Consider the following 57,671-nt stretch of genomic DNA (forward strand, 5'->3'; position numbering starts at 1 on the left):
GATATATTTTGGCACTTAGAAAAGCGATTTAAGTAAGTTTGGATATAGAATTTATCTTTCCTAAGATAAATTGTTTTATCAAAAAATCTTAACTGAAAAAAACGAAGCAACCTCTTCCTTATTCAATTTTAATTCTATAGGCCCCTCTGCATAGGAGTTGATTTCATATTGATTGTAATAGAGTACCACCTCTTTATCTGTAAACCCTATAGTCGAAGGTAAGCTGTAAGTATCATTTTCAAAAAAGAACCCTGTGCTATTAATCGATTCATCTTCTGGGATTTTATATTGTGTTCTAAAGATTTTTTCTGCATAATCTTCAAACTCATCATAATTCTTAAATAATGCTCTATTCGAAAATTGCTTTCCTGTTTTTGTGTCAATGTTTAGATAAGAAACTGTACTATTTCCATGAGCACCACCCGTAAATATATAAGAATCCATTAGGACAGAGAGTAAATTTTGACATCGAAAACTAAGCTCACAATCAATAGTAGCTTCATAAGGGATAATTTCTTCAGGGAATTCTTTACTAATATTTTGATACGAACTATTAAATTGAGAGATCGCTTCTTTCAGAGTTGGTTCTGATGTGTTTTCACCAATATTCAAAATAGAACAAGCAGCATTTTCTATTTCTTTATTAATGGTGACGGCAATGGGATTGTCATCAACGATTTTTAGTAAATTGATCTCTAAAGAAACACAATCGACATTTTTGCAATCGAGAAGAGTATCTACAGTAAAATTTTGTTTTTCAAAAGTGAAAGATTCTGTATTGTCACAGCTATATAATCCTAAAAAAATTATGAGCAAAAGAATGAATTTTGACTTCGTGTTAGTTTTTGTGTTAATCATCTACTAAAGGTATTCGACGAAATATGATTAGAACGAATTAAATCATACATTTGTCCCGTTTTTCAACATAAAACGACCAAGTTAATTTATTCTTGTTAAAAACTAATAAATAGATGAAATTTAACACTAAAACAATTCACGGAGGACAGAAACACGATCCGGCTTATGGTGCCGTTATGCCTCCGATATATCAGACATCTACATACGCTCAAACCACTCCGGGAGGACATAAAGGTTTTGAATATAGCAGAACGCATAATCCAACAAGAAAAGCATTAGAAGATTCTTTTGCCAGTATCGAAAATGGAAAATTTGGACTTGCTTTTGGATCGGGGCTTGCTGCCATAGATGCAGTAATCAAATTATTGAAACCTGGTGATGAGGTTATTTCTACTAATGATTTATACGGAGGAACCTATCGTTTGTTTACTAAAATCTTTGAAGATTTTGGAATCAAGTTTCACTTTATAGGGATGGAAAATGCAGATAAAGTAGAAGATTATGTAAATGAAAATACCAAATTAATATGGGTTGAAACACCTACCAACCCTATGATGAATATTATTGATATTAAAGCCATAGCTGCAATATCAAAAAAACATAATCTTTTATTGGCTGTAGATAACACTTTTGCTACTCCATATTTGCAAAGGCCTTTGGATCTTGGAGCCGATATTGTAATGCATAGTGCTACCAAATATTTAGGAGGGCATAGTGATGTGGTTATGGGAGCATTAATCGTAAAAGACGAAAAACTGGCAGAGCGACTTTACTTTATTCAGAACGCAAGTGGTGCTGTTTGTGGGCCACAAGATAGTTTTTTGGTGTTAAGAGGAATCAAGACCTTACATATACGTATGCAACGACATTGTGAAAATGGTGAAGCCATTGCAAAATATTTGAAGAACCATCCTAAAATAGAAAAAGTATACTGGCCAGGTTTTGAAGATCACCCTAATCATGAAGTTGCCAAAACACAGATGGATGGTTTTGGAGGTATGATTTCTTTTGTTACTAAAGGAAGTGATTATGATAGTGCAATTAAGATCGTAGAGAATCTAAAATTTTTCACTTTAGCAGAATCTCTTGGGGGAGTAGAAAGCCTTGCAGGACATCCTGCAAGTATGACACATGCTTCAATACCAAAAGAAGAACGAGAGAAAACAGGAGTAGTCGATTCTTTAATTAGATTAAGTGTCGGAATAGAAGATGTTAATGATCTCATTGCAGATCTCGAACAAGCTATTGGATAGCCTAATTATTAAATTAAAAAAATAAACTTGTTTTTTTAGGAATATCATATATTTGGCGTGATATTTCAACCTATAGATAAGAATCTATTAATTCAATTAACATATGCAAGCAAAGATAGATGCATTCATGGAAGAGGTAAGGGCTCGTAACGCACACGAACCTGAGTTTTTACAAGCGGTACAGGAAGTTGCCGAAACTGTAATCCCTTACATCGCTACAAAAGAAATTTATAATGGGAAAAACATCCTGTTAAGAATGGTTGAGCCAGAGAGAGCGATCATGTTTCGTGTACCTTGGGTAGATGATAAAGGAGAAATTCATGTGAATAGAGGGTATCGTATTCAAATGAATTCTGCAATAGGACCATATAAAGGAGGGTTACGTTTTCACCCTTCTGTAAACATAAGTATTCTGAAATTCTTGGCTTTTGAACAAGTTTTCAAAAATAGTTTAACTACACTTCCTATGGGAGGTGGTAAAGGAGGATCTGATTTTGATCCTAAAGGAAAATCTGACGATGAAATTATGCGTTTTTGCCATAGTTTTATGAGCGAGCTTTTTAGACATATTGGTCCTGATACAGATGTTCCTGCGGGAGATATAGGAGTAGGAGGTCGCGAAATAGGATTCCTATTCGGGATGTATCGTAAAATGCGTAATGAATTTACTGGTGTTCTTACCGGAAAAGGACTTACATGGGGAGGATCTCTAATTCGTCCTGAAGCTACAGGATATGGAACGGTTTATTTTGCAAAAAATATGCTAGGAACCCAAGGAGATTCTTTTGAAGGAAAAACGGTAACAGTTTCTGGTTCTGGAAATGTTGCGCAATACGCTGCAGAAAAAGCAACGCAACTAGGAGCGAAAGTAGTAACGCTATCAGATTCTTCTGGATACATTTATGATAAAGACGGAATTGATGCAGAAAAACTAGCTTTTGTGATGGAACTTAAGAATATAAAAAGAGGACGTATCAACGAGTATGTCGATAAATATCCTTCTGCAGAGTTTCATAAAGGGCAAACCCCATGGGGAGTAAAATGTGATATCGCCTTACCGTGTGCTACTCAAAATGAATTAAATGGAGATGATGCACAAACGTTAATTGCTAATGGTTGTGTTTGTGTTAGTGAAGGTGCTAATATGCCAAGTACACCAGAAGCAATTACTGCTTTTCATAAAGCTAAAATTTTCTTTGCCCCAGGTAAAGCTTCTAACGCAGGAGGTGTAGCAACATCTGGATTAGAAATGACACAAAACTCATTGCGTTATAACTGGACTCGCGAAGAAGTAGATAATAAGCTAAAACAAATTATGGAAGATATCCATTCTGCTTGCCTAGAATACGGTAATGATGGTAATGGATATGTAGATTATGTAAAAGGAGCTAATATTGCCGGTTTTGTAAAAGTAGCTGATGCTATGCTAGCGCAAGGCGTTATATAAATAAAATTTATTTTATAAATAAAAGCCGTTTAGAGATTTCTCTAAACGGCTTTGTTGTTGATTAAAAGAATATTCAACCCCGATTATGCATTTGGTTTCCTAAAATTATGATATCCATGAATCAAGTGTAAGGATGATATCATTTTGTTATGTATTTTTATAGTTAAATTGGTTCTTATGAAGCATGCAGGTCTTTTCTTTTTTTTGGTGCTATTAATCTCATGTAGAGTTACACATACGATTTATGATTATGATGAACAACAGGATTTTTCAATATATAAGACCTACGCTTTTTATCCTGAGATGAATTCTGGGCTTAATGATTTGGATCAAAAACGATTATTGATGGTAACAGAAACCGTTATGAAAAGTAAAGGGTTTACCAAATCTGAAACTCCGGATATTCATATGAATTTTAAAGCGATTATGAATAAAACACCTTCACGTAATAGTATTGGTGTGGGGGTTGGTAGTGGCAGCGGTGGTGTTAGTATCGGTGTAGGAGGATCTATTCCTATTGGTGGACCAGAAACTTTTCTTGAACTTACTATTGATTTTGTCGATGTAAAAAAAGATGAATTGGTATGGCAGGCGATTGCCGAGAGGAGGTTTTATCCTAATGCCTCTCCAGATGTACGTACCAATTTCTTTCAAAAAATTATTGAAAAATCCCTAATTAAGTATCCACCTAAGAACAAAGAATAAGATTGCTTTTTTATTTATTTTCGATTTATAATGATAATCAACTCACCAGCAATAGTAATACATTCCTTACGATATAGTGAAGCAGACCTGATTGTTTCATTGTTTACAAAAACGAGTGGGTTACGCTCTTATTTACTAAAAGGAGTTTTAAAATCTAAACGAGGAAAAATCAAAGCATCTTTATTTCAACCACTTACTTTATTAGAAATACAAGCTTTTCATAAAGATAAAGGCTCTTTAGAGAGAATTAAAGAAGCCAAAATAAAAACAATTTATAAATCGTTACATACAGATTTTGTAAAAGGGACATTGGTGTTTTTTATTTCTGAGGTACTTAAGAATTCTATACAAGAAGAAGAAACGAATACAGATCTATTCGAATATATTGAAACCGCTTTAATGTGGCTAGATACACATGATACTATTGGTAATTTTCATATTACATTTTTAACCAAGCTTACCCAGTATCTTGGCTTTTATCCAGATATCCCTCATGTAGAATCAGACTATTTTAATATGCAGGAAGGCGTTTTTCAGTCTATTAGTAGTAATATATATTGTGTAAGCGGAGATCAGGTAAAATTATTTAAACAATTTTTAGGCACAACATTTGAGGCAAGTATGGATATTAAACTATCAAAGAATACACGAAGTGATATTCTGGCTATGCTATTAGTATATTTTGAACTACATTTGCACGGTTTTAAGAAGCCGAAATCACTTTCAGTTTTAAACGAAATTTTTAATTAAGATAATGCGGTTATTTATAATTCTTTTATTGGCTATATTTTTTGCATTGCCTGGTAATGCTCAAAAAATTACAATATTTAGTACAGTAAATAATCAACCTATTCCTAATGTAGCTATTTACAATAAGATTAAATCTAAGAGTGCGATAACTAATTTTGATGGAGTAGCTGATATTTCTGCATTTTCTGATACCGAAATCTTGTATTTTACTCATATCTCGCATTTAGGGATAAATATGGTAAAATCTAAAATACCAAAATCACTTTCTATATATTTAAAACCAGATGAAAACCAGCTTTCGGAAGTCGTTATTTCGGTATCAAAATGGGAGCAGGAACAAAAAGAAGTTACACAAAAAATTGTAAGTATTTCTTCTAATGATATTGAATTGTCTATGCCACAAACATCTGCAGATCTTTTACAAAGCAGTGGTCAGGTCTTTATTCAAAAAAGCCAGTTAGGAGGAGGAAGCCCTATTATTAGAGGTTTTTCTACCAATCGATTACTGCTCACGGTAGATGGAGTGAGAATGAATACAGCAATATTTAGAGGAGGAAATGTGCAAAATGTAATATCGGTTGACCCTTTTACTGTTGATAGAACAGAAGTAATATTAGGGCCAGGCTCTGTTGTATATGGAAGTGATGCAGTAGGAGGAGTAATGAATTTTTATACAGCACAACCTAAGTTTGCTGTAAACAGTAAGAATAAACTAAGTGGTAATGCACTTATCAGATATGCTAGCGCCAGTAATGAAAAAACAGGACATGTTGATTTTAATATCGGATTAGAGAAGTGGGCATTTTTAACCAGTGTAAGCTACACAGATTTTGATGATTTAAAAATGGGAAGTCATGGTCCCGATGATTATTTGAGAAATGAATATGTAGAAACCATAAACGGAGAAGATATTGTTATACAAAACACCGATCCTGAAAAACAAGTGTTTACAGGGTATGATCAGATCAATTTGTTGCAGAAAATTCGTTTTATGCCTAACGAGAAATGGGATTTTAATGCCAATCTTATCTATACAGAAACATCTGATTATCCGCGTTATGATCGCTTGATTAGAAAGAGGGATGGAAATTTAAGATCTGCCGAGTGGTTTTATGGACCACAACTCTGGTTTATGGGTAACCTACAAGTATCACATAAATCAAAAAGCAAACTGTATGATAAAATGAAAATCACTGCAGCATATCAATATTTTGAAGAAAGTAGAAATGATCGCAATTTTGGTAGTGATATTTTAGAAAGAACCCAGGAACAGGTAGATGCTTACTCATTAAACTGGGATTTTGAAAGAAAATTTAGTGATAAGACTACTCTGTATTATGGATTAGAGTATGTATTAAATCAAGTATATTCTGATGGGTCTGAACGTAATACTACTACTAATGTTATTGAAGACGCACCCTCTAGATATCCTGATGGATCTACATGGCAATCGATAGCAGCATACCTTAGCATAAAACATAAGTTAAGCGAAAAACTAAGATTTCAAGGAGGATTACGATATAATAGAATCATCCTATATTCAGAATTTGATGACAAGTTTTTTGATTTTCCATTTACCGAAGCAAATATCGATACCGAAGCCTTGACGGGCACTGCGGGATTAAGTTGGTTTCCTAATGATATGATACAATGGAAATTGAATTTATCTACAGCTTTTAGAGCACCTAATATTGATGATGTTGGTAAGATTTTTGATTCAGAACCAGGTTCTGTTGTAGTGCCTAATCCAGATATAAAATCTGAATATGCATATAATGGTGAAATAGGAGTAAAGCTAAATCTTGATAAAAACTTATCTGTAGATTTGTCAACGTATTATACATATCTTGAAGATGCATTAATACGAAGAGACTATAATTTAAATGGGCAAACAGAAATCCAATTTGGAGGAGAATTAAGTAATGTACAAGCTATTCAAAATGCAGCAAATGCTAGAGTATACGGATTTGAAGCTGGATTAGAATATAGGTTTTTTGAAAATTTTAAACTAATATCTAAGTATACTTTTGTTGGAGGAGAAGAAGAATCTGATGATGGTACTACTGCTCCTTCAAGACACGTTTCTCCTCAGTTTGGAACTACTCAGGTAAGTTATATGTTACCTAAATTTACAATTGATGCTTTTGCAGTGTATAATGGAGAGTTTAGTTATGAAGACCTGGCTCCTTCTCAACAGAACAATGACTTCTTGTATGCCAAAGATCAAGATGGGAACCCATATTCTCCATCCTGGTATACGTTTAATCTTAGAACACAATATCAAGTAACAAAAAATATAAAAGGTATATTATCGATAGAAAATATTACCGATCAACGATACCGTCCTTATTCTTCTGGTATTGTTGGTGCAGGAAGAAATTTTATTCTATCTGTAAAATATACGCTTTAACATCATAGAATAAGGATCTGAAGAATACATTATTTATATTCGATATCGATGGGACACTTACAGATAGTGTGCCTATGTATTTGATTTCGGTTACAAACTCGTTATTGGCACTAGGGATTTCTAATATAGATACCGATTATGATAGGTATAAACATCATACAGATAGTTATGCATTGAGATATAATTATGAGCGCAATTTTAAGAAAACCTTTCCCAAAGAACTATTAGATGATTTTGAAATCGATTTGGTTAATCAAATGGGAATGTTTGATCCCGTAAAAGAAATTGATGGTGCCAAATCACTAATTCGGTTTTTTAAAGATAGTAATATTCCTTTTTGTTTTGCTACAGGTGCATTACCTAAACCAGCAATGATCAAATTAGATCAATGTGATATCTGGTATGATGAAAAACTATTAGCAACTTCAAAAACGCACGAGTCGAGAGAAGGTTTTGTTTTAGAAGCTATAGAAAGATCAAAGATGTATTATGATAAAGAAAATTTTGACCGTATCGTATCAATAGGAGATGGTGTTTGGGATTTAAAAACGGCCCAAAATTTATCTCTTGATTTTGTAGGTATAGGAGATAAGAACAGGGCAAAACTTCTGGAAAACGGAGCTAAACATTGCTTTTCTACCCTGTCAGCTTTCAAAAAATCACTGATTTAATTTTTAGGAGCTCTTAGTTTTTGCATTAAGGCAGTATCAAATCCTTCTTTAAGCTTAGTGATTTCGGCTACATTTTTGTTAGGGATAGCAATAGATAATACATAATGCTTTACTTTCCAGCCATTAGCTGTTTTTTGAATGACACCGCTACCACGACAAATCCCCATTTGAGTATCTAATAGCTCATCAAACCAAGCAATATCACTTTCCTTTTGCGCAAAAATATTTCTTTCAAGAGTAGAAAAACTCCAGGCTTTTCCTTTATCAAAATAGGGTTTAGCAAAGGCTTTAAATTCGCTGTTATTCCAATTTTCTGTAGGGTCGGTTCCTATAAAAATAGCATCTTCGGTCATAAGACCAAAATAAGCTTCAAAATTGGCATCAGCTGCAGCTTTGTGCCATTGCTCAAGAGCAGTATTAATTTCAGTATTTTGTTGTGCAAAACAAAAACTATAGACGAATAGTAGTAAAAATAGAATTGACTTTTGCATACGTTTAATGTTTAATTAGTTCTCTTGGTCTTCAAGTTCTCTTAAAAGTTCTTTTTCAATATTTTCTGGAATTGCTAATGACAATTCATTTAATTGTATGATCAAACTATTATAAGCTTTAATCAATCTTGTATTAGCTTCCATAACCATATCCGAATCTTTATTTTTCTTTTCAGAAAGTAATTTTAGTAAACCTGTTTCGGTAGATAGAACACTAATTCGAGAGTTAATAGTGTTTATGTTTAAATCTTCAGAAAGGTTTTCTTTAAATGTACTTACTAGAAAATCTATACTATCAACATGTTTGTTTACGTAGAAAGCATTCTCATTGCGTAGTACAGTTATAAAACTTCTGAGGTTTTGAAAATCTTCAAAAATTTCAAGACTTCTTTCAGCTTCCGGAGAAAGTTTCAGAAGGTTTAATTTAATTTTTTCTTTAGAAAGACTATCAAGCTTAGCAACGGGAGCTTTTCCTTGTATATTGGTGGTCTTTTCACTTTGACATCCAAAACAAAGTAATGTAATTCCTAAAAAGAAAAATAGTCGCATTGTATGTTTTTTAATAAGAACTCAAAAATAAGATATTTATGTCAAAATGATAGTAAAGTGATCGCCAAATAGAATAGATATTAAAATTTGTATACCTGTTTAGACCTCTTATGTATTTTATTTCTTGAGTATCGTAAACCTTACTGTATTAGTATTTTTTTAATCTTTTTTTCACATCAGAATATCCATATACAAAAGGAATAGTAAATTTTTATTATCAATTATCTTCAATAGTCTAACGAATTCTAATTAGATCCTTATGAATTCTAAATAGAGCTAAATTTTAAAAGCTACACAAGTTACTTTTGCGATGATTTTTTTTATTTAAACTAACACAAACACAAATCACTTACCTAAACCTCATGATCATGAAAAACTTAAACTTTAATGAGAGGATGTTTTCTGGCATATTTAGAAAGACGTATATAATAGTCTTTTTATTGATTCTTTCTTTTTCTTCTTTTGCACAAGATAAGAAAGAAGTTGTTATAGGAACTGTAAACAGCTTCTCAGAATCAGTATTTTCGAATAAGTCAGGAAATAGCAACTTTACTATTAAACTATCCGATAAAGAATCATACAATCTTAAGATTAATGTTAAAAAGAATACTGCAGACGGATATTTTGTTACCGGTAATGTTTTGATTAATAGTGCTAAATCTACTGCTACAACAGAGCCTGTTTTTAGTTTTACTAAAAACGACGGAAAAATATTTGGAGAGATTATTTTTTATGATCGGAAAAAAGCATTTAAGATCTCTACCAATGATCATGGAGAAGTACTAGCGAGTAATCAAAATATTCATAGTATACTATGCGTAGATTTCGAACAAGAAAAAGCTGCTGTTAATGATGATTCTGGTGTAATTATCCCACAAAAAGCACAAATACAATTAGAGAGTCTCCCTGGAGCATCTCATGTTATCTATCTTGATTTTGATGGAGAAGTAGTGTCTGGGACTCGTTGGGCTGGAGGTAGAACTATTAATGCTCAACCTGCAGGATTTAGTGATGAAAAAATTCTTGCGGTTTGGAGGATTATGGTAGATGATTTTAATCCTTTTAATATAAACGTGACTACCAGAAGAGATGTATTTGATGCTACTCCAAAAAACCAAAGAATGATGGCGATATTTACGCCTACAAATGATGCCGCTCCCGGGTCAGGAGGAGTAGCGTATCTAAATTCTTTTAGTTGGAATTCTGACGATCCATGTTGGGTGTATAACCTAGGAACGAGAACAGCTGGAGAAACAGGGTCTCATGAGGTAGGGCATACTCTGGGATTAGGACACGATGGAACAAGATCTGGAACCACATATTATTCAGGACATGGGCAATGGAGTCCAATTATGGGTTGGAGTGCTAATAAAACATTAGGTCATTGGAGTAAAGGAGAATATAATAATGCCAATAATACTGAAAATGATTTAGCAATTATTTCAAATTCTAGAAATGGTTTCGGGTATAAAAAAGATGATCATGGAAATACTATAAATAATGCTACAGAATTAGTATCTGATACTAATGGAAATGTATCTAAAGCAGATAACGAAGGAATCATTGAGAGAACATCGGATAAAGATGTATTCTCTTTTCAAACTTCTGGAGGAGAGGTGAGTTTTTCTTTTGATCCAAATCCATACCATCCAAATTTAAATATTAAAGCAAGGTTATTAAATAGTAATGGAGAAGAAGTTACATTCTCTGATCCGCAGGGCCTAAGAGCATCTATAAATACTACTTTACAAAGTGGTAAATATTATATCGAAATAGATGGAGTAGGAGAAGGAAACCTATCTACAGGTTATTCTGATTATTCTTCTTTAGGATTGTTTTCAATTTCTGGAAAGTACCCTAAAGAAAGTGTTACAGATACCGAAGCTCCCAGTATTCCAACAAATTTATCGGCTTCAAATGTCGAGGAAACCACATTGTCTTTATCATGGGTAGCTTCTACAGATAATGTTGGAGTAACAGGGTATGATGTATATCAGGGAGATGTTAAGATTACCAGTGTTAGTGGTACCTCTTATAATGTTACCGGGTTGACTGCAAATACCACATATGAGTTTAGAGTAAAGGCCAAAGATGCTGCGGGAAACACTTCTGGATTTAGCAATAGAGTATCGGTTACTACAAAAGAAACTACGGATACCGAAGCTCCCAGTGTTCCAACAAACTTATCGGCTTCAAATGTCGAGGAAACCACATTGTCTTTATCATGGGTAGCTTCTACAGATAATGTTGGAGTAACAGGGTATGATGTATATCAGGGAGATGTGAAAATTACCAGTGTTAGTGGTATTTCTTATAATGTTACCGGGTTGACTGCAAATACCACATATGAGTTTAGAGTAAAGGCTAAAGATGCTGCGGGAAATACTTCTGGATTTAGCAACACAGTATCGGTTACTACAAAAGAAACTACGGATACCGAAGCTCCCAGTGTTCCAACAAACTTATCGGCTTCAAATGTCGAGGAAACCACATTGTCTTTATCATGGGTAGCTTCTACAGATAATGTTGGAGTAACAGGGTATGATGTATATCAGGGAGATGTGAAAATTACCAGTGTTAGTGGTATTTCTTATAATGTTACCGGGTTGACTGCAAATACCACATATGAGTTTAGAGTAAAGGCTAAAGATGCTGCGGGAAATACTTCTGGATTTAGCAACACAGTATCGGTTACTACAAAAGAAACTACGGATACCGAAGCTCCCAGTGTTCCAACAAACTTATCGGCTTCAAATGTCGAGGAAACCACATTGTCTTTATCATGGGTGGCTTCTACAGATAATGTTGGAGTAACAGGGTATGATGTATATCAGGGAGATGTGAAAATTACCAGTGTTAGTGGTATTTCTTATAATGTTACTGGGTTGACTGCAAATACCACATATGAGTTTAGAGTAAAGGCTAAAGATGCTGCAGGAAACACTTCTGGGTTTAGCAATACAGTATCGGTTACTACAAAAGAAGGAAGTACAACAGATATCTGTGAAGGAGTACAGGCATGGGTGTCTGGAGTAAGTTATGCTGTTGGAGATCGAGTAATTTACAGGAGTTATGTTTATGAAAGAACTGCCAACGGATGGATAAGGCTCGGGAGATGTGATGCTAATCTTTGTGAAGGAGTAGATGCTTGGGTATCCGGAGTACGTTATAATATAGGAGATCGAGTAGTATATAGAGGTAATCTATGGGAACGTGGTGCAAGAAGATGGAGATTTGTTTCGTCTTGTAGTGAACAAGCGAACAAATTTGAATCAGTTGCTCCGCCACAAAAGATGAGTGTGTATCCTAATCCGATAAGCGGAAATGTACTAAATATTGTTTTCAATCCTTCTCAAGAAGCAACCTATAGTATTTATAATTTATTAGGAAAAATAGTGTCTAGTGGTTATTTTAAGTCTTCTGTACAGATAGATCATTTGCAAACAGGAACATATATCCTCAAAGTTACTTCTGATAAAACACAGCATGTTACTCGATTTGTAAAAGAATAGAGAAAGATGAAAAACTGAAAAAAATAGACTTTTATACTTAGATTAGTCTACAGAATTTAAAAACAGCTATAGTTAAATGGTCGCTATAGCTGTTTTTTTGAATTCATTTTTCAACTTTTGTATTGTGTGGTATATTATATAAGGTTGTGATTAATTTATTTTCTGTAATAAAGGGTTAAATGCTTTTGAAGCAACAATTACGTTATCTCCCACAGCTATTGCTTTAATATCATCTTCTTCAGCAACTATTTTCACAAAATTTGAGCCTATCAAAATAGTAACAATATAAATTATATCTTCTTTTTCAATTTGAATTATTTCTCCCGAAAACTGAAATTTTCCACTTACTTGTTTCGTAGTAAATACTTCAATAGGTTTTCCTTGTCTACTTATTTTTCCATTTTCAATACTAAATACAGTATCAGACATTTTTATGACTTCACCTATCTCATGGCTTATTAGTATAGTAGTTAAATTAAATTGTTTATGTACTTTAAGAATATAGTCTTGTAGTTTTGTACGCATTTTTATATCTAGTGCAGAAAGAGGCTCATCCAGTATTAAGATTTCTGGTGTTCTTACCAATGCTCTTGCTAAGGCTACTCTTTGTTTTTGTCCTCCTGAAAGATTTATGGGTTTTCGATCTTGTAGATCACCTAATTCGATAATATCTATGAGTTCATTAACAATTTCCTTGTTTTGGCCTTTCTCTAATGCAAAAAGGAGATTTTCTTTTACAGTCATATTAGGAAACAAAGCATAATCCTGAAACACAAACCCAATTTTTCGTTGTTGAGGTTTTAGGCAAATTCCCTTTTTGGTATCAAGCCATGTTTTTTGATTCACAGTAATTAGCCCTGCATCTGTTTGTAGTAATCCGGCAATCATTCTAAGTATAGAAGTTTTACCCGCTCCGGATTCTCCATATAATGTAACTAATTGACCTGGCTCGATATTGATGTTAACATCAAGTTGCATTGCTCCATTTGCTGCCGTTAATTCTTTTTGCAAAGCTATATGTATCATTTCCAGAATCGTTTTAAATATCCACCATTAACCAGATATACCAGTAATAAGATGCTAAATGTAATTGCAAATAATATAAGCGAATACCAATTTGCTACATCATAATTAAGAGCCTCTACTTCATCATAAATAGCAATAGAGGCCACTTTTGTTTTTCCTGGCATATTACCACCGATCATTAATACAACGCCAAATTCACCAATGGTATGAGCAAAAGCTAATACAACTCCCGTGAGTAATGATGGTTTTATATTGGGAAGTAATACTTTGAAAAGAGTTGTGATTTTAGACTTTCCTAATACGTAGGATGCTTCTGTTATTGATGAAGGTAAATTCGAAAATCCAGCTTGAATGGGGTGCACCATGAATGGTAAACTATAAATAACCGATGCAAGAACAAGTCCTTTGAATGAAAAAATAAGTTGTATCCCAAGATATTCGTTTAACCAACTTCCAAAAGCATTTGCAGGACTAAAAGCAACTAGCATATAAAACCCTAAAACGGTTGGGGGTAAAACCAAAGGCATACTTACCAGAGTTTCTATGAATGGTTTTACTCTAGATTTTGTATGAGCAAGCCAATAGGATAGGGGGACAGAAATAACCAATAACAAAAGCGTGGTAACTAATGCCAGTTTAAACGTTAATACTAAAGGTTGCCAATCCATCATTCTGATAACATTATTTCGGTGGTTTTAATCAGGGCTGTGATTTTTTCACCAATTTCTAATTGTAATTGATCCGCAGCATCAGAAGTAATGATAGCAGTTAGATGCCCAACGGTAGAATCAATAGTTAACGTACTTAATAATGTTCCTTTTTTTATATTAATAATCTCTCCGATAGCTTTATTCTGTATACTTAAAGAGTGCTCTATTCCTTTTCCAACAATTACCTCTGTTTCTTTAAAAATCATTTTAATATGATTTCCTTGTTTTAAATAGGAAGCCGTATCGGGGGTTTCAATTATAATAGTATTAAAACTAATAGTTCCAACATGAACAGTTACCAATGATAAACTACCATTAGTTTTTATAGACGTTATTTCTCCCTGTAGGACATTCATAGATCAATTTTCTTTTGTTGAATAACCAAAATTTTCGAGAATTTTTCTTGCGTCTGCAGAAGATAAAAAGGTATAGAACTTTTCTGCATCCTCATGATTCTTTTGGTTAAGAATAACAACTCCTTGAGCGATTTCAGAGTAATCAGTGTCTTCGAGATCAATCCAATTGCCTTTATTACTCATTTCTAGAGATAAAACTACGGATTTTGAAGTAAAACCAATTTCTGCCGATTTTGAAATAATAAACTGATTGGTTTGTAAGATGCTTTCTCCGTATACCAGTTTGTCTTTTACGTTTTCATAAAGGTTATGTCGTTTTAAAATCTCTATTGTAGCTAGGCCATAAGGAGCCATTTTAGGATTTGCAAGTGCAATATGGTGTATCTTCGAATTCTTAAGAATTTCTAGAGATGGATTAATAGTATCAATCATTGACCACATAACCAATTTTCCGTAGCCATATGTTTTTGGTGCTTTGGTAGCAAAACCTGTATCAAATAATTCTTTGGGATATTTCATATCGGCAGAAACAAAAATATCAAAAGGAGCACCTTCTTTAATTTGCGCAGTTAATTTTCCCGATGAGCTTATAATAAGATCACAAGTAATACCTGTTTGATTTGTAAAAGTCTTGGATAGCTCTTTTATTGCAAATTGCATATTTGCAGCGACAGCAATAGTTAATTTTCTCTCTTCTTTTTGCTGGCAAGCTGTTATCAAATATATGAGAAGTATGAATATTGCTTTTTTCATTTTTTGTAATTGTTCTCCTGTATTACTTTTTTTGTAAAGATAACAACTCAAAAAGCAACCACGTATAGAGATGGAGTACAATAGATAACTTTTTTATCTAAAAACAATTTTTAATGACACGAACCAAGATGTGATGGTATTTTATTCTTCTAAAAAACGATCAAATGTAAATTTGGCTGTGAAGTGATTATTCGTGTATATAGCTGTAAACTCAATATTATTGAGGTTGACTAAGTGGATAAGTAGGATCCAAAAGTTTAAACCCTAAATCGCTAAAGTGACGACTTCCGTTAACAAGAACAACAACACCGATTTGATCTTCAAGGTTAAATCCCGCAAAACTCACAAAACCATTAGTACCTCCTTTATGGTAATGAATCGTTTTTCCTGATTCTTTTCTTTTTAAAATAGACCAACCCAATCCCATTATTTTATCACCATCAGAAAACCGTTCTTTATGTGTTAACTTTAGGGCTTTATCCAAATTTGAAGGATACATGCCAAGTTGAGCTTCGAGAAACCGTACCATATCCTTTGTTGTTACTTTTAACCCTCCCATAGCAGGAAATTTGCCTAAATCTACTTCATCAATTTGTTTCCCGTTTCTATACCCGCTAACTAACCTATTTCTTTTTTTATCAGGAACAACAAAATGGGTGTCTTTCATATTAAGAACAGTTGTAATTCTATCGTTAATTAAGGATTCGTAACTTGTTTTCATTTTGGTCTCAATAGCATGTTCAAGAACTAGATATGCGAGATTAGAATAAAGGTAAGAACTTGTTTTAGAATCAATCTTATAACTTGATAAGAACTCGTTTAAGTCATCTACAGAATAATCTTTATATCGGTTACTGTCACTTGTAGTCGTATTAGATGGATTACGAGGAAGTCCAGATGTATGAGTTACCAAGTTTTCTAAAGAGATTTTTCTAGTGCTATTAGCCAATACCTTTTTAAAAACTGGAAGATAGATTTCGATTGGATCATGGATATTGATTTCTTTTTTTAATTCTAAATCAGCAAGAAGTGCGGTTGTAAATGGTTTGGTTATAGATGCAATTTCAAAAAATGAATTTTCATCTGGGGTATTAGTATCTGATAATGACATTTGGCCAAAACCATAGTAATGGGTTCCGGTTTTGTCTACAATGCCAATTACAGTACCTAGATGATAACCGTTATCAATTCTTTTTTGAGTCTGTACCCTAATGTTTTTTGGTAACTTTTGTGCATTAGTTGATGCACAACTTATAAAGATAATACCTGAAATAAACGATACTAAATATTTTAATTTGATCATTATAATTTCCTTTTTTAGAAAGTTTAAAAGACAAGTTTATGCTAATGGTTGGACATAAAATAGAATGAAATTTGCCTTATTGTGCCTACTATAGTTTTTAACATGATTGTGATTAGACAAACTGTAAAAATAAAGCTGTTATCCTTTTATAGTTTCGTTGTATACATTTGGGTTAAATTTCTCCATATAAATTTCGGGTTTAGGAAGTTTTGTAAATCCGTACTTTTCGTAAAGCCATTTGGCAGTACTTGTTAACAAAATCCAACGTCTTAAATTTTGTAAATTAGGATGTCCCATGATGGTTTCCATTAGCCATTTACTTAATCCTAATTTTCTATACTCTTTGAGGATAAAAATATCTCCTAAATAAGCAATAGTTGCATAGTCAGATATCACTCTTGCAAATCCAATCTGCTTTTCATTATGATATAATCCAAAATTAAGAGAATTCTCTATTGATACTTTTACTACATCATATGAAATACCATCACTCCATCCTGATTCATTTGTTAGAAAATTATATATCAATAAAACATCTAACTTGTTCTTATCTGTTGAGATGCTATAGTTTTCCTTAGATACTTCCATATTTTTAGTTGATAGAATCCATTGCTTTTGAGGATACAAAGTACCAAAATTAAACAGAAAATAGCGATTTAAGTGTTAGTTTAAACCGCTATTGTTAGTGTATCATTATCAAAATGAATTTACCATTTCATTTCACCTTTTGCGACTTTGGCACCTAATTGAAGTGCAATACCTAAGCCTGCATTGGGATACAGTTTTTGCATGGCAGCAATAAGCTCTTCAGAGTTTTTTGATTTTACTTCTTCTTTCTGATAAGCAATCAAATAATTTTTAGAATAGGTAATAGCATTACGATTTAGATTACTGTTGTCTAAGGCATGAGCAGAAACAACAATTTCTGGGTTAAGGTGTTCCATTTCTTCTAAAACCGATAACCAGGCAACACGTTTTTCTGTAGTGCTCGCATCTGCTATCCATAGATGTAAATTGTCATATACATTCACACCTCCTACAATTGCTTTTAGAGATGGGATCCAGACAAATGTTCTTTCTGGAGTAGGGCCATTAAGACCTTTTATTTCAATAGAATGCCCTTCGAGATCTATCGTATTTCCCTCTAATACTTGTGGGAAAACAACTTTTTTTGTTCCATTACTCCCTAGTTTTGGTCCCCAAATCTGTAACTTTTTCTCATACGTTTTTTTGATGTGAGATAGCGTATGTTTACTGGTATAAATAGTTGCATCTGGGAAGGAATTTTTAAATACTTCTAACCCAAAATAATAATCAGGATCTCCATGACTTATATAAATGGTTGTAAGGTTTTTACCACTTTTTAGGATTTCTGCAACTACGTTATGTGCATCAGAAAGTGTGAATTGCGCATCGATAAGAACTGCGTCTTTTTCTCCATAAATTAGAACAGAAGCGATGTGAAAACTGTTTTCGTCTGCCCGATATACTTTGTATTCTAGGTTTTGTGCTGTACTACTCATTGTTATTGAAATTAATAGTATTGTTATTAAAAAATTGATTTTGTTCATTTTAATGTTCTTTTAAATGATGGTACAAAGTTGCATGCATCCATTGTTAAAAACATTGAACTAGTTCAATAACTATAAGTATCTTGATTATTTTTTTGAAGCGACCTTCCTTCTAATTTTACTTACAAATTCATGTGAAATTCCTAAATAGGCGGCAATCTGTAAATTGGTAAGTTTTTGTGCTATTTTTGGATAGGTCTTCATAAAATGCAGATAGCGTTCATCTGCTGTATAACAATGATTTCGTATCAACCTTCTTTGTAAAGAAACCAAGGTTTTTTGTGTCATTATACGAAATAGCTTTTCTACTTTAGGCATTTGTTGATACAGTTGTTCTTTGTCTTTTTTATTGATCAGAAGAACTTCGCTATCTTCTAAGGATTGAATAGATAAAAGAGCAGGGGCTTGATTTGTAAAACTATCTATATCGGTTACCCACCAATCTTCGACAGCAAAATATAAAACATTTTCATGGCCATCATTATCTATAGTATACACACGAAAACAACCTTTGGTTACAAAACCTTCAAATCGACATACATCACCTTGTCTAAGTAAATATTCTTTTTTAGAAATTGTCTTAGGATAAAAGAAAGAACCATAGGTTTCAAATTCTGCATCAGAAAATTGAATGTGCTTATCTATATTTTCTTTAAGAAGAGTATATGGCATTTTTTATTTCTTATTTTCTGGTAATGTCTTAAATAAATTATTTTTAATACTGCCGGTTAAATAAGATACAAACTAATTTTTAAACCCGGTAGTAAACAGGTTTCTTGCCCCTTTTATACCACATTTTTGATACGCATGATACGTTTGAGCTGCTCTCTCTTCAATTTGTTTGCCTGTTTCATCTTTGATCCAACCATCGATTGCAGATTTTAATGTATATGCTTCTGGAGCCATTAAATGTGTGGTCCACAAAATTGGATTTGCTTTTGCTCGGGATATTTCTTTTGAAAAGTAATTTTGACTATAACATGCTAAAACGATAACATCTCTTTTTTTAATCACTTCTTTCTTGTATGAAATATCTACGTTAAATTCCATTAAACCATCATGGCCGATATATGAAAGCAAATCGGCATCTCCGCCAAATCTTAATGTTTCTGAGTCTACATCAATCGAAATAGGGTTTTGAGAATTAGATGCCTCTAGGAAATCTTCAATACAGGTTTGGATTTTTGCACCGTCATATGCATCGGCTAATAAATAGATTTTTTTGGTGCTATGTTTAAATAAAACTCTATCTAATACTATTGTATTGTCCGTTTCAAAATCTTTTATCAACTTCCAGTCCTTTGCTTTAAACTTAAAGAAAGATTTTACCCCATAACCGGCGCCCCAGTATAAATTATGTTTCGCATCTTTTCCGTTTCCCAATTTTGCTGGTACAGGAACAATTCCTTGATTCTCATTATCACACAAAGCTACATATACATGAATGGTTTTTGTCTGACTATACCCTTTATGGCATAGAAACGAGATCAATATCAAGAGGAATATTTTATTCATGATTGCTGATATTTGTTTTTTATTCATTGAATTTACAAACAAATTTCTTGTGAGTATTTATAAAACCTTGGTTTTTGTAAAAGCTATGAGCATTTTCTCTCTTAATATTTGAAGTAACTTCTAGCTGAATAATTTCTTTTTCTCTGGCGATCTTTTTGAGTTGATTTATTAATTTATGTCCAATTCCTAAACCACGACAGCTTTCTGTTACAAACATTTCCTGAATTTCGCCAACCAATCCATTATGATGAAGCAAATTTTGAACATGACAACTTAAAAAGCCGGAAATTTCATTTTCAACTACGGCTATAAGATATATGTTATGGTGATTCTTTATGTTTTCGAAAAAAATCTGTTCTTGTTTTTCTTTTTCGAAGGTTTGATTTTCTAATATTTCGATAAAATGATGAATAGACAAGAAATCAGAATCTTTGGCTTTTCTTATTTGTATTTTGCTTTTATGCATATGTTGTATAATGATCAATGGTTTTTTTATCCATGCTCTGTTTTTGTTATTAAGGTATTTTATTTTAAATGTAAAATATAAATTCTACTTTTTAAAACGTGCGATTATTTTCAATTCATTATAAGTTTATTACTATGATTGATATTTATTTAGAGTTTTTAATGAGGACATTATTAATCATAAAATCATTAAATTTTTTTGGTTCTTCAAAAGGAGGGAAATGTGCAGATTTATAAAAAGTAATGAATGTTTTTTTTGGAGCTTTTAAAACATCAAAATACTCTTTTGCTATATCATAATTGGTAAGATAATCATGCTTGCCTTGTAAAAAATAAACAGGAACCTTTAATTCTTCTATAGTTTTTGTTAGATCGGTTTTGAAAACTGTTTCAAATAAATTAAAAACGGGAGATTGTATGATTGCTTCAATATCGGTTCCGTTAGTTATAGCATTATATTTATCGCTTATGGTATATTCTTTATTATACAATATAGGTGTAACGAATACATCTAAAACGCTATTTTCTTTATAGAGACTACCGTATTTTGATACATACATTCGACTTTTTAATAGATCTTTATCAATAGGTCTGTTGGTAAACCCACCAATTTTTTTTAAACGATTAATAGCAATTGTATCTTGGTCTTCTGTTACTTTTTTTAGAGCGAATCGATATGCTACTTGTTCGTTTTTATCTACATTCCCGATTTGACCCGTTCCTATGTATGCATGGTAATCGTTAGGATATTTATAAACTGTACTTATACCTAATAATGATCCCCAGGAATGCCCCAATAAGAATATCTTATCTTTTTTAAATCGTTTTTTTAAATATTTTGTAACCTCATTAGTATCTTCAATAAATCTGTCGAGAGTAAAAGTACTTGTAGGGATATTAGAGATTGTGGATTTGCCCGAGCCTCTTTGATCCCAATATACAACGGTGTAATGTTCCTCTAGGTCGCTATTATGTTTTCTAAACATTGGTGTTTCTGTAGCACCAGGTCCCCCATGAAGAACTAATAATATTGGATTGGCTATGTTTTTGCCTCTAATTAATACAAATTGTTCTATACCACCAATGGGAATATGTTTCATTTCGGCAATACTGCTTTTAATACTATCACCTTGTTCATCTTTAAATATGGGAGTTGATCCAGGACTTATTATTAATAAGAATATAAATAATCCTATTAGTAATACTACTAATATAATGCCTGTTACTTTTAGTGTTTTTTTAAATAGGTTCATATTCGGTTTAAATTTCTAATAATATTTGTTCTATGTTTTGTTCTGGAAATACGGATTGCCAAAATAGCAAACCTTCATACTTTGAAATTAGAATTATGGCATCGTTTTCGGGATTTTTCGATTTATTTTTTTTAAACCCTGTTTCCAGCACTTTTCTAAGTTCGGCGTAAAAGTTTCGTACATATTCTTTAAATGTTGGATGAATTTCGAAAGCTTCAAAAAACAGAATAAAATGTCGAGAGACTCCTTTTGGAGTTATTTTAATAGTTTTGGGAATAAATGAACTAAAGAAATCTTTTAAAATAATATTCATCTCTGTTAAATTCATGTCTTTCATAGCATCCAGATCTACTTGTTTAAAATAAAACAGGAAATATTTGTCAATTACCTCTATGTATAATTTTTCTTTATTTTCAAAATGATGATAAACAGCGCCTTTAGAAAGTTTAGAAGACTCCACTAAGTTTGCCATTGATGTACTGCTATATCCTTTATCTAAGAATAATTTAAAAGCAGTTTCTATAAGATGAGATCTAGTATCCATGAAATTAATTTTATACACAGACCAACCGGTCGGTTTGTAAATATATAAAAAATAATACTACATAACAATTTTCATAAATCAATTTAGCTTTGTTCGCTACAATACGTATTGTTTGATGTATCTTTTTATTAGCTATACATCATTCTTATGGATGTCAAAGTTTTTTGAAAAAGGGAGAGATCTGATGTGGCTTTGGATACAATTAAGCTCCCTTGTATTAAAATTAAGGTTTGCTCTGCTTTATTTTTTGCGTCACTTTCTGATAAACCAAATGCAATTCCTAAAGTACTAAAACCTGTAATCCATTGAGTCATAATTTGATTTAATTGTTTTCCAAATAATTCGAGATTCGAATCCATGGTTAATGCTCTTAAAATACATGTCTTTTCGCCTCCACCATAAAGAAGGTCTATGTTTATGAGTGCTTTTTCAAGTCTCTCAACTGGTTTTATCTTGGTGTCAGACAGAAGAGAAAGAATGTTGTCAGCGGCCCATTTTTCTACATAATCCAGAACAACAGAAGTAATTTCCTTTTTCCCATTAGGGAAACGATGATATAAACTTGCTTTCTGTAGTCCCGATGAGCCAGCCAGATCATTAAGACTTGAGCCGTCATAGCCTTTAGAGCGAATAACAGACATTAAGCCTTCTAATAAATCCTGATCATTTACTTTTTGTGGTCTCATAGGGCAAATGTACAAATAAAAAATATTTTACCAAACGTTCGGTAATGTGTGTTTGATTGCAATATAAAACTATATTATTTTATGTCGAAATCTTTTGTTCTATCACTTTTAGAAATATTTTTAGTTATTTTTCAAGTTTTCAAAATCCGTGTTGTCAATTATTATTTCTACCAATTCTTCTAGTTGATCATCCTCTTTGATGTAAATTTTTAAGACCCAATTTGATTCATATCATTTAGTTCCTGATTTCTTTTTTGCATGCTGTAAATTTTCTTTAAATAGTTTTACGCTATGATGATTTGTTTTTTCTCCTAATTCAATTGCTTTTGAATAAGAAGTAATTGCTTCATTATAACTTTCACACACTAAAAAACCTTCACCCAAGCTATCCCATACATTTGGTGAATTAGGATATCGTTTTGTATTTTCTTTAAAAAACTCAATTGCTAATTCACAATTATCATCAAGAAATTTATAACCAAGTCTATTTATAGAATTCTCAGTAGGGTTATAATTTTTTAAAAAAGACTGTTTTATACTATCTGCAATTCTCTGGTTCCCATTTTGATAATAGAGATACATAATATGTCCAACAGAAGTTTCTGATGGTAACACTTTATAGCCACATAACTCAGATAGTTTTTCAAAATAACTATTCAATGCTTTAATACCTCCATTTTTTTTAAATTCATCTAAGGAACTTCTGTCTGGGTACCCTTTCATTTTATAAACATCTTCAAGACCATGCGCTGTTAGATATAATTGATGTATTATCTCTCTGTCTTTAATTGGACTTACATTCGAGAGAAATATAATTGTTGTGCCATCATCAAATATGTTTATTGACGAGCGATGACCATGAAGAGCGCCACCATGAGTATACATTTTTATCTTGGTGTTTCTTTCTATCAGATCATCCCAATTGCGAATCCAGCCATAACAATAGCCATGCTTATTTGGGGTTAACATTTTCTTGGTATAGGCAGCAGATAATAATTTGTTTGTCCTAATTGCTTCGCTCCAAATAAATAAATCATCAACTGTAGAGTGTATCCCTCCGGTAGCATATATATTAGACTGATCTCTAAACGGTACATTATTAAAGTTTCCTCCATATTTCATAAAAATCATACGAAAAGTTTCATCTTCAATAAAAGAATAGCCTTTTGCAGTTTCATTTTTTATAAATTCATTAGTTTCATATCCGGTGTTTTTTAGGCCTAGAGGTTTTGTTATTTTTGTTTCAAGTAATTCTGAAAAGGATTTTTTTGAAACTTCTTCCAAAATAGCTCCTAAGAGCATATATCCTAAACTACTATAATAAAATGTTGTTCCCGGTTCATAGGCTAGTTTTACTTTTCCTACTAGTATTGCCAATTCCCTGGGGGTGTAAGCAGTAGATATAAAAGCATCTTGAGTTATTCCGGTTCTTAGGATACCTTCATAATGTGGTAATCCAGAAGTATGCGATAACAATTGATGAATTGTTATCTTATTTCCTAATTCTTTTGGAAAATAAGATAAATGTGTTGACACAGAATCTTCTAATTTTATAGTACCTTCTTCGACCAGTTGCATTACTAACATCGCTGTAAACTGTTTGGTTACTGATCCAATTGGAAATTTGGTGTCTACAATGTTTGGTATATTTTGTTCTCGATCTTTTAGCCCATAAGCTTTTTTAAAGGTTATTTTTCCTTTTTTCGCAACCAGAATAACTCCATTAAAAGGACTACTAATTTTTTTTCTTCCATTTTCAGTATACTCCTGCATTAGTGCATCCAATGATTTTGGAGAATTACTACATGAATTAAAAAAGAAGATTATAATTACTATAAATAATAGTATACGAATTGGTTTTTGTGATGATTGATGAATCATATTTGTTTCATTTTGATTATTCGAAACAAATGTATGGGCGCGAAAGAGGATGTATTATGTCAGAACTATGACATTCTTATGCCATTTATTGCTAACTATAAGAAATTAGGTATAAATGACATGGTAAGAATGTTTTTATTATTTAACTGAATGGTGTTTTTAGCGATGATAAAAACGTTAATTGCTAAACAGAATAAGTAAACGATTAGAGCGATGTAGAGTCCGTTTCCAGCATTTCCTGTGATAAGGTTATTAAGGAAAACGACTAAAAAGAAGGAGGATACGGTAGCTACTGTCCAAATGATTTGAAAACTAATTATTTTACCTCCAAGGTGCTTTAAATCTTTTAATGTTCCGTTTAGTTTCCAGATCATAAGTGGAATTATGATATTACCTAATGGGATAATTAATGTCGCTAGAATAGATAAATTCATTTTTTTAAGAATAGATATTTCGTTGGCTAAATTCTGTATGTTGGGTTTTCTAATAGTTAAATTAGAAATATCTATATCTAGTTTTTTTGCTAGCGTTTGTAGAGTAAAAAGACGTGGTGTAACAGAACCTTTTTCAATTCGCTGTATGGTTCTTAGAGAAATATTTGACATTTCGGCTAATGCTTCTTGAGATAAACCTTTGGCCAAACGAGCTTCTTTAACTTTTTCTTTTACAGTTATTGTATCCATGGTGTTGTTTTAAGTCTTCTTATGTTCTTATATCAAAAACATAGGTTTTGAAGTGACTTTTTTTAATTCTAAGCAGTTTAATTTAAGGCTTATCTGATGTTCGTTCAAATATTTTTTGTTCTTTTTTCTCAATAAAATTCTGATTTAGATAAAACCCATGAGCAGATTGTCTTTTTACGTTACATCTTACCCTAATAGTTTTATAATCATTAACGTGATTTTCTAGATGCCCGATCAAAGTACTAGCGATTCTATTCCTTCTGTATTCTTTTCTAACGATAAGCCCTCCGATTTCCAAAAAAGGGGAAGATGTTAATCTAATCGAAATAAACCCATGTATATATCCAATAACTATCGTATTTAAGACAGCGACAAATGCAAAATGATCGTTATTAGAATTTATTGAGGTGATCTGTTTTAAAATTAGAGATTCATCAATTTGATAGCCAAGTTGTACAGAAAGTTCAGCTATTGAAAATGCATCAGATTTTTGTAGTTCCCTTATTTTAATTTCTTCAGACATATTGTTTATAAAAACGGTTATTTTTTTTGAAGAAACTCTCCAAGTCTATCAAAAACAGAACCCCAACCATTCATGATACCCATTTTTGTTTGTTGCTCACAATATTCTTCTGTTGGATGTATCACATTAAAAGTAAAATTAGTTTTATCTCCATTTTCCTCAAATAAAGCTTGTATTTCAACCCCTTCTGTCATGGGTTTGAAGTTTGCAGAAGAGCATATTTTTTCTAGTTCAACAATCTCTAAATACACCCCATCAGAAATGAATTCGTTTCCGTCTGGCATTTGCATAGCGTATTTCCACTTACCACCAACCCTAAAGTCATGTTCAATTACTTTTGTGTTCATTCCTTTTGGCCCCCACCATTGAGCAATATGTTCGGAGTGAGTCCAGGCTTCCCAAACCAATTTTATAGGCGCATTAAAAGTTCTTTTTAAAGTTACGGTTCGATTGTTTGCTTCACTTTGATTACTCATTTTTTTTATTTTTTGTTTGTAATTTGGTTAAATAATTTTCGAAAGAATCGAGTCTGTCTTCCCACAGATTTCGATATTGTTCTATCCATAAGAAAGCGGGGATAAGGTTTTTAGGTTGGATATGGCAAAATCGCTCCCTACCTTGTTTGTTAATAGTTATTATTCCACATTCCTTCAGGATTTTTAAATGTTTTGAAATTGCAGGACGGCTAACATCAAATTTTTGGGCTACCGTATTTACGGTTAATGTTTCGTCTGCCAGTAACTCTATAATTTCTCTTCTAACAGGGTCTGCTATTGCTTGAAAGACATCTCTTCTCATAATTTTAAGTAACCGATTGGTTACAAATATATATGTAATCATTCGGTTACGCAATCTTTTTGTAAAAAATTGTAGTTAATCAATAGAATTTGCTACGAGAAGGAGGTAGTCAAAACCATAAAATTGTGCATACATCTTTTTTCGATTTTTCTCAAGAAGTTAGCAATTTCTATTCATCCATTCTTTAAAATCAACATACCCTAGTATATGATTAGGAATTGGATGTTCTTCAAGTTGTTCGTTAAGTATTGCAAAAGCTTTTCTTTTCTCTATAACATCATATTCGACAGTTTTTGACAAAAACTTTAAGATGTTTTTTTCATAGAAAACTATGTTTTTTTGTTTTTTAAGATGCTTTTTCATAGAATTTATCAAATATCTTAATGTAAACCCATTACTAAGTTCATAGTGAACCAATAGGTTTAACCAATAAGTATAAGTGATTAGATCTTTTCGATCTTTTTTAGTTTGATGATTAAGGATGTCATTGATCCATTGTAATGCTTTTTTATTATCTTTTTTTAAGAAGTAAATATTCGCAAACTGAAAACGAAAAGATAGCCAATAATTATTTGGAACAAGGCTTTCATGAAGCTCAATAAAATTTTGAATTTCATCAATGATTTCGTGAGTAGTATGTAGCTCTTTTAGGTTCCTGTGAATTTCAAGTTCTATGTTATAGAGTCTTAGTTTTTCTTTAATCAAAGCTGCAGAGATAGTCCCAACAGCAAGTGCTTTTTGTTTTAACAATAAGATTCTTACAAAAGCCTCTTTATATTGTTTTTTATACACAAGAAAACCAAGAAGGTTATTATTTACAGAAAAATACATAGCAAAGTATTCTTTTAGTAATTCAGGATTTTGTTCCCATTCTTTGATGAGGTCTTCTAGAGTTTGTTTTGCTTTATCGGTATGCTTGGCAAGGAGTTGTTTTCTGTATTTATGCAGTGTTTTAAGGGTTTTGTTTTGTAACGAAACACTTTTTTTGTGTGATAATGAGAATTGAGTGGGGTCTATATTGGCCAATAAAAGACTAATATATTCATTCGTAGATTCGAGTGTTTCTTTTTGTTTTTGAATAATAGTTTTAAATGTCTCAAAATCCTGGGGATGTAATGCTTGATGTACTTTTCTTTTCCAATCCTGGATATGAAAAAGTAAAACATCCTGTTGAAAGTTTTTTGCTTTTTTTTCGGCTCTGCTTAATTCGCTTAAACAGATGGTGTACTGACCTTTATGAAATAGGATTTCTACATTGCGAATAATGTCTATAAGCTCTGCGTTTTTTGAAATTCGAGAATGATAATTCCTTAACGATTGAAGAATGCGTTGTTTTAAATAATTTTTTATTGTAGTTAATTGTGTTACAAATGCTTTGTCTTTGAAAAGAGCTTTAATTTGAGCTTCATTATATTCTTTTTGAGCTTCTATTGCATCAAAAAGATTTAAGTATTCTGAAGACTCATTTCCTTGTGCGCTTAATTTAAAATATCGCTTTTCACTTTTGGATAATGATTGAATCAGGTAAAATAACTCTTCGTTTTTCTTCATTTTAGAAACCTATGTTTTTGTAAAAATATAATTTTTTTGACACATAGGATCACTTACCTTTGAGATATTAGAAACCAATAAATTATAATATCATGTCAAATGCAATTAGCTGGTTTGAGATACCAAGCACTAATTTTGAAAGAGCAATACAATTTTATAATGTGCTTTTAGAAGCCGAACTGCAACCTATGGAGATGGATTTTAAAATGGCTTTTTTTCCATATAAGGATGGAGGTGTAGGAGGTTGTATTACCCATGGTAATGGTAATAAACCTTCACAAGAAGGTACATTTGCTTATCTTAATGGTGGTGATGATTTATCTATTCCTTTGGCTCGAGTAGAAAAAGCAGGAGGGAAGATTTTGATGCCGAAAACTTCACTGGGAGAAAATGGATATATGGCGATTTTCCTGGATACCGAAGGAAATAGAGTGGCTTTTCATTCTATGAAGTAGCCTTTCGTATCTCTTGTCATATTAAACAATGTGAAAAGGTTGAATATGACAAGAGATATCTATTCTGTGTTTTTTTACTAATTTTAATTATTGCATTGATGCACTATTTTACAGAAGATTTTGTGGCCTTTTTTAAAGAGTTGGCAAAGAATAATCATAAAGACTGGTTTCATGAAAACAAAAAAAGATATGAAGCTAGCGTGAAAAAACCTTTTGAGGTATTTGTTGGTACTATGATAAGGGAAATACAAAAATTAGATCCTGCACTCCAGGTTGAACCTAAGAATTGTGTACTTAGGATTAATAGAGATATTCGTTTCTCTAAGGACAAATCTCCCTATAATTTATATTATACTGCTTTCATTTCAAATGGTGGGCGTAAAGATAAAAGCATCCCGGGTATATTTTTACGATTTTCGCCAGAAATGGTAGGTATTATGGGTGGATGTTTTGGCCCATCGAAAGAACAATTGCATAAAATAAGAACTACGATTAGTAAATCACCTAATGTATTTAGAAATTTATTAGAGGAGAAAAGTTTTGTACAGAAATTTGGAGAAATTAGAGGTGAAACAATGAAACGTATTCCCAAAGAATGGCAAGACACATGTAAAAAAGAACCATTAATTGCAAATAAACAGTTCTACTTTGTTGGAGAAGAAGCTCCGGGTTTGATTTGTAGTGATGTTTTGGTCGAAGAAATGATGGCATATTGGCAAACGATGCGTCCTGTAAATGAATATTTATTAAAAGCAATTCAATAATTATGGCGTACAATGAATTTATAGCAGATCGTATTCGGCAGATTTTTAGAGAACAAAAGGCAGATTTTTATGAAAAGAAAATGATGGGAGGGTTATGCTTTATGGTCGATAATAAAATGTGTTGCGGAATCCATTTTAGTAAGAAAAAGGAAATGGATTTACTAATGGCACGAATAGGAATAGATGCAACCGAAGAAGCAATGAAAAAAGAAGGGTGCCAGCCCATGGACTTTACTGGTAGACCCATGAAAGGTTTTGTTTTTGTTACCCCAGATGGTTTTGATCTGGATGAAGACCTCGAGTATTGGGTGCAATTATGTTTGGATTTTAATCCTTTTGCAAAGAGTAGCAAAAAGAGATAAAATCAACCAAGATCACTTAAATTAATTGTGTGTCTGGCTATTATGCCAGGCCTTAATATCTTAAAAAAGTAATTGTTACATTTGGATGGTTGTATCATATCCGGACTAATGATTTTTTTTAAAAGACTTTTATCAGAACCCTTATTTTTTTCTATAGGATTATCTGTTTTCTTAACGATTGGAATGTTTGCTCAGGAAAATAATGTTCCAGTATTTGATACTCTTGTTGGTAAATCCTCTAAAGAACTGGGGAGGTTTATAAAGACATCTACGCCAGAAGAGGCAAAAATTTACGAACTAGCACTTTCTAATCTCAAAAATCAGGATAGCGCCAAGACCAATGAGTATTATTATATCGCACTTTCTTTTTACAATACGGGAAACTATGAAAGAAGTGCATATTATTTTAGCCATGCAGCAAAAGCGGCAAAACAAGCTAATTACGAGCTGTTTTTATGTGCTATTTATTTAAAACTTGGCAATTCTTATCTCAAGGATTGGAAAAACCAAAAAGCGTTAGACTCCTATTACAAGGCTTTGGAAATTGCACAAAAGAATAGAAATATTAAATATGAGATTGTTGCAAATTCAGGGATTACCATGATTCGTAGAAGAATGAAGCAATTAGATAAGGCTTTAGAAGTTTGTAAGCATTCCTTAAAACTTGCAGAGAACTCTTCTTTTAAAAATGGTAAAAATCATGTCAATCTAATCACTATTATTAGTGAAATATACATGGATCAAAAGAAATATGATTCTGTACTTTATTACGCAGAAATAGGAATTAGACTTAGCGAGCCTATAAATTATCATATCGGAACTATTGATTTAAACACTAAAAAAGGAGCAGTGTTTTTTCATAGAAACGATTTGCCTAAGGCGTTTGAGTATTTACACCTGGTAGAAGATATTGTACATACTCGTAAGATTAAGCAAAAAAAATCTATAATGAATCTTCATTATTTTCTTGCTCGTTGTTATTATAAACAAGGAGCATACAGAAAGGCAATTGCATCTTTGGATCGTATATTAAACTTGTTAGAAAAAAAAGATTCAAGAAATGATAGAGTTTTGGAAGCATATCGATTATTAGCATACTGTAATGAGGCTATCGGAAATGAGAGAAAGTCTAAATACTGGCTTAATAAACATACGATACTTCAGGCTCAATTTCAGGAAGAAAAAGATAAGACTGTTAATAAAATATACAATAAGGATACTCAAGAGTTAGGAGAAACTATAAAGGAACTCGAGAATAGACAACAAAAAGAAGTAAGATATAGTATAATTGTAGTATTGATATTGTTAATATCGTTGATAGTAGTTGGAGGATTGTTTTACAGGAAACAAAAAATAAATAAAACTATTTTTAACAATTTGATGGATAAAATATCCAATCTGGAATCTGAGCGCAGAACAGAAATAATGGGGGCCAAAGATAATACTAAGGAGATTATAATTGATGATGATAAAATCAATAATGTGTTAAAGGGATTGGGTAGATTAGAGGACCAGGAATATTTTTTGAAATCTGATTGTAGTCTAAGTACAATGGCTAAAAAAGTAAAAACTAATACTACATACCTTTCAAAAATTATCAAAATACATAAAGGAAAAAGCTTTAATGATTATATCAATGATTTAAGGATAGAATATGTATTAAAAAGATTGAAAAATGACAAGAAGCTTAGATCTTTTTCGATTAAATCAATTGCTTCAGAAATAGGATATAAAAGTGATAATTCTTTTACAAAACACTTTAAATCCAAAACAGGTTTAAACCCTTCTTATTATATTAAAAAAATCGAAAACTTAGGATAGTATTTTCATGAATAAGTAGCTTCTAATTCCTACCGCAATTTATTTAAATTGAGGCTAACAAATTATGATCGATGTTATATAGAAAGTATATTATTTTATAAATATTAAACTAATATGATCATGAAAAAACATCAAAACAAAAGGATCGACCTTAAAAAAATTACTATTACCAGAATTAACCACAGCGCAATGAGAATGGTAAAAGGCGGAGAATGTGAGGTTACAGATGATGATACAGGAACTCATGAGAGTCTTTGCGTTTGCCAAAGCGGGCGTGACGTATTTTAGATTTACCTTTTTAACCAGTCCGAATTTTTTAGGCTTTACAAGCTGTCATAAGTGTTTTCTTGCTCCTCATTTTATCTAATATACGGGAGTTATGTTTTTCTCTCTCTTTGTTAGATTATACCTTAGAGTAGAAAGTCAAAGTGTTGTTAACGATAATATTTTGATATAGGGGGAAGCCGAAAACCTTTTAATAGAGTAGGTAAGTTTTATAATTCAATTTAAATCTAATAAATTATGTTATCAAAAATTCTAAGTTTAAAAGATGTTCAGCAATTAAACAAAAAACAACAAGAAACTATTAATGGAGGGATACAACATCCTGTTGGATGTAGAACAAGAAGGGATTGTTTCCAGGCAATTGGGGAATGGGATTGGTATTGCTCTATATCGCCATATGGTGGTTATGGGACTTGCATGCCGTACTAAAGATTATGTTGTAATAAATATGATTCTTTGAAATTTAAAAGACTGTCTGAAAGGACAGTCTTTTTTGTTGAATATTTTTTAAGATGTTTGCAAACCTGTAGAGAGTTCTTTTAAGGATTATACAGGTTAAATATGTAAGAAGTGCTATTAGTTTTGTCATCAAAATAGAATGTTCTTTTTCCTTGTTAATATGTCAAGGATGTAGTATTTTAAAAACCTCACAATGTATAAGGTTATGATTACTACTCTAGCGGGATATGTTAGAAATTATATTGATATTTCTGATGAAGAAATAGAACTGTTTTATCAACATCTTAAGGTAAGAAAGTTCAAAAAGAAAGAATATATATTAGAAGAAGGAAAAATCTGTAAAGCAAGATGTTTTATTGTGAAAGGATGTGTACGATCATACTATATTGATGAAAAAGGAATCGAACGAATTCTTGATTTCGCAATTGATAAATGGTGGTTTACAAATTATAATAGCTTAATTAATCAAAGTCCTTCAGAAAATTTTATTCAAACTATTGAAGATTCGGTAGTATTAGAACTACATCAAGATTCTTTTGAAGAACTGTCTGCTAAACTTCCTAAAATTGATAGATTATTTAGAATAATCACCGAAAAAACCCACATTGCTCATATCAATAAAACAAAGTATACTCGTAGTCTTTCTGGAGAGCATCTATACAAGCAATTTGTGTTAAGCAATCCGAAGTTTTCACAAAGAGTTCCCCAGTATATGATCGCTTCTTATTTGGGGTTATCACCAGAGTTTGTGAGTAAGGTAAAAGCAAAATATCGTTAATCGGGTTTAAGCAAACCCGATTTATGGTCATTATGTATCTATAAAATCATCTCTTTTTATCTCGTAACATTTGCCTAATACTACGTATAGCATTATCTGCATCTGATGTGCTAAACTCTCCTCCTACCTCTTCGATCATAACATTTTCAGAAAGTCTGACCTCTATCCTAGAACTCCCTGAGGTTGTTAATATGAATTTTTCTGAAACATTATATTGATAAATTGTACCATTATTGATTAGTTTTCCTATAAGTGGGATTTCATTTACAACTTTCTCACCAAAAGTAAATTCTTCGTGAGTTACTGATTCTGATTTGGTTTCTATAGAAACTACATCTGTATAAAAATAAGATGAGGTAGATTCATTTAAAGGATTTTCCGTTATGGGGTCAAATACACATTGATAAAATACGATTTCATGTTGTGTAAAGTTGATGATCGTTACTCCTATTGGGATGTATCTGATAAAATTGTCCTTACCTTTTTTTAATTTAAATTCGGCTCCGCCAATATTATACATTTTTGGTCCTGTAATACGACGCGGAGTTCTTAAACAATCATTTTTGTCTAAAAGTGTTTTGGTCAACGCTCTGTCGAATAATTTACTAATTGATTGGTTGAGAAGGTTATCAAACTCATTATCCGAGATCTTAGAGGTTAAAATAGATTTTGAGAAATATTGTTTAATTTTTTTTCCATTTGAAGTCATGTGAAGATTATTTATGTTGGTTTTCAATTTTTAAAATAGTTATCTTTTGATAACCCACCTAATGTAGAAAATAAGCGCTCCAGTTCATTGGGTTCTTCTTTTGTTATCATTGGTAAATCATTAGAAGAATTGTCTGGATCATCGAGTCCGCTTCGTCTAAAATAATCTTGAGTGATAAGGTATTTTAGACAATGATATTTTTCTTTCTTATTATTTATACGTATCGCCGTTTTTAGAGAAGTTTGTATTTCTTTGATTTCATTCATTTTTAGTCTAAAAGGTCTCTTACCTTTAAACATTGCCAAGGCCAAATTATAATGATATTCATCATCGATTGGATTGATCTTAATAGACTCTTTTATATACCTTATAGATTCTTCATATTGATTTTGGGAAAGTAATAGAACTCCTAACCAGAAAAGAGTTTTGTCATTAGAAGATTCTGATTTTGTTTGGGCTAAAAAGGATTGGGTATACTTAACAATTTCTTTTGGTGTTAAATTAGACAGTTTTTTATATGATAGCTTTTTATAATGTCTCTTTTCATCTGTACTGGATTTGTGTTTCTTTTTGTTTCCTCTACTAAGTATAAGTTCTTCTGCTCGATATTTCTCAAGGCCCCAGAAAGCTTTATTTTCTTTAATGAAGTTTTCGTAAGAAGAATAATCAATATACTGTGCCAAAATATCCAGATAAGATTTTAAGTAGGTGAATTTTTCTCCTTCTTTTTTATTATATCGATCTCTATAATTAACTATAGTGGTTCGGCCAATTTTTTCTTTTGTTTTTTCTTCCAGTCGCTCTATAAGTCTATTAATATCACGTTCTATATAATCTTTAAAAGACTTATTTGGAGTATGTTCTTTTGCAATAGCATCAAAAAAATATACAAATACATCAAACTGTGATTCTGATAAGGATTTAGCCATTTTAGTGAGTTAAAAATATTTCTTAAAGAATACTCTGTGTAAAGTGAAGTGAAAGTATTAAAAGTTAGGAAACCGCTTTTGCGGAAAACCACAATGATCAAAAATAATTGACTGTTAGAATGATACAATAGACATGGTGTTTGATTTACCCCATCTGATGATGTAAATCAATATTTTTTATAGAAAAGTTAAAGATTAAAAGAGTTTACTGTAGCCTAAAAACAGGTCAATTAAGAATATTTTTCAATAATTTTTTAAATAGTCGTCGGCCGATAATCGACCAATATTATCGACCGATTATGTTTTTCACCTTTGTATCGTAGTTGATTCTAGAAAACTACTTGTGAAGTTTAATAGGTTGAAAATAACTTAAGAGAAGAAGATATTTCCACCCTTATCAAAACTTCATTCTTCTCAAAAACTATCAAAGCGCTTTGATTTTATCAGACTGCCCGAATCCTCATAAAGATTCGGTAAGGAGAACCATAATGTTTAATCAAAAAATTTAATAAAATGAAAAATATAAAGAATATAATAAAATGTATAATAATTTGCTTGTTTTTAGGGTTAATCTTTATTTCTTGTGAAGAAAAAAATGACTTTACAGATGATATTTGTAATTATGAAACAGCTACCACAGAGGAAGGGACTGTAGAAGAGCAACCTGATGACGATGAATAAGTCGTCCTAAAAGATTGATAGATTTTAAATACTTAAATCACACCTGTGAAGCTTGCTTCACAGGTTTTTTTGTTGTGTATAAAGCTAGATGTTTTATAGTTTAAACTTAAATGTGATCTTTTATTGTTGTAGGTTTTAATTGATTGTTGAACAAGTTGTTTGAGTTCTATTACATTATTACAAGTATGTATTAAAGATTCATTTTTTAATTGAATCTTCATTGTTTTTACTACATTTTTGGCACTCATATCATTACTGATTTGGTGTCCCAAGATCATTCTGCTATATGCATCAGTTACTAAAGATAAATAATGGGTGGGTTCTCAACTTTTGATATATATAATATCGCTAACAAAGAACTCTTCGATTCTAGATGGTTGTGTTTGTTTCATAAAATTAGGGTGTTTTCTTATTTTTCTATCTAATCTACAACTGCTAATTTAAAACCTAAATTGTAATCACATTGCGTGTGTGTTTTCCGAGGTTTTTCCGAATAGTTCATAAGTAAATCGATTTTGTGTCAACTTATTTTAGGACAGGACAAAATGATAAATCAAAAAGTCACAAGAAAGTGTGGCTTTTTTTTTAATTTTAATTCTTAAACTATTGATAATATGCATAATAAAACTTTAGTAGTTGTGTTAATCATTCTATTTTGCGCTTGTAATAAAGAACATCTTATTACTTTTTCTGAAAAAGAGAAACCTTTGGATAGTATAGCATATTATTATGACCTTTCGAAAGACAAGACCAAAGACCTAAACATTAGATACCAGGCTATAAACAACGCATATAAGCGCTTTGATATAGATTATAAAGGCGCTGTTTATCACAAGGTTTTATATCAAAAAAGTGTTATTCATTATTCCCTAAAACAGATAGATAGTTTAAAGCATTACAATGCCTTATTATTAGATAAGACTAATGAAACTAAAGATATTTATTACGAAGGAAAAGGGTATTATTTAAAAGCATATTATTTTGATAAGATTAAATTTTATTCTGATAGCGCATACTATTATTATAATAAATCAAAAAATAATTTTCTGACAATAAAAGATAGTAGCCAGATAGGTAGGCGTTTATTGAATATGGCTTATGTACAACAAAGCAATAGTGATTTTTTTGGAAGTAAAGAAACAATTACAGATGCATTGCGGTATTTGTTACCAGATAAAGATGCAAAATATATTGCTTCGGCATATAATGTTTTAGCCATTAGTAATAAGAACCTTTTGAATAATGAAGATGCAATAAAATATTATGAAAAAGCTATTGCAAATACAAAATCTAATATAGATAGATTGGTTTATAAAAACAATCTTTCAATAGTATACATTAAGAATAAAAAGTATAAAAAGGCAATTGAATTATTTAGAAATATTTTGAGTGATTCTTTATTGCATATTTCATCAAAACAAAAAGCCAGGTTGATAGATAATTATGCTTATGCCCGATGGCTTAAGGATACCTTAGATATCGAAAAAGAACTTTTAAGCGCATTACATATAAGAACTCAAGAAAATGATAAACGAGGATTAATAGCAAGTTATAAGCATTTGGGAGAATATTTTTCTCAAAAGAACAGAGGAGAATCTTTAAAATGGTTTGATAAAATGATGAAAATTTCTAAAAGCATTAAAAACCCAAAAGGAGAATTGGAAGCTTTAAATTTTTTAATGGAAATGAAACCTGAAGACCTCAATATTAAAACAAGATATATCCAACTTACTGATAGTCTTCAGGAACAAGAATTACAGGTCAAGACTCAATTTGCTAAGATCAGGTATGATGATCAGTTAAAGGTAGAAGAGATTCATAGATTAAAAGATCTTACTGCTAAACAGGAATTAGAAGTTTCTTTTCAAAGGACTCAAAAGATAATTTATCTTTTAATAGGAGTTATACTTGTATTGATTATTGTTTTTGTGTTGTATTATTTGATGCAGAAACACAGAAAGGATACAGAAACAAAAGTTTATAATACTGAAAGAAGAATTTCAAAAAAGGTTCATGATGAATTGGCAAATGATATATCTAGTATTATCAATTTTATAGAAAATACTCAAGATATTTCTACTTTTTCAATACGAAAAAGTATAGGAGATAAATTGCAAAATATCTATCTAAGAGCAAGAGATATATCAACAGAGATGACAAGTATTGATGTTGTTAATTTTCAAAAAGAATTAAAAAATTTAATACAGCAATACAATAACCAAAATATGATTGTTATTACTAATGTGTCAGAGACAGATTGGTCCACTGTTCCTGATTATAAAAAAATAGCAGTGTTTAGAGTGGTTCAAGAACTTTTTATTAATACAATAAAACATAGCAAGGCTAACAAGGCAACATTAATGGTAAAGGATACAGGAAAGCATAGAATTGTTACCTATAAAGACAATGGTATAGGGGCCATTAAAAAGAACCTAAATATTAATGGATTAGCTAATGCGGAAAATCGCATTGAAAATATAAAAGGGGAGTTTATCTTTGAGACTAGCCCAGACGAGGGATTTATAGCGACCATTATGTTTCAAAGATAATTTTTATTGTATGTTTAAAAAAGTCCTTATCTCCGAAGATCAACAAAGTATTAGTGTAGGATTGCAAAACACGTTAAAAGAGTTTTGTATTAAGAAAATAGAAACTGTTAATTACTGTGATAATGCTTTGCTTAAACTAAGATCTGCCAGACAGAAAAACACTCCATTTGATCTCTTAATTACCGATCTCTCTTTTAAAGAAGATCATAAATTGAGAAAAATTAGCTCTGGAGATGAACTTATTAAACAAGTTAGAAAAATCCAGCCAGACCTTAAGATTGTCGTTTTTTCTGTAGAAAATCGTATCGGAAAAATAAGGGAACTTGTTGATAATCAAAAAATTAATGCTTATGTTTCAAAAGGTAGACAAGGCACAGAAGATATAGTTAAGGCAATCAAGACTATTCTTCAGGATAAATATTATTATTCTGATGATATTATGAAACTACTTCGAAGATCTGACAACATTTCAGAAGTAAAAAAAACAGATACTTTAATCTTGAAATTAATAGCCAAAGGCTTGACACAACAACAAATATCGGATTATTTTAGTAAACATAATTTAACTTCCGGTAGTAAAAGAAATATTGAGTTTCGTTTACAAAAACTTAAAGAACTTTTTGATGCCAAAACACTTCCTCAACTTATAGGAATTGCCAAAGATGTTGGCCTGATTTAATTGTAATTTTTAAAACTTCTTTTTTGAAATCTTAATGTGGTGAAAACACAATTTGAGTTTAAATTAAAACAACAACTTCTAATTTATAAACTCTATTAAGTATTATCCGAATTAAATGTAAGATAAAAAATGATGGGTTGCGGTTTGTCGCAAGCTATTGATTTTTAATCTCTTTACTTTTGAGTTATAGATAATAATTCATACGGAAAGCATTCATCGAATTCAAAAGTGGGCATCATGAAATACATTAAAATTCTGTTTTTAGCACTTCTATTACCATTAACAATTCAAGGTCAGGAAATCTTTGAGGTTAAGTTTACTGCTGGTTTAACTCAATATCGATGTGCTCTGGTGATTTTTGATAATGGAACAGGTAAAATGCGTGTTAGGTATTATGATAAAAGAACTACAATGATTGAGCAAGCTATGACAATAGAAAACACACAGTATGGTATAAGGTTAAAGGGGTATAATCCAGTGTATGCAGGGACAAAAATTAAACATCCAAGTTATAGTGCGGATAACTTCTATATTTCAATGAATGAGTACGGAAAATACACAATCATTAATGTAGATGATGCTGGTACACGAGCAAAATCGTATATCAAAAAAATAAAAGGGAAGTATACGATAAATAATTTTCTAAGGGATTTTAATTGGAAATTATAATCATATACTTATAAAATATGAAAAACATACAGATAAGTTTTTAAATAATTATTGGAATTATCCCCAAATCAAAATCGAATATACACAAGGTTATTTATTAATTTTTTAAATTATTTTAAAGATGAATACAGAAAATTCAGGCGGGGAGTCTTTAGTTCAAATTTTTGCGGTTGTAGGAGGTATTTTAGGATTTGGAATCGGAATTAGCGGTGAGGAATCAAGTTTTATTATGGCTATAATTCTAGCGATAATGGGGGTAGCAATAGGGAGGTTTGTTGGAAATGTAGTATGGAGAATGCTAATCTTTTTAGTTGGGTTATTAATTTTTCTTTTTAGAACGGGGCTACTTCGTGAGATTATAAGAGGATTATTTGATTGATGAAAAAGTAGATTGACTATTTCTTTAAGCATACTAACAATGGATGTATGTAGTTAAAGTATATAGCACTAATAATTTGATTCCTTTTGGAGAATTAGGAATTAATTTTAATCGATTTATTGGAAAACATAGAAGAAAAAGTAGAATAAGAAGGTATGTAATTCATGAAAGTAGTTCGTTTTAAAATAAATAAACCCTACTTAAAAACTTAAAAACCTTTCGATCAACGAAAGGTTTTTAATAAAATGTATTTTGAGGATACTTTTTCTAACAATTTATTATTGCCGTACAATTCTTTTAATAGTTCTACCTTTGTTAGTTTCAACCTCCATAAAATATACTCCAGATTTAAGAGATGAAATATCAAAAGTAGAGTTAGAGGTTTCAAATACTTTTCTTCCGTAGTAATTATATACAGAAACTTTTTTTACAGTAATCGTAAGATTTACAACTCCATCAGTTGGATTAGGATATAGTTTAAAGGTAGATATTGTATCTTCTTGTTGTGAAACAATAGTGTCTAATACAATACAAGAGGATCTGGTTGTGCAACCATTTTGTGTAATATCAACAGCATATGAGCCATTTTCAGACGCCGTAAATGATTGATTTGTTTCTCCAGATATAGGTTGATTTGTTTCACAATTAATCCACTGATATGTTGCATCTGTTTGAATGGCTGTATAGGTTAGTGAATTATTTGTTATTGTTACATCTGGTAATGCGTTTATGGTTATGTCTACCATGCTAGAGGTAGCACATGTGCCTAATGTGGTATAGGTTACGGTATGGGTTCCAGGTATAGATTTCTGGATATTAATTTCTCCAGAAATTTCATTAATACTTAATCCCGATGTTGAACTAAATGTTCCTCCTTCTACCCCGGTTATTGTCGGTATGGGATTATTTGCATCAGGACAATAGGTCAAATCATCAAAACTGAAAGCAGAATTATCTAATTGAGTAATATTTACGACTACATCATTAGAATTGGGACAGGTTCCCTTGGTTGTATATGTTACAGTATAAGACCCTGTTGTACTGGTAGCAATATCAATTGTTCCGGTATTAGGATCAATGCTTAATCCTGATGTACTAGAAAATACTCCTCCAGCTAATCCCGAAATCGAGGGGGTAGGGTTAGCATCTTCTTTGCAATAATTACTTGAACTATAGTTAAAACCTGGATCGTCCAATTCGATGATATCTACAACAACATCACTAGAATTGGGACAGGTTCCCGTAGTTGTATAGGTTATAGTGTGAGATCCTGTTGTGCTGGCGGCAATATCGATTGTTCCGGTATTAGGATCAATGCTTAATCCTATTGTACTAGAGAATACACCACCCGTCAATCCCGAAATCGAAGGTGTAGGATTAGTATCTCCTTTGCAATAATTACTTGAGCTATAGTTAAAACTTGGATCATCGATAGCATTAACTACAATAGTAATCGTTGTACAGGTTGCTGTTGTCTCATCAATGCAGGAGATGCCATCATCTTCTCCTCTGATATAATAGGTGGTACTTGGTGCAGTTGGGATGACCTCAAAGGTCGATGTATTAGTCTTTGTTGTGCCTATAAGAGTGCCTCCGCAAGAGTCAGTATATATCGACCATGTAGAGGCGATATTAAGATTACCGGTAATAGTTATGGTAGAGGTTTCTCCTTCGCAAGTAACAGGTGTTGCTGTAATAGTTGATATGGTTGGTGGTATACATACAGGAACTTGTCTAAACCAGGCAAATCTAGGAGCGTTAAAATTTGCTAAAATAGCATCTTTTAAACCATCTCCATTTACATCACCAAAATCAACAGTAGGAAAATCTCCTATATCGGCATTAGTTAATTCTCCATCCATAGTTTTTTGAGAAGTTGAGAAATGAGGATTTGTAACTGTTCCGGTATTTTCTATCCATCTCACGAAACCTGTGTCAATCATGAAATACATATCATAATCCCCATCTTTGTCAAAATCTTCAAATACAGGTATGGGTACATCCATATTGGTATACGCACTTTCATCATCCCAAGGGCTATCTGCTTCAGATTGTAATTCAAAATTAGGATTTTCTTTGGTGCCTATATTTTTATAGTATGTTAACTTATCACCTCCCAATGCCACTAAATCAAGATCTGTGTCATTATCAAGATCTACAAACCCTAAACCTGGAAATTCTGCAATATCTTGATCCAGAAGCCCAGGTAAACAATCTGGAGCATATTCAAATACGGGCACTTCTTTGGTGCCAATATTTCTATAAAATCGGATATCATCATCCGTATGACCTTCATAATTATATTGAGACCCAATAAATAGATCCAGATCTCCATCATCATCAATATCTGCCAGTTGCGGTCTATTTTGGTTTCTCGCAGAGCTACTGGCATTTATTTTTATAGTATCTAAAGTAGGTATTGATGCCAAAACCCAAAATGGAGCTGTAGCTGTACCTGTATTTTCGAAGTAATGAACAGATCCTCTTTGGCTTCCGGAAATAAAATCAAGATCATTATCATTGTCAAGATCTACCAGTATTGCCGAAGGAAGACGACCATCAGAAGTAGGTATTTCTGTAGCCCCTCCTGGGCCATATAATCCAGCAGGTTCGGGTCCAGGACGTGTAGAACCACTACCATCTGGATTAGAAAGAATTCTTCCTCCTCTAAACTCCCAACCTATATAATCCGCTTGCGCAAGAATTAATTGATTCCCCAAATGAAAAAGTAAACAAATAAGTAATAGTTTTTTCATAACTATAATTTTAAAATAGTTGATCTCTAATCTTGTAATACATATCATTATGATATATGCTTTTTGTATATATCATAGTCAATTAATAATTTTAAAAGGCAGCACATCTTTGCAAACCAATTATGGAGATAATAGGGGCAAATTTAATTTAGAGACATTTTATGTTCTCTCGGTCTGTGGTTTTAAGAAGTACTGTATTACCATTACCAAGAGGGGGGAAGTAAGTAATTTTATGTGTGTAATACAGTTGAGTGCAAAATTAGTAATTTAGTTTTTCTTTAACAAGATAATGTTTTGTTAATACTCTGTATTTATGTTTTAGCATTAACCAAAATAATAGGAATTAGTTGCTTCTAAGGGCTTCAAAAAGAGTTTTAGAAATAATAAATTAAATCCTGAGAAGATTACTTTTTAATCAAATGCCCATACCTGATACCTGATTCGTTTGACTATTAATAACCCTAGTCTAGTGCTTCCTACAATGTATAGTAGAATATTCTTGATTTTATTCTATATAAAACAAGCAAAACTTTTGTGAAATTACAAAACAAAAAAGTCCAACATTTCTGCTGGACTTTTGCTCCCCCTCTTGGGCTCGAACCAAGGACCCTTTGATTAACAGTCAAATGCTCTAACCAACTGAGCTAAGGAGGAATTTATTTTTGCAAATATAGAATGTTTTTCTCTTTTTGCGAGTGCAAATATATACTATTTTTTATATCTCAAAAAGATTTTTTTGATTTTTTAAGGTTATTTATTCGGTATTTGGCAAATTTCATTTCGTTTATTAATGCTTGTTTTATTAAAAACCTCAACTATATATTTGTAGTTGAGGTTTTTAACGTGTTTTTTGATTGATTAAGAAACTTGTTTCTTAATCCAAATAAAAATCGTTTAAAATAAAATAGGCTCTCCCCCTGGAAATGGTTTAGGAAATTGAGGAAAGAATGGAGGAATACATCCGCCTCCTGTTCCATCATCATATACATTTGTAGAATGTGGCTCAGTACCACCATTAATACGTTTCGCTTCTAAACTTGTTAATTCGATTAGGTTTTTCATTTTTTAATTGATTTAATGATACATTATTTTTTAAGCTATCTTTTGATCGATAACTGATGTAAAACTAATATGCATTGGTCTCAAATTGTGAGACGCTATCTAAAAAATGAAAGAAACTGTTTACATTAGGGGGTAAAAAATTAAGTCAATAAACCACTGGATCTGGTTTATTGACTTGATTTTTATCTCTTGTTAGAAGGGTTTGAAACCTCCATTTATCTTAAGTTTTGCTATTTATCAAAAATTGCCCGGTAAATATCATTACCGTTAGCAAATAGCAATAGAGCGATAAGAAGAATAAAGCCAGCAAGTTGTGCATACTCCATAAACTTATCATTGGGTTTTCTACCTGCAATAATTTCGTATAATAAAAACATTACATGGCCACCATCTAATGCCGGGATAGGAAGGATATTCATAAATGCCAAAATAATTGAAATAAAGGCTGTGGTTCCCCAAAAAGCTCTCCAATTCCAGGCATCGGGGAAAAGATTTCCGATCGCACCAAATCCACCTACCTGACTAGCTCCTTTTTTAGTAAATACATATTTAAACTGTGCTATATAATCATGTAAAGTCCAATATCCAAAATCAAAACCTTTGGTAATACTTTCTCCGAAAGAATATTTTTTTTCTTGAACCTTATAACCATTTTTAACTACAACACCAATTAACCCATCTTCGTTTGGAGTTATCGAAGTAGAATTGGTCTCATTGTTTCTTATATAATTTATAGCAATAGGAGTGCCTTTACTTTCTTGAATTGTTTTTCTAAACTCATGCCAATATTGTATAGGTTTTCCGTTTACTTCAGTTATTTTATCTCCTTTTTTAAGACCGGCTTTCTCAGCTATTTCTAGATATGTACTATCTATAATTGGTTTGTTTATAGGAGAAAAAGGTCGTAAAACTCCAGATTCGAACATGGTTGTTCCTATGTTTTCGGGAATTTGGATTGTTTCTTTATTTCCATTTTGATGTAAAACGCTAATGTTTTTAACATCACGCATAAACAAATAGTGATTGATTTGGGTTACATCTTCTAATGTCTTCCCATTTATTTCAAGAATTCGATCTCCATCTTCAAATCCTAACTTTTTAAAAGAATCTTCTACGGCGAAACCGTTTGGCATATCATCAAAACCAACATAATTAGTTCCCCAGGTAAATATAATAGCCATATAGATTAAGAATCCAAGAATAATATTTACGGTAACGCCACCTAGCATGATAATCAATCTTTGCCAGGCTGGTTTAGATCGAAACTCCCATGGTTGTGGTGGACCCGCCATTTGTTCTTTATCCATACTCTCATCAATCATACCAGCGATTTTAACATATCCTCCTAGAGGTAACCAACCAATACCATAAACGGTTTCACCTATTTTTTTCTTAAATAGCGAGAATTTTATGTCAAAAAACAAATAGAATTTTTCTACTCTTGTTTTAAATAATTTAGCAGGAATAAAGTGTCCTAATTCGTGTAATACGATCAGAATAGATAAACTTAATAATAACTGTATTGCTTTTATAAAAAATGGACTCATAAGTCGTTGTTCAAAATTAAATCACGCAAAAGTAACCTTTTAGAAGAGTATATGAAAAAAAACTACCATACAGTTCGGTAGATTTAGGATTTTTTTAATGAAAATGACCTTTTTATAAGTGATAATCCTTGTAATTTTGCAGGAATAATAAGTCACTATGCTTCAGTTTTTTTCTAAATATAAATTTTTTGCAATTGTACTTTTTGTATTATCTGCAATTATTATTTCCATAATATATTCAATTCTTAAACCCAATCGAGTTTTACCAGTGTATGAACCTGATATGGTGAATACAGAATTGGTAGATAGTACAGTGCAGTATATTCGCAAATATCATAAAATTCCGGATTTTAAACTAACCAATCAAAATGGAGAAGAAGTAACCCAGAAAAATTATGAGGATAAGATTTATGTGGCAGACTTTTTCTTTACTACTTGCCAAACAATTTGTCCTATTATGACAGGGCATATGAAGGAGGTACAGGAACGCTTAAGAGATGATGGCGATGTGCTTTTACTCTCGCATTCTGTAACTCCAACAATAGATAGTGTTGCGAGGTTAAAAAAATATGCTATCGAAAAAGGAGTGGATGATGTTAAATGGAATTTGGTTACCGGGGATAAAAAACAGATCTATGATTTGGCACGTAAATCCTATTTGGCAGCAAAATCTGATGGAGATGGAGGGCCATATGATATGGTACATACAGAGAACTTTATTTTAGTAGATAAAAAGAAACGTATTCGGGGATTTTATGATGGGACCAATCCAGAAGATATTGATCGGTTGATAGAAGATATTGCTATTTTAAAGAATGAAGGTAAATAACCAAGAATTTCCCAGAGATATGGTTTTTATTACCTTTATTTTGAAACTTTGGCTTTTTCAATACGATTTTTTACACTATTTTTGCTTAGTTTAAAATTAATCTAAATAAACTTTGAAGACTACAATTGCTACACTTAAGAGAGGTCAGCGTGCTTTGATTAAGGAGATTACTTCAGATATTATTCCTCTAAAATTATTAGAAATGGGATGTTTACCAGGAAATGAGGTCGAATTACTTCAGACGGCTCCTTTTAAATGTCCAATGTATCTTAATATAAATGGTAGCCATCTTGCCATCCGTAAAGAAATTGCAGCCCAAATTGAAGTTCAAATTATTTAAATAGCAATTCTTTTTATGGCTAAGCAAATTAAAGTTTCACTTATAGGAAACCCAAATACCGGAAAAACATCAGTTTTTAATTTGCTTACTGGCCTTAATCAACAGGTTGGTAATTATCCTGGTATTACTGTCGAGAAAAAAGAAGGAGTGTGTAAATTATCTCGTGGAGTTAAGGCTCACATTATGGATTTACCAGGTACTTATAGCCTTAATGCTTCTTCATTAGATGAAAATGTAGTGATCGAATTGCTACTTAATAAAAAAGGCAAAGATTATCCCGATGTAGCTGTCGTAGTAAGCGATGTAGAAAACCTTAAACGAAATTTACTTCTTTTTACACAAATTAAAGATCTGGATATTCCTACTATTTTGGTCATTAACATGGCAGATCGTATGCGTAGAAAGGGAATTTCATTAGATATTCCACTATTAGAAAAAGAGCTAAATACCAAAATAGCTTTGGTAAGTGCTCGTAAAGGAGAAGGGATCGATGAGCTTAAAAAATTAATAGAATCATATACATCATTATCAAAAACACCTTGTTTTGATGCATTGTCTTTTGCACCAGATTATTTTGGTAGATTACAAAAAGCATTTCCTGATCAATCTTTATATAAACTTTGGTTGATTATAACTCAAGATGTTAATTTCAGGAAAGTTGATAAGCAAGAAATAGTTGTTTCACCTGATTTTAAGATAAAATCTGAAAGTGAATTAAAAAGATTACAGCAAAAAGAGACCATTAAGCGGTATCAATTTATTAATAATGTGCTTAAAAAAGGTCTTACCATAGATGAAAAAGCTGCTACAGGAATGCGGGCAAAGATGGATAGGATACTTACCCATAAGTTTTGGGGATATGTTATTTTCTTAGCAATACTCTTATTGATATTTCAGGCCATTTATGATTGGTCATCTTACCCAATGGACTTAATAGATGAAGCTTTTGCCTGGTTAAGTGAAGTAACAAAAGCCTCTCTGCCATCTGGACCTTTTGTCGATTTGATTACAGAGGGTATTATTCCTGGGTTAGGAGGGATTGTTATTTTTATTCCTCAAATCGCATTTTTATTTCTCTTTATTTCCATATTAGAAGAAAGTGGTTATATGAGTCGCGTAGTTTTTCTTATGGATAGAGTGATGCGCAAGTTTGGATTAAGTGGTAAAAGTGTAGTTCCTTTAGTTTCTGGTACTGCCTGTGCTATTCCGGCAGTAATGGCTACAAGAAATATCGAAAACTGGAAAGAAAGATTAATCACGATTCTTGTCGTGCCTTTTACCACATGTGCTGCAAGATTACCGGTATATCTTATTATTATCTCATTGGTTATTCCAGATGAAAAAATAGGCTGGATATTTGGTTACCAAAGTCTTACTTTAATGTTGTTGTATTTTCTCGGCTTTGGTACTGCGGTAGGATCGGCGTGGTTACTTAACAAGATATTAAAAATCAAAAGCAAATCTTATTTTGTAATCGAAATGCCGGGATATAAAGTCCCACTATTTAAAAATGTAGCAATAAATGTAATCGAAAAAACAAAAGCTTTTGTTTTTGGAGCTGGAAAAATCATTTTGGCAATCTCTATCATCTTATGGGTTTTAGCGAGTTTTGGACCTAATGAAAATTTTAGTAATGCCGAAGAAATTATAACAGAACTTCATCCTAACCTTTTGCAAGAAGAATTAGATAACAAAATAGCATCTTATAAACTAGAATATTCCTTTATCGGATATGCAGGTAAAGCAATAGAACCTGTGGTGGCTCCTTTGGGTTATGACTGGAAAATAGGAATAGGAATTATTAGTTCTTTTGCTGCTAGAGAAGTTTTTGTAGGAACGTTAGCAACGATATACAGTGTGGGGAGCGATGAAGAAGAAACAATAAAAAATAGAATGGCAGCAGAGGTTAATCAGGTAACAGGAGGACCATTGTTTAATTTAGCTAGTGGTATCTCATTATTATTATTTTATGCCTTTGCCATGCAATGTATGAGTACTTTGGCTATAGTGAAACGAGAAACTAATAGCTGGAAATGGCCAATGATTCAGCTTGTTTTTATGAGTATCTTTGCTTACGGTGTAGCTTTAATTGTATATCAAATTTTAAAATAAAAACATTAGTTTTAGTATCTTTATACGACTATATATACTATGAGTATTCTTATCCAAAATATAATCGTGCTTTTGATTTTTGCTGGAGCAATAGGATTTTTGATTAAAAAATTCTTTTGGAAATCCTCAATATCTTCTACAAAGAAAAAATCATCTAAATCTTGTGGTAGTACAGGTTGTGGTTGTCATTAGGAATTTGATTTTTTAAACCACTTTAAAGGGCCACTACTAATAAGATATACCCCACAAAAAATCAAAATACAACATAATAATTTTGGTATTGTGATATCGCCTTTATATTGACTATTTATAACAAAATATGAAATAACACCCACAAGAATCATAGCAACTGCGGGTTGTACATAAATATAGCTACTAGAAACGGTAGGTTTTACAAATTGTAAAGCAAACATATTAAGCAAGTATGCCAAAAAAGTTGGACCCACTACAACATAAAATAAAGAAACCCAATTTGAAGTAACAAAAGTGCTAAAATCGGTATGAATCAGTTTTTCTATACAAAACGGAAACATAAATATAAATCCAAATAAAAACGTCCAAACAATTACAGTAATAGGTTTATATTTAGACATTAGTGGTTTTACAATTACCAAATAGAATGCAAACGCCAAAGCATTAATACATACAAAAATATTTCCTAGCAAGGAGCCAGTTCCTAGACCAGAATTTCCTAAATAAATTAATAAAACGGCACCAGTACCTCCTATTGATATCCCAAGAATACGCTGTAATGTTAAAGGCTCTTTAAGCAAGAAATAACTAATAATTACTGTAAAAATAGGCATTGCGGTAATAATAATTGCAGCGTCAACGGGAGAAGTAAGACTTAATCCATTCATAGAGAAGAACTGATTGGTAGCGACTCCCAAAAAGCCACATAATGCTAAGCGAGGAATATCTTTTCTTTCTACTTGTTCTTTAATAAAGAGTTTAAGGATTAAGAATAATGAGCCCGCACCACTGATTCGAAGAAATACCAATGCAGAAGCTTCAATTTTATCAGGCATCAATCCTTTTGCGACAAGATAATTTGCTCCATATATAATATTAACGCTCAATAGAGCCAAATGAGCTTTTATCTTGTTAGAAATCATTTGGCAAAGAAAAGGAAAGTTAATCAAACTCTATTTTAAAAAGTTTAAAAAACTGTTATCAAAGGAGTATTTCTATACATTTAATGTCTTCTCTACTGTTTAAGTATTTGGCACCAGTTCGCACTGCAGCAGCTTTACCAGAATTCTTTTTAACATCAATAACACTGGTTTGAAGAGGGTTATTGGATTGAATATCTTTTAATATATCTATAGTATTATCATCACTTCCATCATTTATAAAGCATAAATGTATATTGCTCTTTTTTTGTATGAAATTAAGAAAAGCAGTTACATCTAATCTCTTTTCTTCATTGTGGCAGGGAATAATAATTCCAGTTTTCATAATAGGTGTTTTTTAGGTTTATATCCTAAAAGTAATCATGATTTATATTGTAGAAGACACTATGCCGATGAGAAGGAAATTACTATAGATCAATGGTTTTTATCTATCGATATGTAGTTATTCTATGAGAATCACAAATAAAATGGTCATTTCATGATTAAAGATGATTGATAAGAAAGATGTATAAGAAATAAACCTAAATACTTAATGATATAGTCATATTGCTGAATTTTCATTTTATATTTGACTATCAAATATATGCAAAAGTACGATTACATAATTTCTGGTTTAGGAGCTTCGGGTTTGATGCTGGCTTATCATATGGTTTTAGACCCTTTTTTTGATGAAAAGCAAATTTTGCTAATTGATAAGGAACTAAAGAATCAGAATGATCGCACCTGGTGTTTTTGGGAAAAAGGTATAGGTGTTTGGGATGAAATCGTAAGTAAAAAATGGGATACTATCTATTTTGGAAGCACTCATTTTTCAAAACAAATAAATATCTTGCCTTATCAGTATAAGCTTGTGAGAAGTAAAGATTTTTATGATTTCATTTTTAGAATTTTAAAAGAAAAATCTAACATCACCATCTCGAAGGAGGAAATCATTTCTTTAACTGATGAAGGAAACATAGTTAGAGTTGAAACCAACACTCGAATACATCTTGCGGATAAAGTTTTTAATAGTGTCGTGTTATCCAAAGAGTACAAAAATCAAAGTCGATACCCTGTTTTGAATCAACATTTTGTAGGATGGTTTGTAAAAACACAAAGCCCTCTATTTGATATTAAAATAACTACTTTTATGGATTTTACAGTAGCTCAGAAAAACAATACCCGATTCATGTATGTGCTACCTATTTCTGAAACCGAAGCATTGTTTGAATACACCTTATTTTCTGAAGATCTTTTGGAAGAGAAAGAATATGAAAATGAAATTGCGAGATACGTAAGAGAGAAAGGAATCGATGAGTATGAGGTTATCGAAAAAGAAAAAGGATGTATCCCAATGACTTGCTATGAATTTAGAAAGCATAATTCTAAAAATATATTGCATATTGGTACAGCTGGAGGCTGGACAAAACCCAGTACAGGATATACATTTAATATATCTCTTAAAAAAATAAATACCCTTACCTCTTACCTTAAAAGTAATACAGATCTTTCAAAATTTAGCAAAAGAACGAAGTTCTGGTACTACGATTTACTATTTCTGGATGTTTTGTATACAGAAAACAGAATAGGTTCGAATTTGTTTTCCAGATTATTTCAAAAAAATAAGAGCACAAAGATTCTAAAATTTTTAGACGAAGAAACTACACTATTAGAAGACATTAAAATTACTACAAGCCTTCCTGCTGGAAATTTTTTAAAAGCGCTGTACAGGCGATTTTTTAAACTAAATTAATATCATTTGTTTTTTTTAAAACGAGTACATAGATAAAATTATAATTTCGGTTTATAAACCCCTGAAAACAGTGAAGTATATTTTTACTGTAAAAACTATTTTTGGAAGGTTAATTATAAGTGTTGATATGGTAAATGAATTACCATAATTTATATGATACTTTATGCAAATAAATATGAGTATGTATTATTGTTTATGTAACCCGGGAGCGATGACCACTTATGTCGAATCCATAAATCGAACGCAGGATAGTTTGACTAGAGGTCGTAAAATTGATGAAGATTATGAAGATTTGCCGTATGTGTATACATATGATGAACCAGATCATCACCCTCTCCTTAATATTATGGGAAATGATACTATAGAAAAAAATGGCCTGAGCGGTTTAATTAGAAAAACTGGAGAGGACCATCTTTGGGAATTTTTTGAAACGCAGTGTATCATGAGCAAGAAAATGTATACTGTTCTTCAGGATTGTGGTGTAGATAATATTCAGGTATTACCATTTCAATTTATCAATAAAAACACAAATGAAGTACGAGAAGACTATATTGTTTTTAATATTCTAGGATTAGTTTCTTGTACAAGAAAAAGTGAATCAGATACATTACCATTAGGAGAAGATTTTTATGAATTTGCGGGCTCATTAATTGATCCCAAAAAGACAAATGGAGCCTTGATTTTTCGCAAAGAGATCTCGCGAGGAGTAGGAGGAGGGATTTTTATTCATGAAAAAGTAGCTAATGTATTAAAAGAGCATAACATAAAAGGGGTTAATCTAATCCCAACAAGAAAATGGCAAAGAGAATCTTAAACAAAAAGAATTATCTATCTAAAATCTAAGAGGGTTTATGTGCTAGATAATAATCAATGATATTTCCAGTAAAGATAAAGCATGGCATATTATAGAATTATTTCGCCTGATGAAGGTAAGAATATTATGATGAAACGTGATTCACATCGAGAAATATATCATACCAGTGGTGTTTCTATTGATGAAAAGAAAATAGAACTCCCTTTTAAAATTAAAATGTTTGCAGGAGAAGAATCGGGTTATGATCAATATGATCCTGATTTTGAAGGAGAATATATACAACCTTCTATAGAAGAAAGGCTAGTAGATTATTATAGTGAATCTTCCTTAATGACCCCAGCATTAGTTAATGCGTTGAGAGATGCAGGAGTTGATAATTTACAAATCTTTCCTGTAGAAATAGAAGATGCATTTACAGGAGAAGTGCTAAACTTTAAATATGCTCTTGTAAATATAATAGGACTTGTTTCTTGCGTCGATCTAGAATCATCAGAACATTTACCTTTTGGTAATGGATATTACTTTCATAAAATAAAAATTGATGAAGAAAAAGTAAAAGGATTGTCTATGTTCAGACTTGCCGAATCACATCTTGAAATCATAGTTAATGAGAAAGTGGCTAAAGTAATTAATAGTGGAAAATTTACCGGTATTACAGCAGAACCCTGTAATTAGATAACTATTTGTAATCGGTAAAATAATACGCAATCATTAAAAAATAATTCAGCAATCATGACAACACTCAATATAACAAAACATATAGCTACAGAGCTCAAAACAATAATTGATAACGCTATTGAACAAGAGCAGATTAATGCTAAGGAAATTAGAATGATCATTATTCATCCTAACTCATCTTTTGATGCGTTAGAAATTTATCATTCAAAAGAGTGGGAAACCTTTTTCTCATTAACGACCAATGATAGTCCTATTGGGTCAATTGATATCAGCATGTGGTTGGATTTGGCAGATGAGGGACTTGGTAAGAATCTAGACAAATATAGCGCACCGGCAAGTAAGTATATCCAAAAATACAGTGATGTAAAACAGAAACTTACGTTTGATCACATTTCAGATCCTGCGTATAAAAGTTATTTGATTTGCTTACGACAAGCACTATTCTCTCAAACAATTAAAGCTGCCAGGACTGTAGCTACTCAATACTTTGCAGATAAGTTTAAACATGTAGTAGGAATTGTACTCAACAATATGATGCATGATTATGAAGAGTATAATTATGTTGCTGCTTTTACACATGCAAACGGCGCAGGGCCTTTTCATAATGTCAAGTTAAGCCTTCCAGATATAAAGTTAACCTATCCATATTTAAAATTCAATGAAAATGGATGTACACTTTTTTATCCCAAGGGGAATAAACTAGATGATAGTTTGAAAAAAGAGAGCAATGTGTACACCATTGACATGAAGCATGTTAAATACATTTATTCGACACCTAAGGATAATCCAGATGAAATTGTCTTTCGAATGGATGATGAGTTTGAAGATTGGGAATTGAGTGCAGGGCATACCAAGGAAGATCGGGGAGATTTATCATACGAGTTATTGTTTAGTGAATTTAAAAAAATTATTGAGCGATTTCCCGAGAAAATATTAGATAAGGATTTTGTTCCTAATCCACTCGAAAAAAAATCTGAAGTTAAAAACTGGATTAAAGTATTTATTGAAAATAATCAGAAGCTGTCTTCTAAGCAAAAACGACACTTATTTACTTATGGCACAGAGGCTGTAGAAGTTTTACTAAAACAGCTCCCTCCCGATCATAACGAGTACAGCAAACTCAAATTAGGATTAGCATCAACCTATTTCGAAAAAGGGGATTTCAAGAAAGTGATTACGATTTTGTCAGAGATCAAAAACCTCTCAAAATACGATATGCACTATATTCTCGAATCTTGCTATTTCCTTAATGATAAAAAAGAATTTGATCTTTACTATAATACTATCGAAGATGATTCGGGTCGAAAAGAAGTAGAATTGTCCAGTTGGTTGTATGATATTAAAACACATGTAGGAAATCCAGATAAATTGGAGGTTATCGAAAAAGATTGTTTGAATCTGTTCGAAGAAAGGAAAAATAGAACCTCTAAATACAATCCGGCATTTGCTTTAACAAAACTGTATTTACAAAAAGGAAATAAAGATAAAGCGATTCATTTTTTCAGAGAAATCGATCTGGACTATGGTAATTTATTAACGCTTGTAAATTTTGAATTCAAAGGCAGTACCAGTATCAAAAATGAAATAACTCGCTGGTATAAAAAGAAGGAGGAAAAAAAGCAATTTATAGCTGAATTGAAAGCCAAAGAATTTCGCAGTCCGGATAGTAAAATTCGTACCGCTCAACTAAATGAATTTGATGAACACTACATTAAAACAAATGAAATAAGCATTGATGAAATCTACTGGATTGAGCCTTTATCCGAATCTGTTTTTATCGTGTATGCCGATCAGGAAATCTTTATCGCAGAGTTAACCAAAGCCTATGAGTGGAATAAATTAGATTCGTACACCTTTGGTGCGACTGCAGAGATTAAGGATGTATTTGTAGAAAACAATACACTTTATGTTCCTATCGAAGAAGAAGGTATTTTATGTTTTGATATTAGTGATCATAAATTTGAATTGACCCAAACTATTAAAAACCAAAATAGTAATCCTGGCTATTCTTGCGCGGCTGTTGATCAAGGTATGCTTTATGCCGTAAATCAGCAACATCTCGAAATTTATGACCTGAAACAAACACCAGCTAAGTTACTGTTGTCAGAATATTATGTTGGCAGTCAGGGTGGCGCAACGGCAAAGGATGGTTTGTTGTTTTTAGACTGGGGTTCACTTCTGATATTAGATGTTAGTGAACCGAGCCAACCAAAAATCGCTTCCGAAATAGTGAGTTTTAAGACAGGCGAAAACCATCACTTCAAGATAATTGATCAACATTTGGTAGGTGGAGATGTTATCGATATCAAAGACCCAAAAAACCCGGTTTTTGTTCATGTAAATCAAGATGATTCTTCTAGTAAAGATGCGATCGCTCCAGTTTACGATTTTACAGGCAAGATTCCGGATAATGTAATTGTTGGGGATGGAAATGTTCTACTAAAACAGCTAGTGAATGTTGATGGTAAATTAGTTTCAGCAAAATGGATGGATTGCTTATCAGAAACAAAAGAATATTCAGAAATGGTTTATTCTAATATATGCAATGTATTTATAGACAATACATTAATGTCATTTAGCCAAGATGAGATCTATATATTTGAAAAACAAAAGAAAATAGTAGAGAAAAAAGAAACCTATTCTATTCAAGACGAATTGGCAGAAATGATGCTTAATACTGTAGCGCATTACTGTGAGAAAAAAGCAGAAATGAATATTGGAAAATTAATTGTAGGCTGGAATCCACATTTCTATGCTGTCCAATTTGAAATTCATCCTTGTAGCAGTTTTGCAGTAAACGAAAATCCTTATGGGGTTGATACGGTTACAACTACCTCATTTTCTGTGTCCGGTTTTTTGTCTGAGACTCAAAACATTACCTATGATCCAAAAGTACATGATATCACTTACGATCTGCAAGCCATCATCAATTCTATCGTAGAAAAAGAGAATTTTAAAAAGAAAGCCGCCAAAACAGTGATGATTTCTATTGACAATTCGACTTCGTTTTTATCATTCCCTAATAATCCCTGGAAACCGGTTAGATCAATTATCAAAGACAAGCAAAAGAAAAAGGAATCAAAGAAAAATCAAGAGACAGACACAAATGTTGCCGAGATTCTTTCGGTTTATAATATTGACTTATTTAGGAAGCTAGCGGGGAAAATTGCTGAACCAGCCATTCTGGAACAGTTTATTGAAATTTTTAATGATGATATTACACAAGGGAAAGATGTAGAAAAAAGAAAGCAAATTAAAGATTATGCTCTTTGGATATTTAGTGCAAAGGCAGACAAAGGTTTAGTGAAAAAAGTTCTTTTGAATGGTGTTAAATACGGCAAGCCGATTCCTGAAGATTTAGAAGGTTCTGTTATTATAAATGATCCCGAATATTTAAGCATTTTTGCTGATAATGATTATGAGATTTTTGAAGATTTTGAGAATGATAAAGAAGTAAGATCTGTACTTGAAACTGCCTTGTTAAATGATATCGAAGATAAATTAGCAACAAAAATTGCGATTCGATTAAAAAAATATGATCATCCAAGCATACATGCATATATTGATTATTTGTTAACAACCGAATTAAATTTTAATCATTACATGTATCTTGGAGGAACCAACAGTAATGGTATAAATTTATCTGCATTGCCTCCTTCTTGCTTTCTGCCTTTCAAAGAAAAGCTTATTAAAGCCTATACCACTTATAATGAAAGTGATGAGGTAGAATATCAATTAAGAGAAAGTATTATTAGTATTGTCACCATATTAGCAAAACTAGGACAGGATGAGTTTTCTGAAAAAATTTGTAATGAAGCAGAACGCTATAAGTACACTTATGAACAAAACGGAGATTTCAAAAAAGAGGATAAAAAGGACTCTCACTTGTTGAGAGAGGAGTTTTTAGCCACACTTCTTCGTAGGTTGACTGTACAGAAAATATTGAAAAATCTGGATGATGAAAAAGGAACCGTATGGCCAGAAAATGAAAAACCAGAATTATATAAAAATTCTTGGTATCATTTTTTTGCAATACTATTCCAGGAAGATAAAAACCTGTTTGTTGATAAATTGACCTCACGTTTACGTGAGACGGTTATACAACCCGAAAAATCGTATGATGCCGATCGAAAAATGGCTATTTATCTCATCCATTATTCTATGTTTCAACTTATGGAAGATCATCCCGAAATCGCTTCTGCTATTTTACCGTTGATTGATGTAATTGAAAAACATGCAGATCTTTTTGATGATAAGGATATTTCCTTTTTGAAGAGAAATGGTAAACAAGCAATATTACAAGAAGCTTGGAATGCACTTCAGAATAAGGATTTTGAAGCTGCAAAAACCAAAGGAGATCTTGTATTGTCTATTGATCCCAATTATGGTCAGGCACATTATTTCAAAGCTCGATTATTGTGGTTAACAGAAGGAATCGATATCTATTTAGAACAGCGCATAGATTTTGAAGAAAAAGCAGTACATGATAAAGTAGCAATTGCAAGTTTATACAATTTAAGTGGCTGTGCACTCGATGAAAAAAATAAACTTGAAGAATCTCTGGCATATTTTAAAAAAGCAGCACTTGCTAATCCTTCTGATGCCATGTACTATGCAAATATTGGCGAAGTGTATTATAAAATGAAGCAGCCAGAAGAAGCATTAAACTATGTACAAAAAGCTAAAGAAAAAGGTAATTCGGCAACAATATTAGATGAAATAATAAAAAATAAAGGAGTTATACCAGCGAACTAATAAGATCCGAAGAAAAACATACTATAGGCGATACGTTTATGTAACAGATTCAAAAAAGTATCCCGATCTAGTAACTATTAACAATAAAAATAACAATAAATGTCAAAACCTTTAAGTGAAGTGTTTAACA

At 31.8% G+C, this 57,671-nt stretch carries 57 protein-coding genes and 1 tRNA gene (2 of these 58 only partly in view); 28 read left to right on the plus strand and 30 right to left on the minus strand.

Annotated elements, in window-relative coordinates:
• On the plus strand, positions 1-32 hold the end of the coding sequence (locus NNL09_RS09070) for a DinB family protein (RefSeq protein ID WP_025665901.1). Its footprint begins 424 nt before the window's first position; 32 of the gene's 456 nt are visible here — the last part of the coding sequence; its start codon lies off the left edge, out of view; it ends in the stop codon at positions 30-32.
• A 46-nt stretch (positions 33-78) separates the two neighbouring features.
• Here NNL09_RS09070 and NNL09_RS09075 read toward each other — a convergent pair whose 3' ends face one another.
• Complete coding sequence (locus NNL09_RS09075; RefSeq protein ID WP_196911516.1) at positions 79-816, minus strand: DUF3298 and DUF4163 domain-containing protein; 738 nt, start codon at positions 814-816, stop codon at positions 79-81.
• Positions 817-971: 155 nt separating this feature from the next.
• Here NNL09_RS09075 and NNL09_RS09080 point away from each other — a divergent pair, with 155 nt between their 5' ends.
• The 6 genes from NNL09_RS09080 (at position 972) to NNL09_RS09105 (ending at position 8,094) form a co-directional block, all read left to right on the plus strand.
• Positions 972-2,111, plus strand: coding sequence for a cystathionine gamma-synthase (locus tag NNL09_RS09080; RefSeq protein ID WP_025665899.1), 1,140 nt, complete (start codon positions 972-974; stop codon positions 2,109-2,111).
• A 103-nt stretch (positions 2,112-2,214) separates the two neighbouring features.
• Complete coding sequence (gene gdhA / locus NNL09_RS09085; RefSeq protein WP_025665898.1) at positions 2,215-3,558, plus strand: NADP-specific glutamate dehydrogenase; 1,344 nt, start codon at positions 2,215-2,217, stop codon at positions 3,556-3,558.
• 177 nt (positions 3,559-3,735) lie between these two features.
• On the plus strand, positions 3,736-4,263 hold the full coding sequence (locus tag NNL09_RS09090) for a DUF4136 domain-containing protein (RefSeq protein ID WP_196911517.1): 528 nt from the start codon (positions 3,736-3,738) through the stop codon (positions 4,261-4,263).
• Positions 4,264-4,293: 30 nt separating this feature from the next.
• On the plus strand, positions 4,294-5,013 hold the full coding sequence (gene recO, locus NNL09_RS09095; protein WP_196911518.1) for a DNA repair protein RecO: 720 nt from the start codon (positions 4,294-4,296) through the stop codon (positions 5,011-5,013).
• A 4-nt stretch (positions 5,014-5,017) separates the two neighbouring features.
• Positions 5,018-7,423, plus strand: a complete 2,406-nt coding sequence (locus tag NNL09_RS09100; protein ID WP_196911519.1) for a TonB-dependent receptor — start codon at positions 5,018-5,020, stop codon at positions 7,421-7,423.
• Positions 7,424-7,458: 35 nt separating this feature from the next.
• Entirely contained in the window at positions 7,459-8,094 is a 636-nt protein-coding gene (locus NNL09_RS09105) for an HAD family hydrolase (RefSeq protein WP_256525666.1), read from the plus strand.
• Here the strand turns inward: NNL09_RS09105 and NNL09_RS09110 are convergent.
• Entirely contained in the window at positions 8,091-8,585 is a 495-nt protein-coding gene (locus NNL09_RS09110; protein WP_196911521.1) for a nuclear transport factor 2 family protein, read from the minus strand. The two genes, NNL09_RS09105 and NNL09_RS09110, sit on opposite strands and share 4 nt — an antisense overlap.
• 15 nt (positions 8,586-8,600) lie before the next feature.
• Complete coding sequence (locus NNL09_RS09115; protein ID WP_196911522.1) at positions 8,601-9,134, minus strand: hypothetical protein; 534 nt, start codon at positions 9,132-9,134, stop codon at positions 8,601-8,603.
• A 368-nt stretch (positions 9,135-9,502) separates the two neighbouring features.
• Here NNL09_RS09115 and NNL09_RS09120 point away from each other — a divergent pair, with 368 nt between their 5' ends.
• Entirely contained in the window at positions 9,503-12,646 is a 3,144-nt protein-coding gene (locus tag NNL09_RS09120; protein ID WP_231389254.1) for a fibronectin type III domain-containing protein, read from the plus strand.
• A gap of 150 nt (positions 12,647-12,796) precedes the next feature.
• Here NNL09_RS09120 and NNL09_RS09125 read toward each other — a convergent pair whose 3' ends face one another.
• The 19 genes from NNL09_RS09125 to NNL09_RS09215 form a co-directional block, all read right to left on the minus strand.
• Entirely contained in the window at positions 12,797-13,672 is an 876-nt protein-coding gene (locus NNL09_RS09125) for an ATP-binding cassette domain-containing protein (protein ID WP_196911524.1), read from the minus strand.
• Entirely contained in the window at positions 13,669-14,340 is a 672-nt protein-coding gene (gene modB, locus NNL09_RS09130; protein WP_025665889.1) for a molybdate ABC transporter permease subunit, read from the minus strand. The genes NNL09_RS09125 and modB overlap by 4 nt, the downstream gene beginning before the upstream one ends.
• Positions 14,340-14,738 (minus strand): molybdopterin-binding protein, encoded by a 399-nt coding sequence (locus NNL09_RS09135; RefSeq protein WP_196911525.1) that lies wholly within the window; start codon positions 14,736-14,738, stop codon positions 14,340-14,342. The genes modB and NNL09_RS09135 overlap by 1 nt, the downstream gene beginning before the upstream one ends.
• 3 nt (positions 14,739-14,741) lie before the next feature.
• A complete protein-coding gene (gene modA / locus NNL09_RS09140) occupies positions 14,742-15,491 on the minus strand; it encodes a molybdate ABC transporter substrate-binding protein (RefSeq protein ID WP_025665887.1) in 750 nt (249 codons plus the stop codon).
• A 217-nt stretch (positions 15,492-15,708) separates the two neighbouring features.
• Positions 15,709-16,794 (minus strand): serine hydrolase, encoded by a 1,086-nt coding sequence (locus tag NNL09_RS09145; RefSeq protein ID WP_196911526.1) that lies wholly within the window; start codon positions 16,792-16,794, stop codon positions 15,709-15,711.
• Positions 16,795-16,932: 138 nt separating this feature from the next.
• Positions 16,933-17,382 (minus strand): GNAT family N-acetyltransferase, encoded by a 450-nt coding sequence (locus NNL09_RS09150; protein WP_196911527.1) that lies wholly within the window; start codon positions 17,380-17,382, stop codon positions 16,933-16,935.
• Positions 17,383-17,501: 119 nt separating this feature from the next.
• On the minus strand, positions 17,502-18,365 hold the full coding sequence (locus NNL09_RS09155; protein WP_025665884.1) for an MBL fold metallo-hydrolase: 864 nt from the start codon (positions 18,363-18,365) through the stop codon (positions 17,502-17,504).
• A gap of 87 nt (positions 18,366-18,452) precedes the next feature.
• On the minus strand, positions 18,453-19,037 hold the full coding sequence (locus tag NNL09_RS09160) for a Crp/Fnr family transcriptional regulator (protein ID WP_025665883.1): 585 nt from the start codon (positions 19,035-19,037) through the stop codon (positions 18,453-18,455).
• A gap of 72 nt (positions 19,038-19,109) precedes the next feature.
• A complete protein-coding gene (locus NNL09_RS09165) occupies positions 19,110-19,880 on the minus strand; it encodes a hypothetical protein (protein WP_196911528.1) in 771 nt (256 codons plus the stop codon).
• 19 nt (positions 19,881-19,899) lie between these two features.
• Complete coding sequence (locus NNL09_RS09170; protein WP_196911529.1) at positions 19,900-20,346, minus strand: GNAT family N-acetyltransferase; 447 nt, start codon at positions 20,344-20,346, stop codon at positions 19,900-19,902.
• 145 nt (positions 20,347-20,491) lie between these two features.
• Positions 20,492-21,598 (minus strand): alpha/beta fold hydrolase, encoded by a 1,107-nt coding sequence (locus NNL09_RS09175; protein WP_196911530.1) that lies wholly within the window; start codon positions 21,596-21,598, stop codon positions 20,492-20,494.
• Between the two features lie 7 nt (positions 21,599-21,605).
• On the minus strand, positions 21,606-22,142 hold the full coding sequence (locus NNL09_RS09180) for a TetR/AcrR family transcriptional regulator (protein ID WP_108808066.1): 537 nt from the start codon (positions 22,140-22,142) through the stop codon (positions 21,606-21,608).
• Between the two features lie 128 nt (positions 22,143-22,270).
• Positions 22,271-22,828 carry a TetR/AcrR family transcriptional regulator gene (locus NNL09_RS09185; protein WP_196911531.1) on the minus strand — a complete coding sequence of 186 codons (558 nt, stop codon included), beginning with the start codon at positions 22,826-22,828 and terminating at the stop codon, positions 22,271-22,273.
• 231 nt (positions 22,829-23,059) lie between these two features.
• Positions 23,060-24,709, minus strand: coding sequence for a serine hydrolase domain-containing protein (locus NNL09_RS09190; protein ID WP_196911532.1), 1,650 nt, complete (start codon positions 24,707-24,709; stop codon positions 23,060-23,062).
• Positions 24,710-24,804: 95 nt separating this feature from the next.
• The gene (locus tag NNL09_RS09195) at positions 24,805-25,392 is read right to left on the minus strand and encodes a helix-turn-helix domain-containing protein (RefSeq protein ID WP_196911533.1); all 588 of its coding nucleotides are present in this window, start codon (positions 25,390-25,392) and stop codon (positions 24,805-24,807) included.
• Between the two features lie 82 nt (positions 25,393-25,474).
• A complete protein-coding gene (locus tag NNL09_RS09200; RefSeq protein ID WP_196911534.1) occupies positions 25,475-25,915 on the minus strand; it encodes a GNAT family N-acetyltransferase in 441 nt (146 codons plus the stop codon).
• 17 nt (positions 25,916-25,932) lie between these two features.
• The gene (locus NNL09_RS09205; protein ID WP_025665876.1) at positions 25,933-26,391 is read right to left on the minus strand and encodes an SRPBCC domain-containing protein; all 459 of its coding nucleotides are present in this window, start codon (positions 26,389-26,391) and stop codon (positions 25,933-25,935) included.
• Positions 26,384-26,713: a helix-turn-helix transcriptional regulator gene (locus NNL09_RS09210; RefSeq protein ID WP_025665875.1), complete on the minus strand. Its 330-nt coding sequence runs from the start codon at positions 26,711-26,713 to the stop codon at positions 26,384-26,386. The genes NNL09_RS09205 and NNL09_RS09210 overlap by 8 nt, the downstream gene beginning before the upstream one ends.
• Before the next feature lie 159 nt (positions 26,714-26,872).
• Entirely contained in the window at positions 26,873-28,264 is a 1,392-nt protein-coding gene (locus NNL09_RS09215; RefSeq protein WP_025665874.1) for a hypothetical protein, read from the minus strand.
• A 92-nt stretch (positions 28,265-28,356) separates the two neighbouring features.
• Here NNL09_RS09215 and NNL09_RS09220 point away from each other — a divergent pair, with 92 nt between their 5' ends.
• The 7 genes from NNL09_RS09220 to NNL09_RS09245 all read left to right on the plus strand — a co-directional run bounded on the left by NNL09_RS09220 (position 28,357) and on the right by NNL09_RS09245 (position 33,188).
• On the plus strand, positions 28,357-28,719 hold the full coding sequence (locus NNL09_RS09220; protein WP_025665873.1) for a VOC family protein: 363 nt from the start codon (positions 28,357-28,359) through the stop codon (positions 28,717-28,719).
• 98 nt (positions 28,720-28,817) lie between these two features.
• Positions 28,818-29,483 (plus strand): DUF2461 domain-containing protein, encoded by a 666-nt coding sequence (locus NNL09_RS09225; RefSeq protein ID WP_196911535.1) that lies wholly within the window; start codon positions 28,818-28,820, stop codon positions 29,481-29,483.
• Positions 29,484-29,485: 2 nt separating this feature from the next.
• Positions 29,486-29,845 carry a TfoX/Sxy family protein gene (locus NNL09_RS09230; protein WP_025665871.1) on the plus strand — a complete coding sequence of 120 codons (360 nt, stop codon included), beginning with the start codon at positions 29,486-29,488 and terminating at the stop codon, positions 29,843-29,845.
• Between the two features lie 108 nt (positions 29,846-29,953).
• Positions 29,954-31,666: a helix-turn-helix domain-containing protein gene (locus NNL09_RS09235; protein ID WP_196911536.1), complete on the plus strand. Its 1,713-nt coding sequence runs from the start codon at positions 29,954-29,956 to the stop codon at positions 31,664-31,666.
• Positions 31,667-31,786: 120 nt separating this feature from the next.
• Positions 31,787-31,954 carry a class I lanthipeptide gene (locus NNL09_RS26185; protein WP_196911537.1) on the plus strand — a complete coding sequence of 56 codons (168 nt, stop codon included), beginning with the start codon at positions 31,787-31,789 and terminating at the stop codon, positions 31,952-31,954.
• A 234-nt stretch (positions 31,955-32,188) separates the two neighbouring features.
• On the plus strand, positions 32,189-32,380 hold the full coding sequence (locus NNL09_RS09240) for a hypothetical protein (RefSeq protein WP_025665869.1): 192 nt from the start codon (positions 32,189-32,191) through the stop codon (positions 32,378-32,380).
• 235 nt (positions 32,381-32,615) lie between these two features.
• Positions 32,616-33,188, plus strand: coding sequence for a Crp/Fnr family transcriptional regulator (locus NNL09_RS09245; RefSeq protein WP_196911538.1), 573 nt, complete (start codon positions 32,616-32,618; stop codon positions 33,186-33,188).
• Positions 33,189-33,234: 46 nt separating this feature from the next.
• Here the strand turns inward: NNL09_RS09245 and NNL09_RS09250 are convergent, their stop codons facing one another.
• Positions 33,235-33,897, minus strand: a complete 663-nt coding sequence (locus NNL09_RS09250) for a hypothetical protein (protein ID WP_025665867.1) — start codon at positions 33,895-33,897, stop codon at positions 33,235-33,237.
• 23 nt (positions 33,898-33,920) lie between these two features.
• Positions 33,921-34,826, minus strand: a complete 906-nt coding sequence (locus tag NNL09_RS09255; protein WP_196911539.1) for a tetratricopeptide repeat protein — start codon at positions 34,824-34,826, stop codon at positions 33,921-33,923.
• A 513-nt stretch (positions 34,827-35,339) separates the two neighbouring features.
• Between NNL09_RS09255 and NNL09_RS09260 the strand changes: the two genes are divergently transcribed.
• The 5 genes from NNL09_RS09260 to NNL09_RS09280 all read left to right on the plus strand — a co-directional run bounded on the left by NNL09_RS09260 (position 35,340) and on the right by NNL09_RS09280 (position 39,783).
• Entirely contained in the window at positions 35,340-35,507 is a 168-nt protein-coding gene (locus NNL09_RS09260; protein ID WP_160170105.1) for a hypothetical protein, read from the plus strand.
• 614 nt (positions 35,508-36,121) lie between these two features.
• Positions 36,122-38,056 (plus strand): tetratricopeptide repeat-containing sensor histidine kinase, encoded by a 1,935-nt coding sequence (locus tag NNL09_RS09265; protein ID WP_196911540.1) that lies wholly within the window; start codon positions 36,122-36,124, stop codon positions 38,054-38,056.
• Between the two features lie 10 nt (positions 38,057-38,066).
• Entirely contained in the window at positions 38,067-38,735 is a 669-nt protein-coding gene (locus NNL09_RS09270; protein ID WP_025665864.1) for a response regulator, read from the plus strand.
• Positions 38,736-38,972: 237 nt separating this feature from the next.
• Positions 38,973-39,404 (plus strand): hypothetical protein, encoded by a 432-nt coding sequence (locus NNL09_RS09275; protein ID WP_025665863.1) that lies wholly within the window; start codon positions 38,973-38,975, stop codon positions 39,402-39,404.
• A gap of 121 nt (positions 39,405-39,525) precedes the next feature.
• Positions 39,526-39,783 carry a hypothetical protein gene (locus NNL09_RS09280; protein ID WP_025665862.1) on the plus strand — a complete coding sequence of 86 codons (258 nt, stop codon included), beginning with the start codon at positions 39,526-39,528 and terminating at the stop codon, positions 39,781-39,783.
• Positions 39,784-40,061: 278 nt separating this feature from the next.
• On the opposite strand, the gene NNL09_RS09285 is transcribed toward NNL09_RS09280, so the two are convergent.
• From NNL09_RS09285 to rseP, 4 genes are all read right to left on the minus strand, one after another.
• Positions 40,062-42,539 (minus strand): FG-GAP-like repeat-containing protein, encoded by a 2,478-nt coding sequence (locus NNL09_RS09285; RefSeq protein WP_196911542.1) that lies wholly within the window; start codon positions 42,537-42,539, stop codon positions 40,062-40,064.
• A gap of 580 nt (positions 42,540-43,119) precedes the next feature.
• A tRNA-Asn gene (locus NNL09_RS09290) sits at positions 43,120-43,193 on the minus strand.
• Positions 43,194-43,433: 240 nt separating this feature from the next.
• On the minus strand, positions 43,434-43,601 hold the full coding sequence (locus tag NNL09_RS09295) for a hypothetical protein (RefSeq protein WP_160170104.1): 168 nt from the start codon (positions 43,599-43,601) through the stop codon (positions 43,434-43,436).
• A 230-nt stretch (positions 43,602-43,831) separates the two neighbouring features.
• A complete protein-coding gene (gene rseP / locus NNL09_RS09300; protein ID WP_025665860.1) occupies positions 43,832-45,148 on the minus strand; it encodes an RIP metalloprotease RseP in 1,317 nt (438 codons plus the stop codon).
• 157 nt (positions 45,149-45,305) lie between these two features.
• Between rseP and NNL09_RS09305 the strand changes: the two genes are divergently transcribed.
• From NNL09_RS09305 to feoB, 3 genes are all read left to right on the plus strand, one after another.
• Positions 45,306-45,977 (plus strand): SCO family protein, encoded by a 672-nt coding sequence (locus NNL09_RS09305; protein WP_025665859.1) that lies wholly within the window; start codon positions 45,306-45,308, stop codon positions 45,975-45,977.
• Positions 45,978-46,089: 112 nt separating this feature from the next.
• Positions 46,090-46,317, plus strand: a complete 228-nt coding sequence (locus NNL09_RS09310) for a FeoA family protein (protein ID WP_024769991.1) — start codon at positions 46,090-46,092, stop codon at positions 46,315-46,317.
• Positions 46,318-46,332: 15 nt separating this feature from the next.
• On the plus strand, positions 46,333-48,429 hold the full coding sequence (feoB, locus tag NNL09_RS09315; RefSeq protein WP_196911543.1) for a ferrous iron transport protein B: 2,097 nt from the start codon (positions 46,333-46,335) through the stop codon (positions 48,427-48,429).
• Between the two features lie 188 nt (positions 48,430-48,617).
• On the opposite strand, the gene NNL09_RS09320 is transcribed toward feoB, so the two are convergent.
• Both NNL09_RS09320 and NNL09_RS09325 read right to left on the minus strand, forming a co-directional pair.
• Positions 48,618-49,544 carry a DMT family transporter gene (locus NNL09_RS09320; RefSeq protein ID WP_196911544.1) on the minus strand — a complete coding sequence of 309 codons (927 nt, stop codon included), beginning with the start codon at positions 49,542-49,544 and terminating at the stop codon, positions 48,618-48,620.
• Positions 49,545-49,602: 58 nt separating this feature from the next.
• Positions 49,603-49,887, minus strand: a complete 285-nt coding sequence (locus NNL09_RS09325) for a glycosyltransferase (RefSeq protein WP_025665856.1) — start codon at positions 49,885-49,887, stop codon at positions 49,603-49,605.
• Between the two features lie 258 nt (positions 49,888-50,145).
• Here NNL09_RS09325 and NNL09_RS09330 point away from each other — a divergent pair, with 258 nt between their 5' ends.
• The 5 genes from NNL09_RS09330 to NNL09_RS09350 form a co-directional block, all read left to right on the plus strand.
• Positions 50,146-51,294 (plus strand): lycopene cyclase family protein, encoded by a 1,149-nt coding sequence (locus tag NNL09_RS09330; RefSeq protein WP_196911545.1) that lies wholly within the window; start codon positions 50,146-50,148, stop codon positions 51,292-51,294.
• Positions 51,295-51,475: 181 nt separating this feature from the next.
• Positions 51,476-52,108: an imm11 family protein gene (locus tag NNL09_RS09335; RefSeq protein ID WP_196911546.1), complete on the plus strand. Its 633-nt coding sequence runs from the start codon at positions 51,476-51,478 to the stop codon at positions 52,106-52,108.
• Between the two features lie 81 nt (positions 52,109-52,189).
• Positions 52,190-52,783, plus strand: coding sequence for an imm11 family protein (locus NNL09_RS09340; RefSeq protein WP_025665853.1), 594 nt, complete (start codon positions 52,190-52,192; stop codon positions 52,781-52,783).
• 57 nt (positions 52,784-52,840) lie between these two features.
• On the plus strand, positions 52,841-57,541 hold the full coding sequence (locus NNL09_RS09345; RefSeq protein WP_196911547.1) for a hypothetical protein: 4,701 nt from the start codon (positions 52,841-52,843) through the stop codon (positions 57,539-57,541).
• Between the two features lie 99 nt (positions 57,542-57,640).
• Positions 57,641-57,671, plus strand: partial view of a hypothetical protein gene (locus NNL09_RS09350; RefSeq protein ID WP_196911548.1) — the 5' portion only. The gene runs 644 nt beyond the window's last position; the window shows 31 of its 675 coding nt (coding positions 1-31); the start codon lies at positions 57,641-57,643; its stop codon lies beyond the right edge, outside the window.

Source organism: Aquimarina sp. EL_43 (assembly GCF_943422735.1).
In the GTDB taxonomy this organism is placed as follows: domain Bacteria; phylum Bacteroidota; class Bacteroidia; order Flavobacteriales; family Flavobacteriaceae; genus Aquimarina; species Aquimarina megaterium.

Bases quoted from the DNA above. Each gene is read 5' to 3' on its own strand.
- NNL09_RS09170 (WP_196911529.1), bottom strand. From the start codon at position 20,346: ATGCATAAAAGCAAAATACAAATAAGAAAAGCCAAAGATTCTGATTTC.
- NNL09_RS09245 (WP_196911538.1), top strand. From the start codon at position 32,616: ATGATTACTACTCTAGCGGGATATGTTAGAAATTATATTGATATTTCT.
- recO (WP_196911518.1), top strand. From the start codon at position 4,294: ATGATAATCAACTCACCAGCAATAGTAATACATTCCTTACGATATAGT.
- NNL09_RS09235 (WP_196911536.1), top strand. From the start codon at position 29,954: ATGATTTTTTTTAAAAGACTTTTATCAGAACCCTTATTTTTTTCTATA.
- modB (WP_025665889.1), bottom strand. From the start codon at position 14,340: ATGGATTGGCAACCTTTAGTATTAACGTTTAAACTGGCATTAGTTACC.
- NNL09_RS09110 (WP_196911521.1), bottom strand. From the start codon at position 8,585: ATGCAAAAGTCAATTCTATTTTTACTACTATTCGTCTATAGTTTTTGT.
- NNL09_RS09330 (WP_196911545.1), top strand. From the start codon at position 50,146: ATGCAAAAGTACGATTACATAATTTCTGGTTTAGGAGCTTCGGGTTTG.
- NNL09_RS09250 (WP_025665867.1), bottom strand. From the start codon at position 33,897: ATGACTTCAAATGGAAAAAAAATTAAACAATATTTCTCAAAATCTATT.
- NNL09_RS09195 (WP_196911533.1), bottom strand. From the start codon at position 25,392: ATGGATACAATAACTGTAAAAGAAAAAGTTAAAGAAGCTCGTTTGGCC.
- NNL09_RS09080 (WP_025665899.1), top strand. From the start codon at position 972: ATGAAATTTAACACTAAAACAATTCACGGAGGACAGAAACACGATCCG.
- NNL09_RS09260 (WP_160170105.1), top strand. From the start codon at position 35,340: ATGAAAAATATAAAGAATATAATAAAATGTATAATAATTTGCTTGTTT.
- NNL09_RS09340 (WP_025665853.1), top strand. From the start codon at position 52,190: ATGGCATATTATAGAATTATTTCGCCTGATGAAGGTAAGAATATTATG.
- NNL09_RS09115 (WP_196911522.1), bottom strand. From the start codon at position 9,134: ATGCGACTATTTTTCTTTTTAGGAATTACATTACTTTGTTTTGGATGT.
- NNL09_RS09150 (WP_196911527.1), bottom strand. From the start codon at position 17,382: ATGGAAGTATCTAAGGAAAACTATAGCATCTCAACAGATAAGAACAAG.
- NNL09_RS09220 (WP_025665873.1), top strand. From the start codon at position 28,357: ATGTCAAATGCAATTAGCTGGTTTGAGATACCAAGCACTAATTTTGAA.
- gdhA (WP_025665898.1), top strand. From the start codon at position 2,215: ATGCAAGCAAAGATAGATGCATTCATGGAAGAGGTAAGGGCTCGTAAC.
- NNL09_RS09275 (WP_025665863.1), top strand. From the start codon at position 38,973: ATGAAATACATTAAAATTCTGTTTTTAGCACTTCTATTACCATTAACA.
- NNL09_RS09165 (WP_196911528.1), bottom strand. From the start codon at position 19,880: ATGAATAAAATATTCCTCTTGATATTGATCTCGTTTCTATGCCATAAA.
- NNL09_RS09305 (WP_025665859.1), top strand. From the start codon at position 45,306: ATGCTTCAGTTTTTTTCTAAATATAAATTTTTTGCAATTGTACTTTTT.
- NNL09_RS09180 (WP_108808066.1), bottom strand. From the start codon at position 22,142: ATGGATACTAGATCTCATCTTATAGAAACTGCTTTTAAATTATTCTTA.
- NNL09_RS09125 (WP_196911524.1), bottom strand. From the start codon at position 13,672: ATGATACATATAGCTTTGCAAAAAGAATTAACGGCAGCAAATGGAGCA.
- NNL09_RS09200 (WP_196911534.1), bottom strand. From the start codon at position 25,915: ATGTCTGAAGAAATTAAAATAAGGGAACTACAAAAATCTGATGCATTT.
- NNL09_RS09205 (WP_025665876.1), bottom strand. From the start codon at position 26,391: ATGAGTAATCAAAGTGAAGCAAACAATCGAACCGTAACTTTAAAAAGA.
- NNL09_RS09320 (WP_196911544.1), bottom strand. From the start codon at position 49,544: ATGATTTCTAACAAGATAAAAGCTCATTTGGCTCTATTGAGCGTTAAT.
- NNL09_RS09120 (WP_231389254.1), top strand. From the start codon at position 9,503: ATGAAAAACTTAAACTTTAATGAGAGGATGTTTTCTGGCATATTTAGA.
- NNL09_RS09210 (WP_025665875.1), bottom strand. From the start codon at position 26,713: ATGAGAAGAGATGTCTTTCAAGCAATAGCAGACCCTGTTAGAAGAGAA.
- NNL09_RS09265 (WP_196911540.1), top strand. From the start codon at position 36,122: ATGCATAATAAAACTTTAGTAGTTGTGTTAATCATTCTATTTTGCGCT.
- NNL09_RS09255 (WP_196911539.1), bottom strand. From the start codon at position 34,826: ATGGCTAAATCCTTATCAGAATCACAGTTTGATGTATTTGTATATTTT.
- NNL09_RS09155 (WP_025665884.1), bottom strand. From the start codon at position 18,365: ATGAACAAAATCAATTTTTTAATAACAATACTATTAATTTCAATAACA.
- feoB (WP_196911543.1), top strand. From the start codon at position 46,333: ATGGCTAAGCAAATTAAAGTTTCACTTATAGGAAACCCAAATACCGGA.
- NNL09_RS09285 (WP_196911542.1), bottom strand. From the start codon at position 42,539: ATGAAAAAACTATTACTTATTTGTTTACTTTTTCATTTGGGGAATCAA.
- NNL09_RS09270 (WP_025665864.1), top strand. From the start codon at position 38,067: ATGTTTAAAAAAGTCCTTATCTCCGAAGATCAACAAAGTATTAGTGTA.
- NNL09_RS09090 (WP_196911517.1), top strand. From the start codon at position 3,736: ATGAAGCATGCAGGTCTTTTCTTTTTTTTGGTGCTATTAATCTCATGT.
- NNL09_RS26185 (WP_196911537.1), top strand. From the start codon at position 31,787: ATGAAAAAACATCAAAACAAAAGGATCGACCTTAAAAAAATTACTATT.
- NNL09_RS09185 (WP_196911531.1), bottom strand. From the start codon at position 22,828: ATGAGACCACAAAAAGTAAATGATCAGGATTTATTAGAAGGCTTAATG.
- NNL09_RS09160 (WP_025665883.1), bottom strand. From the start codon at position 19,037: ATGCCATATACTCTTCTTAAAGAAAATATAGATAAGCACATTCAATTT.
- rseP (WP_025665860.1), bottom strand. From the start codon at position 45,148: ATGAGTCCATTTTTTATAAAAGCAATACAGTTATTATTAAGTTTATCT.
- NNL09_RS09345 (WP_196911547.1), top strand. From the start codon at position 52,841: ATGACAACACTCAATATAACAAAACATATAGCTACAGAGCTCAAAACA.
- modA (WP_025665887.1), bottom strand. From the start codon at position 15,491: ATGAAAAAAGCAATATTCATACTTCTCATATATTTGATAACAGCTTGC.
- NNL09_RS09280 (WP_025665862.1), top strand. From the start codon at position 39,526: ATGAATACAGAAAATTCAGGCGGGGAGTCTTTAGTTCAAATTTTTGCG.
- NNL09_RS09190 (WP_196911532.1), bottom strand. From the start codon at position 24,709: ATGATTCATCAATCATCACAAAAACCAATTCGTATACTATTATTTATA.
- NNL09_RS09145 (WP_196911526.1), bottom strand. From the start codon at position 16,794: ATGATCAAATTAAAATATTTAGTATCGTTTATTTCAGGTATTATCTTT.
- NNL09_RS09215 (WP_025665874.1), bottom strand. From the start codon at position 28,264: ATGAAGAAAAACGAAGAGTTATTTTACCTGATTCAATCATTATCCAAA.
- NNL09_RS09335 (WP_196911546.1), top strand. From the start codon at position 51,476: ATGTATTATTGTTTATGTAACCCGGGAGCGATGACCACTTATGTCGAA.
- NNL09_RS09325 (WP_025665856.1), bottom strand. From the start codon at position 49,887: ATGAAAACTGGAATTATTATTCCCTGCCACAATGAAGAAAAGAGATTA.
- NNL09_RS09230 (WP_025665871.1), top strand. From the start codon at position 29,486: ATGGCGTACAATGAATTTATAGCAGATCGTATTCGGCAGATTTTTAGA.
- NNL09_RS09295 (WP_160170104.1), bottom strand. From the start codon at position 43,601: ATGAAAAACCTAATCGAATTAACAAGTTTAGAAGCGAAACGTATTAAT.
- NNL09_RS09240 (WP_025665869.1), top strand. From the start codon at position 32,189: ATGTTATCAAAAATTCTAAGTTTAAAAGATGTTCAGCAATTAAACAAA.
- NNL09_RS09135 (WP_196911525.1), bottom strand. From the start codon at position 14,738: ATGAATGTCCTACAGGGAGAAATAACGTCTATAAAAACTAATGGTAGT.
- NNL09_RS09175 (WP_196911530.1), bottom strand. From the start codon at position 21,598: ATGAACCTATTTAAAAAAACACTAAAAGTAACAGGCATTATATTAGTA.
- NNL09_RS09225 (WP_196911535.1), top strand. From the start codon at position 28,818: ATGCACTATTTTACAGAAGATTTTGTGGCCTTTTTTAAAGAGTTGGCA.
- NNL09_RS09100 (WP_196911519.1), top strand. From the start codon at position 5,018: ATGCGGTTATTTATAATTCTTTTATTGGCTATATTTTTTGCATTGCCT.